This is a genomic window from Rhodococcus sp. T9N, from assembly GCF_024436645.1.
In the GTDB taxonomy this organism is placed as follows: domain Bacteria; phylum Actinomycetota; class Actinomycetes; order Mycobacteriales; family Mycobacteriaceae; genus Rhodococcus_F; species Rhodococcus_F qingshengii.
This window is the reverse complement of the sequence record NZ_JAMSKS010000002.1, coordinates 1-57,671: the sequence shown is the minus strand read 5'-3', so window position 1 is coordinate 57,671 and position 57,671 is coordinate 1. Positions and strand designations below refer to the sequence as shown.

The 57,671-nt window shown below is 63.5% G+C and carries 51 protein-coding genes and 1 pseudogene (1 of these 52 running past the window's edge); 22 read left to right on the top strand and 30 right to left on the bottom strand.

What is annotated here, in order from left to right:
• From M1L53_RS04095 to M1L53_RS04085, 3 genes are all read right to left on the bottom strand, one after another.
• Positions 1–35 carry the start of a phosphotransferase family protein gene (locus M1L53_RS04095; protein WP_007734522.1) on the bottom strand. The gene continues 1,153 nt to the left of window position 1, outside the view, so the window shows 35 of its 1,188 coding nt (coding positions 1–35); the start codon lies at positions 33–35; the stop codon falls past the left edge of the window.
• 139 nt (positions 36–174) lie between these two features.
• Entirely contained in the window at positions 175–1,062 is an 888-nt protein-coding gene (locus tag M1L53_RS04090) for an ROK family protein (RefSeq protein WP_007734524.1), read from the bottom strand.
• 4 nt (positions 1,063–1,066) lie between these two features.
• Entirely contained in the window at positions 1,067–1,837 is a 771-nt protein-coding gene (locus tag M1L53_RS04085) for a bifunctional 2-polyprenyl-6-hydroxyphenol methylase/3-demethylubiquinol 3-O-methyltransferase UbiG (RefSeq protein ID WP_003945692.1), read from the bottom strand.
• 173 nt (positions 1,838–2,010) lie between these two features.
• On the opposite strand from M1L53_RS04085, the gene M1L53_RS04080 reads away from it, so the two are divergent.
• Positions 2,011–3,225 carry a glycosyltransferase family 4 protein gene (locus M1L53_RS04080; RefSeq protein WP_042920253.1) on the top strand — a complete coding sequence of 405 codons (1,215 nt, stop codon included), beginning with the start codon at positions 2,011–2,013 and terminating at the stop codon, positions 3,223–3,225.
• On the opposite strand, the gene M1L53_RS04075 is transcribed toward M1L53_RS04080, so the two are convergent.
• Positions 3,172–4,911, bottom strand: a complete 1,740-nt coding sequence (locus tag M1L53_RS04075) for a hypothetical protein (RefSeq protein ID WP_054187993.1) — start codon at positions 4,909–4,911, stop codon at positions 3,172–3,174. The two genes, M1L53_RS04080 and M1L53_RS04075, sit on opposite strands and share 54 nt — an antisense overlap.
• Positions 4,912–4,944: 33 nt before the next feature.
• Between M1L53_RS04075 and M1L53_RS04070 the strand changes: the two genes are divergently transcribed.
• On the top strand, positions 4,945–6,171 hold the full coding sequence (locus M1L53_RS04070; RefSeq protein ID WP_054187992.1) for a lipopolysaccharide biosynthesis protein: 1,227 nt from the start codon (positions 4,945–4,947) through the stop codon (positions 6,169–6,171).
• Here M1L53_RS04070 and M1L53_RS04065 read toward each other — a convergent pair.
• Positions 6,152–7,108 (bottom strand): ABC transporter substrate-binding protein, encoded by a 957-nt coding sequence (locus M1L53_RS04065; RefSeq protein ID WP_054187991.1) that lies wholly within the window; start codon positions 7,106–7,108, stop codon positions 6,152–6,154. The two genes, M1L53_RS04070 and M1L53_RS04065, sit on opposite strands and share 20 nt — an antisense overlap.
• Positions 7,109–7,277: 169 nt before the next feature.
• On the bottom strand, positions 7,278–8,411 hold the full coding sequence (locus tag M1L53_RS04060) for a DUF3068 domain-containing protein (protein ID WP_007734539.1): 1,134 nt from the start codon (positions 8,409–8,411) through the stop codon (positions 7,278–7,280).
• A 216-nt stretch (positions 8,412–8,627) separates the two neighbouring features.
• Here M1L53_RS04060 and M1L53_RS04055 point away from each other — a divergent pair.
• A pseudogene (locus tag M1L53_RS04055) lies at positions 8,628–9,677 on the top strand (acyltransferase family protein); the annotation flags it as partial.
• A gap of 23 nt (positions 9,678–9,700) precedes the next feature.
• Here M1L53_RS04055 and M1L53_RS34800 read toward each other — a convergent pair.
• The 4 genes from M1L53_RS34800 to M1L53_RS04035 all read right to left on the bottom strand — a co-directional run bounded on the left by M1L53_RS34800 (position 9,701) and on the right by M1L53_RS04035 (position 15,983).
• The gene (locus M1L53_RS34800; RefSeq protein ID WP_054187990.1) at positions 9,701–14,035 is read right to left on the bottom strand and encodes an alpha-(1->3)-arabinofuranosyltransferase; all 4,335 of its coding nucleotides are present in this window, start codon (positions 14,033–14,035) and stop codon (positions 9,701–9,703) included.
• Positions 14,036–14,078: 43 nt separating this feature from the next.
• Positions 14,079–14,252 carry a DUF2613 domain-containing protein gene (locus tag M1L53_RS04045; RefSeq protein WP_003945488.1) on the bottom strand — a complete coding sequence of 58 codons (174 nt, stop codon included), beginning with the start codon at positions 14,250–14,252 and terminating at the stop codon, positions 14,079–14,081.
• Positions 14,253–14,381: 129 nt separating this feature from the next.
• Positions 14,382–15,470: an isochorismate synthase MenF gene (locus M1L53_RS04040; protein ID WP_054187989.1), complete on the bottom strand. Its 1,089-nt coding sequence runs from the start codon at positions 15,468–15,470 to the stop codon at positions 14,382–14,384.
• A gap of 45 nt (positions 15,471–15,515) precedes the next feature.
• Entirely contained in the window at positions 15,516–15,983 is a 468-nt protein-coding gene (locus M1L53_RS04035) for a universal stress protein (protein ID WP_003945900.1), read from the bottom strand.
• 101 nt (positions 15,984–16,084) lie between these two features.
• Between M1L53_RS04035 and M1L53_RS04030 the strand changes: the two genes are divergently transcribed.
• Positions 16,085–17,263 carry a glycoside hydrolase family 3 N-terminal domain-containing protein gene (locus tag M1L53_RS04030; RefSeq protein ID WP_047269558.1) on the top strand — a complete coding sequence of 393 codons (1,179 nt, stop codon included), beginning with the start codon at positions 16,085–16,087 and terminating at the stop codon, positions 17,261–17,263.
• 72 nt (positions 17,264–17,335) lie between these two features.
• A complete protein-coding gene (locus M1L53_RS04025) occupies positions 17,336–17,935 on the top strand; it encodes a TetR/AcrR family transcriptional regulator (protein ID WP_003945885.1) in 600 nt (199 codons plus the stop codon).
• Between the two features lie 100 nt (positions 17,936–18,035).
• On the opposite strand, the gene M1L53_RS04020 is transcribed toward M1L53_RS04025, so the two are convergent.
• A complete protein-coding gene (locus tag M1L53_RS04020; RefSeq protein ID WP_007734551.1) occupies positions 18,036–18,899 on the bottom strand; it encodes a MaoC/PaaZ C-terminal domain-containing protein in 864 nt (287 codons plus the stop codon).
• Positions 18,899–20,245, bottom strand: a complete 1,347-nt coding sequence (locus tag M1L53_RS04015) for a 3-oxoacyl-ACP reductase (protein WP_007734554.1) — start codon at positions 20,243–20,245, stop codon at positions 18,899–18,901. Before M1L53_RS04015 ends, M1L53_RS04020 begins: the two co-directional genes overlap by 1 nt.
• 130 nt (positions 20,246–20,375) lie before the next feature.
• Here M1L53_RS04015 and M1L53_RS04010 point away from each other — a divergent pair, with 130 nt between their 5' ends.
• Together M1L53_RS04010 and M1L53_RS04005 are read left to right on the top strand one after the other, a co-directional pair.
• Complete coding sequence (locus M1L53_RS04010; RefSeq protein ID WP_054187988.1) at positions 20,376–21,731, top strand: acetyl-CoA C-acetyltransferase; 1,356 nt, start codon at positions 20,376–20,378, stop codon at positions 21,729–21,731.
• A 294-nt stretch (positions 21,732–22,025) separates the two neighbouring features.
• The gene (locus M1L53_RS04005; RefSeq protein ID WP_054187987.1) at positions 22,026–24,248 is read left to right on the top strand and encodes a VanW family protein; all 2,223 of its coding nucleotides are present in this window, start codon (positions 22,026–22,028) and stop codon (positions 24,246–24,248) included.
• Positions 24,249–24,252: 4 nt separating this feature from the next.
• On the opposite strand, the gene M1L53_RS04000 is transcribed toward M1L53_RS04005, so the two are convergent.
• The 3 genes from M1L53_RS04000 to M1L53_RS03990 all read right to left on the bottom strand — a co-directional run bounded on the left by M1L53_RS04000 (position 24,253) and on the right by M1L53_RS03990 (position 26,052).
• Positions 24,253–25,236, bottom strand: a complete 984-nt coding sequence (locus M1L53_RS04000; protein ID WP_007734562.1) for an LLM class F420-dependent oxidoreductase — start codon at positions 25,234–25,236, stop codon at positions 24,253–24,255.
• Positions 25,237–25,321: 85 nt separating this feature from the next.
• Positions 25,322–25,810: a hypothetical protein gene (locus tag M1L53_RS03995; RefSeq protein WP_054187986.1), complete on the bottom strand. Its 489-nt coding sequence runs from the start codon at positions 25,808–25,810 to the stop codon at positions 25,322–25,324.
• A complete protein-coding gene (locus M1L53_RS03990; RefSeq protein ID WP_007734566.1) occupies positions 25,807–26,052 on the bottom strand; it encodes a helix-turn-helix transcriptional regulator in 246 nt (81 codons plus the stop codon). The genes M1L53_RS03995 and M1L53_RS03990 overlap by 4 nt, the downstream gene beginning before the upstream one ends.
• Before the next feature lie 65 nt (positions 26,053–26,117).
• Between M1L53_RS03990 and M1L53_RS03985 the strand changes: the two genes are divergently transcribed.
• Positions 26,118–26,696, top strand: a complete 579-nt coding sequence (locus tag M1L53_RS03985; RefSeq protein WP_054187985.1) for a nucleotidyltransferase family protein — start codon at positions 26,118–26,120, stop codon at positions 26,694–26,696.
• Here the strand turns inward: M1L53_RS03985 and M1L53_RS03980 are convergent.
• Positions 26,693–28,705, bottom strand: a complete 2,013-nt coding sequence (locus M1L53_RS03980; RefSeq protein ID WP_054187984.1) for a YhgE/Pip domain-containing protein — start codon at positions 28,703–28,705, stop codon at positions 26,693–26,695. The two genes, M1L53_RS03985 and M1L53_RS03980, sit on opposite strands and share 4 nt — an antisense overlap.
• A gap of 5 nt (positions 28,706–28,710) precedes the next feature.
• Positions 28,711–29,433 carry an ATP-binding cassette domain-containing protein gene (locus M1L53_RS03975; protein WP_007734574.1) on the bottom strand — a complete coding sequence of 241 codons (723 nt, stop codon included), beginning with the start codon at positions 29,431–29,433 and terminating at the stop codon, positions 28,711–28,713.
• A gap of 179 nt (positions 29,434–29,612) precedes the next feature.
• On the opposite strand from M1L53_RS03975, the gene M1L53_RS03970 reads away from it, so the two are divergent.
• A complete protein-coding gene (locus M1L53_RS03970) occupies positions 29,613–30,242 on the top strand; it encodes a hypothetical protein (RefSeq protein ID WP_232319055.1) in 630 nt (209 codons plus the stop codon).
• Between the two features lie 85 nt (positions 30,243–30,327).
• On the opposite strand, the gene M1L53_RS03965 is transcribed toward M1L53_RS03970, so the two are convergent.
• From M1L53_RS03965 to M1L53_RS03950, 4 genes are all read right to left on the bottom strand, one after another.
• Positions 30,328–32,163: an acyl-CoA dehydrogenase gene (locus M1L53_RS03965; RefSeq protein WP_003945933.1), complete on the bottom strand. Its 1,836-nt coding sequence runs from the start codon at positions 32,161–32,163 to the stop codon at positions 30,328–30,330.
• Positions 32,164–32,252: 89 nt separating this feature from the next.
• Entirely contained in the window at positions 32,253–32,885 is a 633-nt protein-coding gene (locus M1L53_RS03960) for a bifunctional 2-polyprenyl-6-hydroxyphenol methylase/3-demethylubiquinol 3-O-methyltransferase UbiG (protein WP_007734580.1), read from the bottom strand.
• A 21-nt stretch (positions 32,886–32,906) separates the two neighbouring features.
• Entirely contained in the window at positions 32,907–35,390 is a 2,484-nt protein-coding gene (locus M1L53_RS03955; RefSeq protein ID WP_054187982.1) for an FtsX-like permease family protein, read from the bottom strand.
• On the bottom strand, positions 35,390–36,172 hold the full coding sequence (locus M1L53_RS03950) for an ABC transporter ATP-binding protein (protein ID WP_042452563.1): 783 nt from the start codon (positions 36,170–36,172) through the stop codon (positions 35,390–35,392). Before M1L53_RS03950 ends, M1L53_RS03955 begins: the two co-directional genes overlap by 1 nt.
• Positions 36,173–36,281: 109 nt before the next feature.
• Between M1L53_RS03950 and M1L53_RS03945 the strand changes: the two genes are divergently transcribed.
• The 4 genes from M1L53_RS03945 to murJ all read left to right on the top strand — a co-directional run bounded on the left by M1L53_RS03945 (position 36,282) and on the right by murJ (position 41,065).
• Positions 36,282–37,520, top strand: coding sequence for a sensor histidine kinase (locus M1L53_RS03945; RefSeq protein ID WP_232319054.1), 1,239 nt, complete (start codon positions 36,282–36,284; stop codon positions 37,518–37,520).
• A complete protein-coding gene (locus M1L53_RS03940; protein WP_042452561.1) occupies positions 37,508–38,149 on the top strand; it encodes a response regulator transcription factor in 642 nt (213 codons plus the stop codon). The genes M1L53_RS03945 and M1L53_RS03940 overlap by 13 nt, the downstream gene beginning before the upstream one ends.
• 161 nt (positions 38,150–38,310) lie before the next feature.
• On the top strand, positions 38,311–39,339 hold the full coding sequence (locus tag M1L53_RS03935; protein WP_054187981.1) for a beta-ketoacyl-ACP synthase III: 1,029 nt from the start codon (positions 38,311–38,313) through the stop codon (positions 39,337–39,339).
• A gap of 97 nt (positions 39,340–39,436) precedes the next feature.
• Positions 39,437–41,065 (top strand): murein biosynthesis integral membrane protein MurJ, encoded by a 1,629-nt coding sequence (gene murJ, locus M1L53_RS03930; RefSeq protein WP_232319053.1) that lies wholly within the window; start codon positions 39,437–39,439, stop codon positions 41,063–41,065.
• Here murJ and M1L53_RS03925 read toward each other — a convergent pair.
• The 3 genes from M1L53_RS03925 to M1L53_RS03915 form a co-directional block, all read right to left on the bottom strand.
• A complete protein-coding gene (locus tag M1L53_RS03925; protein WP_007734589.1) occupies positions 41,051–42,205 on the bottom strand; it encodes an alkaline phosphatase family protein in 1,155 nt (384 codons plus the stop codon). The two genes, murJ and M1L53_RS03925, sit on opposite strands and share 15 nt — an antisense overlap.
• Before the next feature lie 135 nt (positions 42,206–42,340).
• Positions 42,341–43,114: a VOC family protein gene (locus M1L53_RS03920; RefSeq protein WP_042452552.1), complete on the bottom strand. Its 774-nt coding sequence runs from the start codon at positions 43,112–43,114 to the stop codon at positions 42,341–42,343.
• Positions 43,115–43,377: 263 nt separating this feature from the next.
• Complete coding sequence (locus tag M1L53_RS03915; RefSeq protein WP_054187979.1) at positions 43,378–44,322, bottom strand: alpha/beta fold hydrolase; 945 nt, start codon at positions 44,320–44,322, stop codon at positions 43,378–43,380.
• 219 nt (positions 44,323–44,541) lie between these two features.
• Between M1L53_RS03915 and M1L53_RS03910 the strand changes: the two genes are divergently transcribed.
• Positions 44,542–44,679 carry a hypothetical protein gene (locus M1L53_RS03910; protein WP_003945592.1) on the top strand — a complete coding sequence of 46 codons (138 nt, stop codon included), beginning with the start codon at positions 44,542–44,544 and terminating at the stop codon, positions 44,677–44,679.
• Here M1L53_RS03910 and M1L53_RS03905 read toward each other — a convergent pair.
• Positions 44,661–45,422 (bottom strand): SDR family NAD(P)-dependent oxidoreductase, encoded by a 762-nt coding sequence (locus tag M1L53_RS03905; RefSeq protein WP_054187978.1) that lies wholly within the window; start codon positions 45,420–45,422, stop codon positions 44,661–44,663. The two genes, M1L53_RS03910 and M1L53_RS03905, sit on opposite strands and share 19 nt — an antisense overlap.
• Before the next feature lie 205 nt (positions 45,423–45,627).
• Between M1L53_RS03905 and M1L53_RS03900 the strand changes: the two genes are divergently transcribed.
• Positions 45,628–45,786 (top strand): hypothetical protein, encoded by a 159-nt coding sequence (locus M1L53_RS03900; protein WP_156423205.1) that lies wholly within the window; start codon positions 45,628–45,630, stop codon positions 45,784–45,786.
• Positions 45,787–45,899: 113 nt separating this feature from the next.
• On the opposite strand, the gene M1L53_RS03895 is transcribed toward M1L53_RS03900, so the two are convergent.
• On the bottom strand, positions 45,900–46,745 hold the full coding sequence (locus M1L53_RS03895; protein WP_054187977.1) for a hypothetical protein: 846 nt from the start codon (positions 46,743–46,745) through the stop codon (positions 45,900–45,902).
• A gap of 108 nt (positions 46,746–46,853) precedes the next feature.
• Between M1L53_RS03895 and M1L53_RS03890 the strand changes: the two genes are divergently transcribed.
• From M1L53_RS03890 to M1L53_RS03880, 3 genes are all read left to right on the top strand, one after another.
• Positions 46,854–48,089 (top strand): cytochrome P450, encoded by a 1,236-nt coding sequence (locus tag M1L53_RS03890; RefSeq protein WP_261949202.1) that lies wholly within the window; start codon positions 46,854–46,856, stop codon positions 48,087–48,089.
• Complete coding sequence (locus M1L53_RS03885; protein WP_007734604.1) at positions 48,086–48,649, top strand: TetR/AcrR family transcriptional regulator; 564 nt, start codon at positions 48,086–48,088, stop codon at positions 48,647–48,649. The genes M1L53_RS03890 and M1L53_RS03885 overlap by 4 nt, the downstream gene beginning before the upstream one ends.
• 99 nt (positions 48,650–48,748) lie before the next feature.
• Entirely contained in the window at positions 48,749–50,662 is a 1,914-nt protein-coding gene (locus M1L53_RS03880) for an alkyl/aryl-sulfatase (protein ID WP_054187975.1), read from the top strand.
• 34 nt (positions 50,663–50,696) lie between these two features.
• On the opposite strand, the gene M1L53_RS03875 is transcribed toward M1L53_RS03880, so the two are convergent.
• The 3 genes from M1L53_RS03875 to M1L53_RS03865 are packed head-to-tail and all read right to left on the bottom strand — an operon-like array spanning position 50,697 to position 53,304.
• Entirely contained in the window at positions 50,697–51,317 is a 621-nt protein-coding gene (locus M1L53_RS03875) for an L-threonylcarbamoyladenylate synthase (protein ID WP_003945756.1), read from the bottom strand.
• A gap of 26 nt (positions 51,318–51,343) precedes the next feature.
• Complete coding sequence (locus M1L53_RS03870) at positions 51,344–51,769, bottom strand: MerR family transcriptional regulator (RefSeq protein WP_007734605.1); 426 nt, start codon at positions 51,767–51,769, stop codon at positions 51,344–51,346.
• A 35-nt stretch (positions 51,770–51,804) separates the two neighbouring features.
• Positions 51,805–53,304: a SulP family inorganic anion transporter gene (locus tag M1L53_RS03865; RefSeq protein ID WP_157092629.1), complete on the bottom strand. Its 1,500-nt coding sequence runs from the start codon at positions 53,302–53,304 to the stop codon at positions 51,805–51,807.
• A 297-nt stretch (positions 53,305–53,601) separates the two neighbouring features.
• On the opposite strand from M1L53_RS03865, the gene M1L53_RS03860 reads away from it, so the two are divergent.
• The 4 genes from M1L53_RS03860 to M1L53_RS03845 all read left to right on the top strand — a co-directional run bounded on the left by M1L53_RS03860 (position 53,602) and on the right by M1L53_RS03845 (position 57,170).
• Complete coding sequence (locus tag M1L53_RS03860; protein ID WP_054187973.1) at positions 53,602–54,816, top strand: Ig-like domain-containing protein; 1,215 nt, start codon at positions 53,602–53,604, stop codon at positions 54,814–54,816.
• A 55-nt stretch (positions 54,817–54,871) separates the two neighbouring features.
• Complete coding sequence (locus tag M1L53_RS03855; RefSeq protein WP_054187972.1) at positions 54,872–55,990, top strand: Ig-like domain-containing protein; 1,119 nt, start codon at positions 54,872–54,874, stop codon at positions 55,988–55,990.
• Between the two features lie 287 nt (positions 55,991–56,277).
• Positions 56,278–56,646, top strand: a complete 369-nt coding sequence (locus tag M1L53_RS03850) for a hypothetical protein (protein ID WP_232319052.1) — start codon at positions 56,278–56,280, stop codon at positions 56,644–56,646.
• A 353-nt stretch (positions 56,647–56,999) separates the two neighbouring features.
• The gene (locus M1L53_RS03845; protein ID WP_007734610.1) at positions 57,000–57,170 is read left to right on the top strand and encodes a hypothetical protein; all 171 of its coding nucleotides are present in this window, start codon (positions 57,000–57,002) and stop codon (positions 57,168–57,170) included.
• Between the two features lie 13 nt (positions 57,171–57,183).
• Here the strand turns inward: M1L53_RS03845 and M1L53_RS03840 are convergent.
• The coding region (locus M1L53_RS03840) for an HNH endonuclease family protein (protein WP_261949201.1) at positions 57,184–57,671 on the bottom strand (488 nt) is incomplete at its 5' end.

Sequence of the window (57,671 nt, the reverse complement as noted above, 5' to 3'; positions counted from 1 at the left end):
GAGGCAACGTCAGATGAGGAAGCGTCTGGGCTCACGGTCACCTCCTTCCCGTAGGCGTCACGTGCAATGCCCGTAACGGTGTGAGTCAGAACACTAAAACACGTTACAGAAATTGGGAACAGGTGGCACCCGTTTAGTGGGACTCCCTGCGGATTTATCGGGGAAGAACGCGTGTCAGATAACGGCGGTGAGCGCGAGCAAGCCCGCACCGGTCAGAGTTCCGGCGCCACCCAGCTCGGCGGGAACGATCCGGAGCCCGGCGACGAACGACAAACGGGCATGTCGGGCAGCCGCGTCGAGCATCGGTTCCCACAGCGGTGTACCCGACTGGGCGAAACCGCCGCCGATCACCGCGAGGTCCACGTCCAGGAGGGCAGCCGCCGAGGCGATGGCACCACCGAGCGCCGTGCCTGCACGGTGAAGCGCGTCCACGGCGATCGCGTCGCCGCTGCGTGCACCCTCGGCTAGTTCACGGCCGGTGTTCCCCGACCAGCCCTGGCTACGAGCCCATCGCACCGCGGACGGTCCACTTGCCACCGTCTCGAGGCAGCCGACGCCCCCGCAGCTGCACGGTTCGGCAGATCCTGGAACGACGATGTGGCCGATGTGACCGGCGTTCCCCGTGCGACCCCGAGCAATCTCACCGCCGAGAACGATTCCTCCGCCGATTCCCGTCGAGACGACCAGGCTCAGGAGGTTCGGGGTTCCGCGTCCGGCGCCGTGGTGGAACTCCGCCAATGCCGCTGCGGCTCCGTCCATTGCGAGGGCGGTTCCGGCATCGGGAAAGACGCTGCGGACGCCCGCTACGAGCTCGAATCCCTGTGCCCACTCGGTGATGTTGATGGGAGCGACGACGCCGGCGACGGTGTCCACCGGCCCGGCGCACGCGATGCCGACACCGTCGACCTCTCGGCCGTCTGCGACTCGTTCGAGCAGCGCCGCACAGGATCCCCACGGGTCGGTCTGCGGCGTCGGAACGCTGTCGAACACGGGAACGCGGCCGTCCTCGGACACGACCCCGGCAGCCATCTTGGTACCACCGATGTCGACTGCGAGGCGCATGTCGCTATCGCTTTTCGAGAACCACGACGAGGTTGCTCACCAGGAACTCCCGCAGACCGGGGACTCGGACCATCCACCACGCCCACGACGGGTGGTAGCGCGGGATCGCGGCGAGCAATGTGCCCTGGCTGGTTCCACGGGCCCAGCGTAAGCCGTCCGTGGCGCCGACTTTGAACAACGAGACCCCGAATCTGTTCTTCGGTTCGCGTCCGGTCTTGCGTAGGTACCGCTTGGCTGCGTACTCGCCCCCCAGCGCGTGCCACGGTCCGGTTTCGTGGCCGCCGAACGGACCCCACCACAGGGTGTACGAGAGAACCATCAAGCCGCCGGGCTTGGTCACGCGCAGCATTTCCTCGGCCATCAGCCAGGGCTCGCTGACGTGTTCGGCCACGTTGGAGGAGAAGCAGATGTCCACGGACGAGTCCAGGAACGGCAGTGCCAAACCGGATCCACGCACCGCGCCGCCCACGGTCAGACCCGCAGCATGCATCTCCGACGGATCGGGTTCGACGGGAATGTAGCGGGCACCTGCGGCTTGAAAGACCTCCGCGAAATAGCCCGGACCGCCGCCCACGTCGAGGACAGTGAGACCGTCGAGGGATCGTCCGGTGTGACCTTCGTGCAGGTCCGAGATCAATTCGACGGAGTCGCGCGCAAGCGCGCCGTAGAAGATGTCGGGCGCGGACTGCTCGTGGCGGAAGTCGCTGAGCAGGCCGAACGAGCGTTTCAGGGTTGCCCGTCGGCCGAAAATGCGGGTCACTGCGGGCTTGGTCACGGGTAGCAACTTTAGCCACTGGGTCGCCCGGTCCACGAACACCGTCAGGAGCGCGGCAATACGGACGCTCGAACAGTTAGGGTGTTCGGCAGGGTTACCGGCCGGTCAGGCGGGGCATCCCGCAGGATCGCCCGAACCGGGGTGGCCACCGACCAACTCAGGGAGTAACGCACGTGCGCGAGGTTCTGTTGCTCTGCTGGCGCGATACCGGGCATCCCCAGGGCGGTGGAAGCGAGCGTTACCTCGAGCAGGTCGGATCCCAGTTGGCCGAGCGCGGTATCAAGGTGACGCTGCGGACGGCGTCGTATCCCGGGGCGCCCGCGTCGGAGGTTCGAGACGGCATCACGATCAGCCGGGCCGGTGGACGTTTCAGCGTGTACCCCCGCGCTCTGGCCGCCATTGCCGCCGGACGTCTGGGTTTCGGATCGCTCAAGGGCATCCGCCCCGACGCGGTGATCGACACCCAGAACGGCATCCCCTTCTTCTCGAAGGCCGTGGCGGGTGCACCGGTCACGCTTCTGGTCCATCACTGCCATCGCGAACAGTGGCCGGTGGCAGGCAAGCTCGTCGGCCGGATCGGCTGGTGGGTCGAATCGCGATTGTCACCGCGCACCCATCGACGTAGTCAGTATCTGACGGTGTCGCTTCCCTCAGCGGAAGAATTGGTGGACCTCGGTGTCGAGCGCGAACGAATTGCCGTGGTGCGTAACGGTGCCGATCGGCTCCCCGTCGGCGTCGACGCGGGCGGATCGATCACCAGGGCCGAGCGTCCCACCATCTCGGTTCTCTCACGGCTGGTGCCGCACAAGCAGATCGAGGACGCACTCGAAGCGGTCGCAGCCCTGCGGCCTACGCTTCCGGACATCCATCTCGACGTCATCGGTGGTGGTTGGTGGGAGCAGAACCTGCGCGATCGTGCCGCCGAGTTGGGGATCGGTGACGCCGTCTCGTTCTACGGCCACGTCGACGAGGCTCGCAAACACGAACTGCTGGCGCAATCGTGGATCCACCTCATGCCTTCGCGGAAGGAAGGGTGGGGCCTGGCGGTCATCGAGGCTGCGCAGCACGGTGTTCCGACGATCGGTTACCGCAGTTCGAAGGGTCTGACCGACTCGATCGTCGACGGAGTGACGGGCCTTCTGGTCGGGGGCGAGAACGCCGGCGAGGGCGACATCGCCGATCTGACGCAGGCTGCCGGCACTCTGCTCCGCGACCACGAACTTCGCATGGTGCTCGGTGAGAAAGCTCGCGTGTGGTCCGGTGAGTTCTCCTGGGAACAGACCGGCACCGGAGTGCTCGAGGTGCTGACCGCGCACAAGGACGGTCGGTGGGTCTCAGGACTGGCCGCGCCGCGCGAGTCGAATTCGGTTCTGGTTCAGTCCGACTGAGATCAGCGCGATCGCACCCATCAGGACCCACGCGAGATGCGCAACTACGACGGCAGTTCGGGCACTGGTCGAGGCTTCCTGCGTGGCAATGTCTCCCGGTACTCGGAATAGCGCGAGATCGTTGTCGGCGAAGACCTGTTCCAAGCCGTCTAGCGTGGTTGCCGAGTTGCCGAGTTGACCTGGTGTCCCGCGCTCGATCAGTACCCATCCGACTCCGAGATCGGCCAACTGCGTAGGACTTCCGCCGGCCAGCAGTAGGTCCTCGACCCGAGTTGCCCGAGTCCCCTCGCCGCCGACAGCACCACCGGCAACCACCAGTTGGCCGGTCTGCAGAACGTCGAGGGGCAGGAAGCGTGGTGCAGGGTCGAGTACCGGCGCATCACCGCTGTAGGGGAACGCGCGGAACATTCCGGCGGGAAGCACTGCAACGTCACCGGTTTCGTCTCGCAGTTGCTCGGTCACCACGGTCCAGGACCCGGGGTAGTGCACGGGCTTCAACGCGCCGCCGACACCCCACACCAGATCCGGCAGTGCCACGATCGTCACCACGACGGCGGCGACCGAGAATGCCGGGCGGGGGAGGGAGAACCGATTGCCTGCCCACATCACCGCGGCGGCCGCAGCAAGTGCGTAGAACGGGACGGCCAGCGCGACCCACTTCTGCGCGTCACGCAGTAGACCGGCGCCGGTGAACACCTCGACCGACCATCGGCCGGCGTCGAGACCCCACGGGGTAGCGCCCATGGTCGGACCCAGCACCGCGAACAGGGCCAGCAGTCCGAGTCCACTGACAACAGGATTCCGGCGTCGGCGCCACAGAGCGGGCATACCGGCGAACACCACGACAAGCAGAAGAACTGTTCCCACCAATGCGAAGAGTGTTGTGCGCGTAAACGGTACCGCTGCCGAGTTCCAGATACCGCCGAGACCGGCGAGGCTGCCGAGCGTCGCGAGTCCCGGTTCTGCTCGGGCGGCAAAGGCGGCGACTCCCGCCGGATCGGAACCGTCGCCTGCTGCTCCGGATACGAAGGTGGCGACCAACCACGGCGAGGCGGCGACGAGGAACAGCCCGATAGCGCCGCAGACACGCCGCATGGCCGAGGTTCGGCCTCCGGGGGTGGCAACTACCACCAGTGCGGCCGTCAGAGCGAGTAGAGCGCCGGTAGGTGTCAGGCCCGCGAATGCCAGTGACGCGGCCAACGCCCACCAGGACCCGGGCGTGGCTCGGCGAACTCCGATTCCGGCACACACGATCCACGGCAGTGCGGCATAACCGGTCAGCAGGCTCCAATGTCCTTGCAACAGGCGCTCGGCCACGTAGGGGTTCCAGAGCATCACCGTCGACGCGACCAGTTGTGGACCGAGACCGGCCGTCGGCAGCAGGACGGCGACCATGCGCGCCGCACCCCAACCGGCGAGCCAGAGCGCCACGAGCAGGATGAACTTGACCACCAGTCCGCCGTCGATCACGGTGCTCAACGCTGCGATCAGCGCGTCCTGGGGAACGGCGCGGGCTGCGGCGTCGGTGAGTCCGAGGGCGGAGTCGGTCAAGTACGAGCGCGGCGTGCTGACGGCGTCGCGCAGCAGGAGGTAGCCGGGGCCGAGCAGCGGTCCGAGGATCAACAGTGCCAGCGCCAGGCTGTACGCCGCAGGCAGGTAACGGCGGTATCCGGCTTGCACTGTCATGACGCGCACGATACGTGGTGCATCATTACTGCCATGCCTCGCCAACCACTCGATCGCGCCGCCGCGGCCGGGGTCGGCATGGTTTTGGTGGGATCGATGACGGCCAATGTCGCGTCGTACCTGTTGGCATGGTTGGCCAGCCGATGGTTGGGTCCGGTCGGCTACGGAGAGTTCGCGAGTCTGCTTGCCGCCCAGTTGGTACTTGCGGTTCCGGCTTTGGCGTTGCAGACGGTGGTCGCCCGCGAGGCGGTGCGTGGCAAGAGCACAGATGCGTTGCGGTCGTTGGGGTATCGATGCACCGCGATCGTCGCCGTCCTCGCGGTGGCGCTCACTCCGGCGATGGCGTGGCTGCTCGACACCGGAATCGTGGCGTCGTTCTCGGCATTGGTGACTGCGCCCATGTTGGTTCTGCTGGCCACGGAGCAGGGGTTGTTGCAAGGACACGGTCGATTCGGCACTCTCAGCGCCGTACTGGCCGGGGCCGGGGTGATGAAAGTCCTTCCGGCAGTGATCGTTCTGGCTTTCGGCGGCGGAGCAGGCGCGGCATTGGTCGCGGGCGCGGCCGGAACTGCGTTGCTGGTGGCGATAGTTCGAGTGGTCGACCGAACCGTCTCGGTGAGCGAGGACCGTCCGGTGCGTATCGGCGTCGTCTCCGTGCTCGCGGCGTCTCAGGTTCAGCTCGCGCTGATCGCGTTGTCTTCGCTGGACCTGCTGATCGTCCGTGTCGTTCTCAGCGAATACGACGCCGGTGTCTACGCACTCGGCGCCGTCGCGACGAAGGTGGCGTTCTGGCTGCCACAGGCAGTGGGCGTCGTGCTGTACCCGAAGATGGCGAACCCGGCGCACTCGGCGCAGGCGGTTCGCTCGGCGTTGGCGGTGCTCGTCGGTATCGGCGCCGTCCTGGTTCTGGGGGCCGCGGTTGCCGGCCCGCTGGTGCCGATGCTCGTGGGCGACGCGTACGCCGCCGTGGCTCCGATGCTGTGGGCCTTCGCCCTGCACGGTGCAGCGCTGGCGGTACTCCAGGGTGCTTTGCTGTCCGCAATCGCGTCAGAACGCACACGAGTGGCCGTTCTGGCGTGGGCAGGACTGGCCGTGGAGGCGACGGTGATGCTGATGTGGGCGAAGACGCCGGGAGAGTTGATCGGCGTCGCCGTGGTGGTTGCGTCGACGACGGCGTTGGCGGTGTCCGTCGCCGCAGTGCGAAGTGCCGACCGCGCCCGGCCGGCACCTCACACCGGCGTCAGTTCTCCAGACGCGTGAACAAATCGTCGAAGTAGTCGAGCGTACGCATCGCGGTGTAGACGGATCCGTAGTTGATGTTCCCGCCCGTGTAGACGACGTTGTCGCCTTGTACTGCGCGGATACGGTTCCACATCGCGCGGTCGTCGGTGACGGGATCCACGCCGGGCGCGGTGGTGACGATCATTCCGTCGGCCGAGTCGAGGGAAGTCACCAGATTTTCGGTGGAGATCTCCTTCTGTCCCTCGACCGGCCACTGGAGCTGGACGCCGAGGTCTTCGGCCACCTGTGTGGAGATGCCCTTGCGGTTGACGCCGTTGACCTTCTGATTCACGTAGTTCAGCAGCACGATCTGCTTGCTCGCCAAGCTCGGGGCGTGGCGTTCCTTCAATCCGGCTGCCTTGTCCTCGTACGCTCCGATGACCTGACGGACGTCGGGGTTCTCGGTGCGATTCAGCCAACTCGCCAGCTGATCGATGTTCTCGCGCCACGGGCGCGTGAAGTCCATCGGAAGCACAGGCGCTGTCTGGCTCAACTGCTGTAGCGGCCACATGTCGGAGGCCTCACCGATGTCGGTGCAGATGATCAGGTCCGGTTCCAGCGCGAGAATTGCCTCGACGTTGACCGGTGCCTCGAACACCTGTGCCGTGGGATCGGCCGGAACCCACGGCTCGGCGGCGTCGAAGCTGTACGCGATGACCGGCAGGCCCATCGCAACGGCTGGTTCGAGGTCGAGTCGGGAGTCGATGGCGACGACGCGCTTCGGGGTGACCGGAATGTCGTAGGTTCCGAGCGAGGTCGTGACCGTGCGCATCCCGGCCGAATCGCCCTCGGTACCGGCGGACCTCGCGCAACCGGCGGCGAACAGCCCGGAGAATGCAGCCGTGCCGACAACAAATCTCCGTCGCGTCAGATCGCTGACACAGATGTGCGAACCCAGAACTGTTGATGCGGGCATGTGGCTCCTCGTGTTCGGGGTGGTCTGGACTTCCAGAAAACGCTAAGCCCGCAACCACGCGGAGGGAACGACCCGTTGCGCCAATCCGTACGCCGATCCGGCAACAAAGCCCCGAAACGCAGCAGAGCGCCCCTTCCGTGTGGAAGGGGCGCTCTGCTTACTGTCTGAATCAGTCCTTGCGCAGATCCGGACGCGGAATCACCTGAGTGTCGTCCGAGGTCCAGTCGTGCTCACCCGGAGCCGGCTCGGGCGAGCCCTGGCCGCTGGGATTCTGGTTCGTTCCGCCGTGTGCAGCGCGGGCCGGAGTTCCGCCCTTGCCGCCGCGAATGCCGAGGAAGATACCGGCGATCAGCGCGATGACGCCGAGCACACCTGCCACGATCGGGACTGTGCGGCCGAACAGCGAGAGCTTGTCCATGCCGTCACGTGCCTGCTGGACCTGGTACTCGATGGTTGCTTCGTCGAAGGGCAGCGTGACCTTGAGAACCTCGACGTCGACCGAGTCCTTGTTGCGTCCGTAGTACTGGTGCAACTGCTCCTGGCCCTTGACGACGACGCCGGTCTTGGGCTCGACCCACAGGTCACGGACGTTGGTGTACCAACGCGTCATCGTGATCGGAGTAGCGCCACCGGGAACGCCCCAGGTGTCGGCGGGCAGGCTCAGCTTGTTGGTGGGGGAGTTGACGACCTTCGACAGGTCGACGGGATCGATCGTCTGCTGGAAGTGGTACACCTTCAGACCGTTGATCTCGGTCTCTTCGACGAAGTCGATGTCCTTCGTGGCGCGAGCGTTCAGGTCGAAGTAGGGGTAGCTCTTCTGTTCCGTGTTGAACGGGAACTTGTACTGCAGACCGTCGCGGGAAACTTCTTCGGCGGGCTGGTCGCTGGACGTCTGGACGGTTCCGACCGGATCGTTGGTCGGCATCGAGCTGACGCGATCGAGCGTGACGCGGTCCAGGGTTGCGGTCAGCAGTCCGGTGTCACCCTGCTTGTCGGTACGACGGACGGTCTGGCCGGCTTCGACGGTGATGATGTCGGCGTCGGACGGGTCCTGCGTGGTGACGTAGCGCTGAGCGACGATCGGCACGTTGGTGTCGACCTGTGCCTTTCCGCCGAGGAGGGCCGCCGAGTTGAGGACGCTACCGGTGCCTGTGGCGACAGTGGTCACCTCGAGGTCGAGTGGCGTCTTCTCCAGCTTGCCTACCGTGTAGGTAGGAATGAGGATGGCGATGGCCAAAAGGAAGGCACCGAGGCCCACCAGAATGCAAGGAAGTATCCGGCTCGGCCCTGAGCGTTCCGCCATGCTGTGACTCCTAACCCGTTAAGTCTTTCGAGGTTCCCCAACCGGCACAATATGAGCTGCGCAGATCGCATGGGGCCCCCGATGGACACCATGTGTGGCAGAACACTAACAGTCCACCGGCCCGGTTTGTCGCATGAGGGCATGAATTGGCCAGGCATTTTGTTGTGAGTCCCTGGTGGTTTCCCTCAATCGGCCTGGGGTGCACACTTATCCGTGATGATCAGTTCCACGAATTCCCCTCAGACGGTCCCGCCACAGGCTCGGGGCTTCGTTCCGGCTTTGGACGGTATGCGTGGATTGGCGGCGCTCGGTGTCCTCGTCACCCATGTCGCGTTCCAAACCGGTGAAGCGCAGTCCGGCGCGATCGGGCGCGCGTTCGGTCGACTCGATCTCGCCGTAGCGGTGTTCTTTGCCTTGTCCGGATTTCTCCTGTGGCGCCCCCACGCGGCAAAGGCCCGCGGAATCGGGCAGCCGCAGTCGACCGTCCGGTACTGGATCTCCCGCGCGACGCGCATTCTGCCGGCGTACTGGGTGGCGGTGGTCCTGATCCTGCTGTTCCTGCCCGGTGCCGGCGGGGGCTACCAAGTGTGGTTGGCGAATCTCGGGTTGGCGCAGGTGTTCGTGCCGTTGACACTCACCGAGGGCCTCACGCAGATGTGGAGCCTGTCGGTCGAGGTTGCGTTCTATGTACTACTGCCGCTGTTCGCGTATCTGATGGTGCGACTACGCGGAAACTCGGCCCGGTTCCGGCTACCGCTTCTGCTCGGGGTGTCGGTGTTGGCGCTGACGTGGGCTTTCATTCCGATCCCGACTCCGGACGCCATTCACCACGACAACTGGCTGCCGGGCTACCTGCCGTGGTTCGGCGCCGGCATGGTGCTGGCCGAGTTGGCCGTGGGCCCGTCGACGTGGATACATCGCCTCGCGCACCGGCGGGTGCTCCTGACTTTTGTTGCGTTTGTGGCCTTCGTTCTCTCGTGCACCGATCTGGCCGGGCCCGAAGGTCTGGTGCGGCCGGAGCCGTGGCAGTACGCGATCAAGATTGCACTCGGCGCGATCATCAGTTTTTCGTTGATCGCGCCATTGGTGTTGCGCGATCAATCGCAGCATCGATTCCTGGCGAGCCCGCTGGCGCTGGCAATCGGACGCTGGTCCTACGGCCTGTTCATCTGGCACCTGGCCGTACTGAACGCTGTGTTCCCCGTGTTCGGCATAGTTCCGTTCTCGGGCAGCTTCTTCTACGTCCTGGCGTTGACGGTCGTCCTGAGCGTCGCTGTGGCCTCGGCCAGTTACGCCTTGGTGGAGGAACCGGCGCGCGTCGCGGTGACGCGCTGGGAGAAGCGCCGCCATATCGGTGAACCGGCAAAGGGCAACGCGGCCAACCCGGTCACGACCAAGGCCACCAACATCGAGAACTGAATCGCGAACGAGTCGCCCACATAGCCGCCCGGTGCTCGCCACGGTCCGGTCGAGAGCAGCGTGATGCCGATCATCGCGGCCACGCCGGCGGTGCCGACGAGAATGCGTGCGGTCCGAGTCGGGCCGAAGATTCGCAGCGCGGCAAGTCCGAGGATCGAGCACACAACTGCGATCGCCGCTCCCACTCCGCCTCCGATGACGGTGGCCGCCGCGAGCACGCCCACCCATCCTGCCGCGACGCTGCGCCACGGACGGGGTGGTGTGAGGGACTTGGGCTCTCGGCGCGTAGGGACAAGAGCCGCGAACAGCAGCGGGATCAGCAACACGAGCCCGCCGAAGATGCCGAGGCGGTACCAACGGTCGCTGGGGAAGTCGATGGTGACGGTTCCCGCGGTGCCTGCCGGCACGATCCAGCCCTGCTGCCAACCGTTCACGACCACCGGCGTCAGCTCGGAACCGTCCGGCGCGGTGGCGATCCAACCGATGCTGGTGCTCTCGGGATTGACGATCAGCTGATCGATGGACGAGTTCGTGACGGAGAGTTCGCGGTGATTCGCCGTCCACGCGGTCGATTCGAGCGGTGTATTCCGTTGCGCGGCTGAAGGACCGACCGTCGTCAGGTCGAGATTGTCGACCGAGAATGCGGGGCCTGGTTCGACGACCACTTCAGGCTGTCCCGCCGGCAACGTCGCCGACGCGTCCAGATCGCACACACGTGCCTCGACGGGTGCGCCGGTCCGGAGTTGCATCGCCGTCGCCGTGATCGAGGTGGGGAACTGCTGTCCGGCAACCGAAATGGTCGGTCCGTCGCCACAGGTGACGGTGACGGTGCGGTTGTCGAATGAGTCTGTGCCCTGTACTCCGGAACCGGCGATCGGGGTTCCGTCGGCACCGACGACGCCGACCTCGGCGAGGCCGGTGGGCTGCGCCTGGGCGAAGCCGAGCGCCGTCTGATCGAGGACCGGTTCCCAATCGGTGATGCTCAGGACGATCTTGTCGGTGACGAAGGGGGAGAGGGTAACTCGACTGGTTTGAGGCGTATCGTCCGAGGGCCCGGGCAGTTCTCGAACCTGCGGCCCGTTGCCGAGATTCACCGCGACGCTGGTCGGCAGCGACGGCAGGGTGCCGAGTCCCCGCGTGATGTCCAGGCCGGTGACCAGGGTCGGCTCGGGAAGATTGAGAGTCAGCGTCGGTTTCGGGCCGCCCGGTTCGGTGGTGCTCTGCGGCGCCGACCACGTGGTGCGTGCGTCGCCGTCGGTGGCAGCGAAGGCAGATCCGCGTGTGTCGCCGATGTCGCTCGAACCCGAAGCCGTGATTCGGCCGGGGACGGAAAGCAGATCTTCGAGGGCGTTGCCCTGACGCGCCCGGACGGTCAGTGTCGGTGCAACGACTGTATTTTCGGGCACCGTGAGTGTGCGGTGGAAACGGCTCGGCTCTTCGGGTATCGCCATGAATGCATTGCTGCACCGCACGCGGTCGGTCGAGTCCGCGCACGCGTTGCGACCGGGGAACTCCTGGCTCAGATTCCAGGCGTTCACGGATGCGCCCGTCGGCGTATTCGGCAGGACCGTGTCGAAACGGATCGGTACGGTCTTCGGTGCGCTGCGATCGGAGAAGTCTTCGACGGAGAGTTCGCTGATGCCGAACTGTGTTCCAGGCGATCCGTTTTCGGTGTGAGTCGCTGTGATGCGTACCCACGGAGTGGTGCCGCCCGGGATCGAGACGGTGATGGGCTCACCGGGACGCTCCACCTTCACCGCTGTGCTGCCGTTCGGTGTCGAGACCTCGAGCCATTTGACGGGAGCACCGATTGCCGCGGCACTGGTGGTCAGATGAAGCAACCCGCTGGAAATCGGTGTGTCGAAGTCGATCTGCAACCACTGGCCCAGGGCTCGCTCGATGCCGTTGCTGAACCAGCCGGTGGCGGGATCGCCGTCGACCGTCGACGCGGGACTGCTCGACGGTGAAGTGCCGCCCAGCTGGGTGGCATCCGAGGCGGCGCTGGAGACGGTGATCGAAGCTCCGCTCCAACGGCCTTCCACGAGAGGCGTGTTCGCAACCGGGTAGTCGGGCACCAGATTGTAGGTACGACGAGCGTCGTCGGGGGTGCGCAGGGCGGAACTGTGGTTGTCGACCTGACCGAAATCGGTTTCCCGATCGCGCGGTGTGTCGGTGACGGTGACAGAATCGACGGGCAGTCCCGCAGCTTCGGCGTCGGCGGCAAGAATCATCGGCCCGGTCCCCGGAACCAGCCCGCTTTCGTGAAGTCGCACAGACGATTCCGGCCCACCTTGTACACGCGGAACCTGGTTCAGGTCGACGGAGTACGGGCCGCTGACCGCCGGGGTGCCGTCGGGCGGGGTGACCTCGAAGATCTCGATGGCTGGGTAACCGGGCCGCAGATCGCTGTCCGCGACCAGCCCTTCGATCGGTTCGGGGCTGTCGTCTTCACCGAAGTGGGCGACTCGCTTGATCCCCGGCGAGCCTTCGACCGCCTGGTGCACGAGAATCGGCCTGGCCGAGCGCGACGTTTCGCCGTCGAGGTCGTTGCGCATCACCAGGTAGTGGATGCCCTGCCCCAGCAAGGTCTGTGCGAGGCCGTCCGACGGACGTCCGTCGGCGATGAGACGTTGCACCGAATCGAGCGCTCGGATGGCGCCGGGAGGGGTCAGCGGGACCGAGTCACGTACTGCCCACGGCGTACTCGCCAACGCCTGAAGCGGTTCGTCACGCGTCAGACCCCACACCTGGCTGCCGAAGGGCGCTCCCGGGACGACCAGGGCACGTTCGGCTTCCGATCCGGGGGAGGTGTTGTCCTCGAGCCACTGCGCCGCCTCGTTCCAGTACGAGGGGACGTCCGGATAGGCACCGCGGGGAGCGAGCTTTCCCGTCCAGGCCAAGGCGGTCGAGAGGGTGAGGGCAACGAGGATCAGGCTGGTCAGTGCGACCATCGGTTCGCGCTCGGGATGGGCGAACGAGCGGCGCCATCGGGGGAGTGGAACCGATCCCGGCAGTGGCACTTTGGCCAGCAGGTGTGCGAGTCCGAGCACCAGCGGCAGACGGACCAACGGCTCGAGCTTGTGGACGTTGCGCAGCGGCGCGCCTGCCGAGTCGAGGAACAGGCGCACCGACTCCGACACCGGCGAGCTGAGTTCACCCACGTAACCCGCGGCCAGGCCGGTGATACCGACGAACAGGATGAGCGTCAGCCGGCCGCGAGCAGGCATGGACCGCATGCAGAGCCCGGCGAGGCCGGCGGCGGCAACCAGGCCGGTGGCGACGACTGCTGCGGGTTGGGTGACCAGGACGGCGCCGGCAATGCGCTCGGGGGAGACGAACGGGGTCCAACTGTCCGTGCCGCGAAGTATCTCGGCGAGCGATGCCCACTGAGTGGTGACACCGGCGGACTCGATGTAGTCGAGAAACGGTGGGCTGATCTTGCCGAGCAGAAGTAGCGGCACGATCCACCAGAGGGTGCCGAGAGCGACGAACAGCGCCCACCACGCGGTGAACGTCAGCCATGTTCGGTTGGGTTTGTGCGAGAGCCACCAGATGATCGCGACCAGGCAGGCCGCGGCAGTGGCGACGGCATTGATCGAACCCATGAGCGCGACGGCAAGCGCGGATTGTGCGGCCAACCGCCTCAACCCCCGTGAGTGGTCAGGGAGTCCAGGGACTCCTTTTCCACGCACAGGGCCGAAGGCCAAAATCACCGGCAACAACACCCACGGCGCCAGCATCATCGGCAGGGTTTCCGAGGAAATCGAACCGAGCGTGGTCAGCACGCGGGGAGAAAGAACAAAGGCAACCGCTGCGATGACGCGCGAACTACGGCTGCCGATACCGAGAGCCTCGGCAACTCGGATGATGCCCCAGAATCCTGCGATCAGAAGCAGCGCCCACCAGATGCGCTGGGTGATCCACGGCGGAACGTTCGCCAACTCGCCGAGCGCGAAGAACGGCCCGTGCGGAAAGAAATATCCGTAGGCCTGGTTCTGAACCTGGCCGAGCGGGGCCTGACTACTCCACTGATGCGACGCGCGTTCGAGAAAACCGAACGGATTCTGCGTCAGGTCGTACTTGGTGTCAGCGGTGATCAGACCCGGCGATTGCAGAAAAGTGAGAAGAAACGCTACGACGGAGGCGCCGAACAGCCACCGCTTCGACAGGGGCTCTGCCGACGGGGCGGTGTCTACCGAAGACACCGCTGCGTCGGCGGAAGAACGGGAACTCGCGAGGCCTGCGCTCTCAGCGGCTGCCGTACTCAACCTGGTTCAGCACGGAAGAATCTGCGTTTCCGCTGCGGTCGATCTCGGGACGAGTGTTGTCCGACGCGGCGGCCGTGACACCGAAGATGACGCCGGCACCCAGAACGGCACCGATGACAGCGCTGGCCACACCGGGGACAAGGAACTTCGTCATCGCGGATCTCCCAATTGGTCGTTAGTCGGTCGTTCGCGGTCGGACGGACTTACCGGCCCGTACGAACTGCTCGGGTCAAGGTATCACCCGCACTCGAGAATCCGGACGATTACCCTCGTGACGTGCTGGTCAGTCGAGGGTTTCGGCGCCAAGCGCGGTCAACAGAGTGCGCAGTTTCGTAGATGTCTCGTCGAGTTCGTCCTGCGGATCCGATTCGGCGACAATTCCACCACCCGCGCTGGCCCAGGCGTTGCGGCCGTCTGCACTGATCTCGGCGCAGCGGATGGCAACCACCCAATCGCCGTCACCGGCCTCGTCGCACCATCCCACGGCGCCGCCGTAGAAACGCCGAGGTTCCTCGGTCTCGCGGATGACCTTCAGTGCCGCGTCAGTGGGTGTTCCGCACAGCGCGGGCGTCGGATGCAGCGCGATGGCGAGGTCGAGCGCAGTAGTGTCGTTTCGCAGCGTGCCGCGGATCGGGCTGGCCAAGTGCCAGACCTCGTGAGTATTGGTCAGTTCGGGAGTTGCCGGCACCGACAGATCACTGCACATCGGTTGCAGGACCTCGCGGATCCACGACGTCACGAAGGCGTGCTCGGCCAGATTCTTCGTCGAATGCAGAAGGCTTTCGCCTGCCTCGCGGTCTTGATCGGCGTCGGCGGATCGCTTGGTGGTCCCGGCCAACGGGCGACACGTCACGACGCGCCCGCGTCGACTGACCAATACTTCGGGCGTCGCGCCGACCAGGCTGTGGCCCGCGAATTCGGCTCCCGCAGCAGAGAGGTCGACGGCAAAGGTGTTGGCGACGGGATTGAGCGCCGCCATGCGTGCGGCGAGCGCGGTTGGGGAGATCGGGGTCTGCGTGCGAAGTTCCACAGTGCGAGCCGCGACAACCTTGTCGATCTCTCCACTGCGGAGGCGTCCGATCAACTTTTCCACTCGACGAATATGCTCCGACGACGACGGGATCTCCCGGTCAACTCGGGTCGTGGGCAGGGCCTGGGGATCGCGCGGTTGCCACGGCCGCGACGCGATCGTCGCCTCGGCGGGTTCGTACAACGCCGTTGCGGCAGCCGGGTCGAAGGGGAGCGCTCCGACGATCAGCTTTGTCGTACCTGCCGACAGAGCGTGGGTGGCCGCGTCGGAGCTGTCGAAGCTGCGTCGTACGCCGCGGGTGACCACGCTGTGATCGGGGCGCGAGAGAACAAAACCGTCCATGGTGCTTTCGACACTAGTCGGCCACGGATCAGGAATGCGCGAAGGTCACTTCCCCGGAGGGACGATCAACACCGGCCGATGACTGTGACGCAGAACATGATCCGCGACGCTGCTCTGCAGTAGCGACCGCAAACCCGTGGTGCCACGGGTGCCGGTCACGATGATGTCGACGTCCAATTCGTCTGCGGTTTCGCAGATTGCAGACCAGATCGCGGATCGGCACTCGGCGCTTCTACCTTCGACGGTCAGGCCTGCGGCCTCGGCCAGTGCGACGCCCTCGGCGAGGGTGACTTTGGCGTCGGTGTACGCGATGTCCTCGACGTCGTCGTCGGGAACCCACTCCGGTTGCATCACCCCGGACAAGCCGGACATGCGAGCGGCCTGGCGAACCATGGGCTCCCAGGCAGTGACGAGAACAGCACGATTGGCGGAGAGGAAACGCCCCGCATAGTCGACTGCACGCTTGGCGTTGTCGGAACCGTCGTACGCGATGAGCATCAGACCTTGTGGCATCACGACCTCCTCGTCAGCGGGGGAATCGGTTCTCTTCCAGGCTACCGTCCCGATGTGCCCGTGAGGGAGTGTATGGGTACCGGGTCCGTTACGGTCGAGGTATGCGGATCAAGTTTCTGAAGGCTGCAACGACCATTGCATTGTGCGGAGGGTTGGTTGCGGGATGCTCGGGCGAAAACGGGACCGCCGATCCGGTTTCGAGCGCCCCGACCAGCACCACCTCCGAGATCACGTCGACGCCTGCGGCATCGAGCTCCGCACCCGTCGCCGCGTCGTGCGGTAGTGACCTTCTAGCCTCGCTGTCCTTGCGTCAGAAACTTGCCCAGCTGCTCAACGTCGGCGTCACCGGGACCGACGACGCGTTGTCGATAGTGCAGAACGAGGAGATCGGCGGCATATTCGTCGGAAGTTGGACCGATCAGTCGATGCTCACCAATCGCGAAGTGCCGCAGGTTGCTTCGGCGTCGAAGTTGCCGTTGATGGTGACGATCGACGAAGAAGGTGGACGGGTTTCGCGCGTCGCGGACATCCTCGGGCCCGATCCGTCGGCCAGGGAAACGGCGCAGACCATGACAGTGGAACAGACGTACCAGATGGCACTCGAGCGTGGACGCGGTTTGAAGGATCTCGGGATCACCGTCAACTACGCACCCGACGTCGACGTCAGCAGCCAACCCGACGACTCCGTGATCGGGGACCGCTCGTACTCCGACGACCCCCAGACCGTGGTTGCCTACGCCGGTGCGTACGCGCAGGGCATGCGCGATGCCGGAATCTTCCCGGTGATCAAGCACTTTCCCGGGCATGGCAGCGCGTCGGGTGACTCGCACCGGGGTGAGGTGACAACGCCGCCGCTACAGGATCTGATCGCGTCGGACCTGATTCCCTTCCGTGAGCTGTCGGGAACCGGAGTCGGCGTCATGATGGGTCACCTCGAGGTTCCCGGTCTGACCGAGCCCGGTATCCCTGCCAGCATCAGCCCCGCAGCCGTTGCGTTGCTTCGCGACGGAGTGGGTTACGGCGCAGCGCCGTTCACCGGCCCGGTGTTCACCGACGACCTCAGCGGCATGCAGGCGATCACCGACCGATACGATATTGCTGACGCGGTTCAGGCTGCGCTGGTGGCTGGAGTCGATCAGGCATTGTGGCTGACCACCGACGACGTTCCGCGGGTTCTCGATCATCTCGAGCAGGCCGTCGCGTCGGGTGAGCTTCCGCAGACGCGGGTCGATCAGGCTGTGGTCACAGTTGCCGCTGCCAAAGGTGCCGTGACCTGCTGAGTCGAAGTCAGGATTCGACGCGCAATCTTACCGTAGAGTAAGATCGACATTTACCCTGTGGTTGGAGGAAGCATGGCCGGCGGTACCAAGCGACTGCCACGCGCAGTGCGTGAGCAGCAGATGCTCGACGCGGCTGTGGACGTGTTCTCCGACAGGGGATTTCACGAAACTTCGATGGACACCATCGCGGCCAAGGCCGAGATCTCGAAGCCGATGCTGTACCTGTACTACGGCTCGAAGGAAGAGCTGTTCGCGGCGTGCATTCATCGTGAAGGACTCCGCTTCCTTGAGGCCCTCGCCCCGGCCGGCGCGCCGAACCTGACTCCGCGTGAACAATTGCGCGCCGCTCTCGAGGGCTTCCTCGGGTTCGTGGGCGCAAACCGCAAGTCGTGGATGGTGCTCTACCGTCAGGCCGTCGGGCAGCAGGCTTTTGCGGGCACCGTGCAGTCCAGTCGCGATCGGTTGATCGAGTTGACCGCGCATCTGCTCGAGTCCAGCACCAAGGATCCTGATGCCGCGCACGATTACGGGATCATCGCCATCGCGCTCGTCGGCGCAGGTGAGGCGGTAGCGGACCGGGTTGCGGGTGGGGAAATCGAAGTGGATGCCGCAGCGGATCTACTCGAATCCCTCGCGTGGCGCGGTCTGTCGGGCAAGAAGAAGTCCGAATAGCTCTCAAACCAATCTGAGCGAACGTACCTTTCAGCGCATCCAAGGCGCCGAAAGGTACGTTCGCTCAATTGGGGCGGGTGGGAACCCGACAAAACTCAGGTCAGCGCAGCGTCGCAGTGACGTGCGGGTAACCCTTCTTCGGGTGGCGCAGTGACAGATCCCAGCCGTCGTCGGTGCGATCAGCGTAGGCATTCAGCGTCGCCGGTAGCAGAATCGGCTTCCCGAAACGCACGCTGTAGGTGACCTTGTCCGCGACGGACCCCTCGACGGTCCGCAGAACTGCCGCGGCACTCCACATTCCGTGAGCAATGGTCTTCGGGAAACCGAAAGCCTTCGCGCCCAGAGACGAGACGTGAATCGGATTGCGGTCGCCGGAGACAGCGGCGTACTTGCTGATCGTGGTCTGGTCGACGCGGATGGTGCTCATCGGCATCGGCGGGACCTCGTCGGCCTTGGGCTCCGGACCGGGCTGGCCGGACAGGGAGGTCTTCTGCTGGTTCAGGAAGCTCGAGGTCTGTCGCCAGACCAGTTCCCGTCCCACCCGAATTTCGGTGATCACGTCGATCAGCAGGCCCTTGCGGTGCTCACGCAGGTTCTCGGCATGCACCGAGAGGTCCAGCGGTTCGCTGACGGAGATGGGCCGCAGTGATTCGATGACGTTCTCGGCGTGAACGGAGCCGACGGCGGCGAAGGGGAAGTCCTTCGACACCATCAGCTTCATCACGGTCGGGAAGGCCAAGGTGAAGGGGTACGTGATCGGCAGAGTGTCGCCGAACCGCAGTCCGGTCACGCGGCAGTACGCCGCCAGATTGTCGGTGTCGACCTTCAGTCCGGTGAGGGTGAAGGTCTGCTGTGGCACCGAGCGCGAGTTGGACTTGTTCCACGGCAACAATCCCAGTACCGCGCGGGAGTAGATGTCGAGGGTCTTCGGCTGCTCGGTGAGCGCGACGGTCTTTGTTGCCATCATGCGCCCAGGAGGCTCTGGCCGCAGACGCGAACGACCTGTCCCGTAACGGCATTGGAGGCCGGGCTGGCGAAGTATGCGACGGTCTCGGCGACGTCGACGGTCTCGCCGCCCTGCAGGAGCGAGCTCATGCGGCGGCCGGCTTCGCGGGTGGCGAAGGGGATGGCTGCGGTCATGGCGGTCTCGATGAAGCCCGGTGCGACGGCGTTGATGGTGATGTTCTTCTTCGCCAGGACGGGAGCTTCGGCGTGTACGAGGCCGATGACGCCGGCCTTGGAGGTGCCGTAGTTGGTCTGCCCGCGGTTGCCCGCGATGCCGGCGATGGAGGAGACGTCGACGACGCGGCCGCCTTCCTTGAGAGCGCCCTTCTCGACGAGGTGCTCGGTGATCTTCTGCGGTGCAAGAAGATTGACGTTCATGACCATGTTCCAGCGGCCCTCGTCCATGTTGGCGAGGGTCTTGTCGCGGGTGATGCCGGCGTTGTGGACGATGATGTCCGCTCCACCGTGACGCTCGAGGAGGTGAGCTGCGAGGACCTCGGCTGCGTCGGCTGCCGTGACGTCGAGGGCGAGGGACGTGCCGCCGACCTTGTTCGCGGTCTCGGACAGCGCTTCGCCGGCGGCCGGGATGTCAGCGCAGACGACGTGCGCGCCGTCGCGGGCCAGGACCTCGGCGATGGTGGCGCCGATACCGCGGGCTGCGCCGGTGACGACGGCAACCTTGCCTTCGAGCGGCTTGTCCCAGCTTGTGGGCGCGACGGAATCTTCAGCGCCGACGACGATGACCTGGCCGTCGACGAAGGCGGACTTTGCCGAAAGGAGAAAGCGCAGAGTCGATTCCACGCCGGAGAGTCCGGTGGATGCCTTGGGGGAGACGTAGACCAGCTGAGCGGTGGAGCCGCGCTTGATCTCCTTGCCGACGCTGCGGGTGAAGCCTTCCAGAGCGCGCTGCGCGACATGCTCGTCGACGCTCGACGTTTCTTCCGGCGTCGTGCCGAGAACGACGACGCGAGCCGACGGTGCGAGGTTGCGGATCACGGGCTGGAAGAACTCGAACAGCTGCTCGAGCTCGCTGACCTGAGTGATTCCGGTGGCGTCGAACACGAGTCCACCGAAGCTGCTGTCGTGTGCCTGAGCCGCCGGGTAGTCGGAGAGCAGTACGCGAAGTGGTTCTGCGAGTCGACCCTTGCCGCCGATGAGGACAGGTCCGGCGAGTGCGGGTTCTCCTGCTTTGTATCGACGCAGGTTCTCGGGCCTGGGCAGGCCGGCCTTCGACGCGATGAATGCGCCGGGGGCGGACGAGAGGAACTGTGAATAGAGGTCGGGAGCTCCCTTGCTGGCTGCCACGGTCCTACCTTCTGTTGTGTTTCGGGTTGTCTCTCACCGGGCAATCGAAAGAATGCGGCGATAGACAAGTAACTTACTACTGAGTAAGAATAGTCTTCAACAGGTAATCGCACCATCCTTGGAGACGCAAGTGACAAGCAAAGCCCGTTCAAATGCAAAGCCCGCCGCACCGCGCACTGCACCGGCCGCAGCCGCTGCAAATTCTGCAGGTCAGCGCCGTCCGGTTGCGATCGTCGGCGGAAATCGCATTCCGTTCGCACGCTCGGACAAGGCGTACGCACAGGCGTCCAACCAGGACATGTTCACTGCGACGCTCGACGGTCTGGTGAGCCGATTCAATCTGCAGGGCGAGAAGCTCGGCATGGTCGTCGGCGGTGCGGTGCTCAAGCACAGCCGTGATTTCAATCTCATTCGCGAGTCCGTTCTCGGCAGCGCGCTGAGCCCGTACACGTCGGCGTACGACCTTCAGCAGGCGTGTGGCACGGGACTGCAGTCGATCATCGCCGTCGGCGACGCCATTTCGGCCGGCCGCATCGATTCGGGCATCGGCGGCGGCACGGACACCACGTCCGACGCCCCGATCGGCGTCAACGATCAGGCGCGCGAGTTCCTGCTCTCCCTCAATCGCGCGAAGTCCACGGGCGACCGCATCAAGCTGCTCGGCAACGTCCGTGCGGGCATGCTCGGCCTGGAAATTCCGCGCAACGGCGAGCCTCGCACCGGCAAGTCGATGGGTGACCACGCTGCGATCACCGCCAAGGAATTCGGCATCATGCGCGAGGACCAGGACGAACTTGCCGCTGCCAGCCACAAGAACATGGCAGCTGCCTACGACCGCGGCTTCTTCGACGACCTCGTCACCCCGTTCCTCGGCCTGACCCGCGACGACAACCTCCGTCCCGGTTCGACCGTCGAGAAGCTGTCGACGCTCAAGCCCGTCTTCGGTACCAAGCTCGGCGACGCGACGATGACGGCAGGCAACTCGACGCCGCTCACCGACGGCGCTTCTGCAGTGCTCCTCTCCACCGACGAGTGGGCAGCCGAGCGCAATCTTCCGGTTCTGGCGCACCTCGTCGATTCCGAAACCGCTGCCGTCGACTACGTCCACGGCAAAGACGGGTTGCTCATGGCTCCCACGTACGCGATCCCGCGTTTGCTGGCCCGCAACGGTCTGACCTTGCAGGACTTCGATTACTACGAGATCCACGAAGCCTTCGCTTCGGTGGTTCTGGCAACCCTGCAGGCCTTCGAGTCGGACGAGTACTGCAAGGAACGCCTCGGCCTCGACGGCGCATTGGGATCGATCGACCGAAGCAAGCTCAATGTCAACGGATCGTCCTTGGCTGCAGGTCACCCGTTCGCGGCAACCGGCGGACGTATTGTGGCTTCCCTCGCAAAGATGCTCGCGGAGAAGGGTTCGGGCCGCGGCCTGATCTCGATCTGTGCGGCCGGTGGCCAGGGTGTCACGGCGATCATCGAGCGGTAACCGCTCCACAATCTCCCCATGCGACTGAAAACTGCGCTCACCTGCAGTGATCGTCGCGAGGGGATGCGTAATCGGGGATCCGGCCACGAGGGGTGGCCGGATCCCCGAACTCTTTGCAAACTTTTTCGCGCAGGCGTGTAACGCTGCAGAATAGCTACCGATATTCATGACAGCCCCGTGTTGCTGCCTGACCCCCGACCTGGCAGCAGCGCGGGGCTCTCGTATGTCCGGATATCCTGTATTGAGTTGTCGGTGAGCGCCGCAGCGACGGTTGATGCAGCGAGGAGCCAACAGGTGAGTGACGAAGAGGGTCCGTCCGTCGAGAAGACGAACAGCGAGGACTCGTCCCTCCCGGAACAGGAACTCGAGTCGGTCGAGGAACCTCAGGCGGTCGAAGAGACCGAGTCGGTCGAGGAACCCCAGCCGGTCGAGGAACCCGAGGCCCCTGAGGACACTGAGGCCGTTGTCGAGGCTGAATCAGTAGAACCTGAACCAGCCGAAGCACCAAGGCCTGTCGACGAAGAAGCAAGCGATTCCACGGAAGCGACAGTCGACGAATCGGCAAACGAGGTCACCACCGTCATCCCTGTCGTCCCAGCGGAGGACGCACCGCCGACGGAAGTAGTCAACTCGGCTCCGGCGACAGAAGCCATCGACGAGCAGACAGAGCAGTTCGAGCCCCCGGCAGTGGTGGTTCCCCCGAAGCCGCCGCGTCCCGAGTTCGTGCAGCAGTACGACACCCAGCAACTCGAACCCATCCAGCAGCAGTACGAGCCTGTTGTCCGAGAACCAGAGGTAGTTGCACCCCCGGCGCCGCAACAACCGGTGGCGCCCGCTTCGCAGTCTTCCCGCAAGTGGGTCAAACCGGCGATAGCAGTCGGCGCCATCTTTGCCGTCGCAGCGATTGCCTACGGAGTGGACATCTTCACCTCGTCCGGGAAGACACCACGCGGCACTCAGGTCGCCGGGGTGGACATCGGTGATCTCACGCCCGCCGACGCGGAAGCCACGCTGCGCGCCCAACTCGGCCCGAGGCTCGTCGAACCGGTAGCGGTACATGCAGGCGGCGTCGACTCCGAGATCGTTCCCGCGTCTGCGGGTGTGGACGTCGACTGGTCGGCGACGCTGTCGGGCGTGAACGCTCAGCCCATCAACCCGATCACCCGCATCACGTCGTTCTTCGGCTCCCGCGAGGTGCCCGTGGTGTCGGCAATCGACCAGGGTGCGTTGGATGCGTCGATGGCGCAGCTCGCGGCGAACAGCGATCGTGCGCCCGTCGAAGGTGCAGTCGTGTTCGAGAACGGGAAGGCGACTGGTGTTTCGCCCGCTGCCGGTCAGGCGCTCGAAACGCAGCAGGCGGGTTCGACCTTCGCCGCTGAATGGTCCGATGGTGGCGTCGTCGATCTTCCGGTCGACGAGGTTCCGGTGACGGTCACTCAGGCCGGTGTCGATCGTGCGCTGCAGGAGATCGCTATTCCAGCTGTCTCGGGTGACGTAGTGGTCAACGGCCGTGACGGCAAGGTCGCGACACTCGGCGTCGATCAGATCGGCGAGGTTCTGACCTTCACACCCGACGGCTCGGGTGGGCTGACTCCGCAGTACAACACGGATGCTGCGATCAAGATTCTGACTCCGCAGTTGGCGTCGACGGAAGTACAACCCAAGGACGCGTCGTTCACCTTCGCCGGTGGCAAACCGTCGGTTGTGCCCGGTGTCGTCGGTGATCTGATCAACTGGCCGGACACGGTCAAGGAACTTCCGGTTCTGTTGGGCAGCACGGCTTCTCGGGCAACGCCCGCCGTTTACGGACCGGTCCCGCCGGCGTTGACCACCGAAGCCGCGGAGGCCCTCGGCATCAACGAGGTGATCGGCGAATTCACTACCGGTGGTTTCGAATACGCGTCTGGTGTGAACATCGGCCTGGCCGCGTCGGAGATCGACGGGGCCGTGATCAAGCCCGGTGACACGTTCTCGCTCAACGAGTACACGGGCCCGCGCGGTGCGGCGCAGGGATACATCGAGTCGGGGATCATCAACAACGGTCGCCCGGACAAGGCTGTCGGCGGCGGTATCAGCCAGCTCGCGACGACGCTCTACAACGCGACGTATTTCGCAGGTATGGAGGACGTCGCGCACACCGAGCACAGTTACTACATCTCGCGGTACCCCGAGGCTCGTGAGGCGACCATCTTCGATGGTGCGATCGACCTGCAGTTCCGTAATCCGGCGAAGACCGGCGTGATGATCGAGACGATTGCGACGTCGTCGAACATCACAGTTCGGATCTGGGGAACCAAAACCGTCGATGTCACGTCGACGACCGGCCCGCGTACGTCGCCGACGTCGCCGAACACCGTGACGTTGCCGGAGGGGCCTGGTTGTGTGGCTTCGAGCGGTGCACCCGGGTTCACGGTCAGCGACACTCGCGTGATCACCGACCACGCGAGTGGCGCCGAGATTTCCTCGAACACCCGAACCGTCAAGTACGACCCGGTGCCGATCGTGAAGTGCGAGTAGGGGATTACTTGCCGACGAGTGGGCCGAGGGTGCGGCCCGCAAGGTCGACGATGCCTGGCTCTTCGCCGTTGGTGATCAGGTTGATCACGACGCCGTCGATGCCGTGGTCGAGGATGCGCGTCTGAACCTGCTCGGCGACGTCGTCCGGGCTGCCGACGAAATGGCGTTCGGTGGCCTTGGCGACCACGTCTTCCGGCGCCGTGGTGATGTCGAGGCCACGCTCCGCGAGAAACGTTCGCTGATGGGCGCGAGCCTTGTCGCCGTCCTCGTCGATCATCATGAACGTGAGGAAGCTGGTCTCGAGGGTTGCGGGATCGCGACCGGCTTCGTCGCAGCGTGCCGCAAGTGCTTCCATCTTGCGCGGCAGTTCCGACGGGTCGCAGATGATGTTGAGGTGATCCGCGAAGCGAGCGGCGAGGCCGAACGTCTTTTTCTCACCGCCACCGCCCAGCAGGATCGGCAGGTCGTCGCGGACGCGAGGCTCGTTGATGGCGTCCTTGACGTGGTACCACTTGCCGTCGAAGGTGGGGCGATCACCGCGGAGCATCGGCGCGATGATCTGCAGTGCTTCGTCGAGTTTCTGGAAGCGCTCGGTGAACGTTCCGAACTCGTATCCGAACGAATTGTGTTCGAGTTCGAACCAACCGGCGCCGATGCCCAGGATGGCCCGACCGCCGCTCACCACGTCGAGGGTGGTGACGGTCTTGGCGAGCATGGGCGGATTGCGGTAGGTGTTTCCCGTGACCAGTGCAGACAACTGGATGGTCTCGGTGGCCGTCGCCAGCGCGGAGAGCGCCGAGTAGGCCTCGAGCATCGGGGCGTCCGGCGCTCCGATTCCGGGGAGTTGGTAGAAGTGATCCATCACGAATGCAGTGTCGAAGCCTGCGGCTTCGGCTTCGCGGGCCTGCGCTATGACGGTGGGGAAGAGGTCCTTGACCGGACCGCCGTAGCTGAAGTTGGGCATCTGGTATCCGAGGCGAGTGCTCACCGTTTCGACGTTACTCGCGATCGGTTGACCTGGCACGATTTTACCAACTCTATGGATTCCGTTGTGCTGGGCAGACTTCCGGAAGTCAGAGAAGTTCTTCGGCCGCGTCGCGTCGCTTGGCGCGCTGCTGGTGAAGCTTTACGCCTAGTGCGGCTGCCGTGGCGCCGAGGAGTGCGCCGACTCCAGCGCCGGCCCAAGTCGCGATTCCGTCGCCCGGATGAGCTACGAGTTGGGCGACGACGCCGATCAATGCGATCAGATAGACGGACCCAGCCACGAGAGATCGGGGTTGGAGACCCTTCATGCTTGCGTAGACGTCGACGTCATGGGCCTGCGCGTAGCGGAGCACCACCATCGAACAGACAAACCATCCGATGACCAGACCCAATGAAATCCATGCGCCGGTGCGTCCGGCAACCCACGGCAGAATTGCCGCTGCGATCAACGTGATCCAGTAGGCGAATTGGAACCCCACGGCCGAGGCTTCGTTCCAGACGTCGCGCTGACGCTCGTCCTTGTAGAAGTCGTCGTCCAGATCTCCGACGAACCGCATTGCCTTCATCATGGTGCTCATGCCGTCTCCTCTGGAATTTCTGTGGTGAGTTCCGATTCGGGTAAGGGGAAGAGCGCTTCGACGGTGGTCCCCAGCGCCAGGGCCAGACGAAGTGCCAGGTACACACTCGGTGCATAGTCACCGCGTTCGACGGAGACGATGCTCTGTCTGCTCACCTGACCTGCCGTGGCCAGTTGCGCCTGGGTGAGGCCGGCGAGGCGTCGGTGCTCCCGCACGTTGTTGTCGCCGGCCTTTCCAGTCATGCAAAAAGTAAAGAATACTTGTCACTAGATGTCAAGTTTGCTTGTCATATGAGAGGCTGAAGAGCATGCGTGAACGATTTCTCGAGATCGCCCTGGCCAATCCGGTGGTCGCAACGATCGTGGATCGTGCGCCGAAGCTGGGATTGCCGGAGTGGTACCTGACGGCGGGTGGGCTCTTCCAAACCGTCTGGAATCACATCGACGGCCGTGATCTCGGCGCCGGAATCAAGGACTACGACCTGTTCTACTTCGACGCCGGCGATCTGAGCTACGACGCGGAGGACCGTGTGATTCGTTCGGCGGCAGAACTGTTCGCCGATGTGGATGCCGATGTCGAAGTACGCAACGAAGCCCGCGTGCACCTGTGGTACGAGCAGCATTTCGGGATTCCCGGCGTTCCGTTCACCAGTTGCCGCGACGCTGTCGACCACTTCGCTTCCACAACTTGCTGTTTCGGGATCACCAAGGGATCGGATGGGACCTTGGACGTGTATGCCCCGCATGGATACGACGATCTTTTCGACATGATCGTCCGCCCCAACCCGGTGCTGGCGCCGAGAGAGGTTTACGAGGCCAAGGCAGCACGGTGGCGCAGGGAATGGCCTGCGCTGACCGTGGAGCCTTGGCCGGAGACCCTGACCTAGACTTCGATCGGCGGATGCAGCCTGTCCATGGTCCATTGCCGATTTCGGCGTGCAGCAAGTGAACTGGCGCCGAGTGAGGCGACGAGAAGGCCGCTGAGGACGGCGATCGAGACCCACAGTCTCGAGTCGATACCGCCGACGGTGAGTTGTCGTAGCCCGTTCACCGCGTAGGTCATCGGGTCGAAGGGGTGGATGATCTGGAACGGTTTCGCGGTGGTTTCGACGGGATAGATGCCGCCGGCCGAAACCAGTTGCAGCATCAGGAACGCCAGGGTGATGACGCGTCCGACGGAGACTCCGAAGATGGCGTTGAATGCCTGGATCAACGCCATGTACGTGGCAGTGATGAGCATCAGGAATCCGACGGTGCCGAGGGCGTGTGTGGGGTGCAGGCCGACGGCGAAGTGCACGACCAGGTACATCACGATCACCTGGCAGATGCCGATGAGCAATGCCGGCCAGTACGAGGCGAGGACCACTCGCAGCGCGCCGAGTCCGTTTGCGATGGGCCGGTTCTGGAGCGGCTTGAGCAGCATCCAGGTGATGATGCCGCCCACGAACAGCGCGAGAGGCAGGAAGAACGGAGCAAAACCGGTTCCGAACGTGCTTGCCCGGTTCTCGTACGTCTCCTGTAGTTCGACCGGGCTGGAGAGGGTTTGAGCGGTTGCGGTTCGCTGCTGATCGCTCCAACTGGGGACCTGACCGGCGCCCTCGGTGAGTTTGGTCGCGAGTTCGGCAGACCCGGCACGGAGTTGCTCGGTGCCGTCTGCGAGTTTGGCTGCACCATCGGAGAGTTGAACGCTTCCGTCGGTGAGTTGAACCAGTCCACTACTGAGGGTTTGAGCGCCGTCGTTGACTTGCTGACCGCCGTCACGCAGCTGTACCAGGCCGTTGCGGAGTTCACCACCGCCGTTGGCCGCGGCGCTGAGCCCGGCTCGGAAGGTGCTCGACGGATCGTCGAGTTGGTAGGCGAGTTGTTGTGCACCGCTCTTGAGTTCGCCCAGTTGGCCCATGGTCGCTTCACCGAAACCCTGAGTGCGCAGCATGTCCTGGGCAGGCGCGAGGGCATTGGCGATCTGTTGGCTGACGGGATCCGGGTTCAGTCGAAGGCTGGCCACTGCCTGCCCGACCAGCTGTGCGACGTCTGCTTGTGTGTTCCCGAGGACACTCAGTTGGTCGACGACCTGGGTGACGCCACCACTGAGTTGGCTTGCACCGTCGCCAAGTTGGACGGCTCCGAGATCGAGCTGCCCCAGACCGTCGGTCAGTGCGAGGACGCCGTCCGTGGCGGTGTTGATACCGGTCGAGAGTTGGGCTGTACCGCCGGCAAGAGTGGCTGCACCGTCACGTGCGGTAACCATGTTGTCGGCCAGAGTTTTCGAGCCCGACGCCAATTCGCCGGCTCCGGCGTTGGCAGTGTTCACTCCGGCCGAGAGCTGGAGCGCTCCGTCGGCGGCCTGCTTCAAACCAGCACCCGCATCGGTCAATCCGACCAGAACTGTTTCGACGGACTGCGCGCCGATCTTGTCGCTGACCTGACTGAGGACCTGCTGGGCGGCGTTTTGGCCGATGATGGTGCCGAGGTAGTTGTTGACGTCGTTGAAGGTGAACTGCAACTGAGCTTTGTGGGGGTCCTTGGTCGTCGGGGAGGCGACGGCCTCGCTGAAATTCTCAGGCAATGTGAGAGAGAAGTAGTACGTGCCGTCCGAGACTCCCTGAGCGGCTTCCTGCTGCGAGACCAGGTGGAGATCGAGCTCACCGGAATCGAGCAGCGCTTGGCTTACCTCGTCGCCCGCGTTGAGCTCCTGACCCTGCACCATCGCGCCGCGGTCGGTGTTGACCAGCGCGACGGGGACCTTGTTGACCTCACCGAACGGATTCCAGAACGCCCACAGGTACATCGCGCCGTACAGCAGTGGCATCAAGATGATGGTGACGAGTGCGATCCTGGGCATCGCGCCGCGGGAGAACCGCTTGAGTTCGGTTCCGAGAGACATTCCAGCGAGCATCGCGGTTACCTCGCCCCTTCTTGGTCGGGATTGGTGACTTCTTGGAGCAGGGTGACGGCATCGATGGGTGATCCGTCTGGCAGCGGGTTGACGGTCGACGCGATGATGGTCTGGTAGCTCCCCATCTCGACGAGTCGCTCGACGAGGTACGCACGTTCGGAGTCGCGCCGCACTTGTTCGAGATCGTCGACGACAAGCAGGGCCGGCTTTTTCGTGTTCGCGACGGCGATACGCAGCAGGATCGCCTCGAGTTCCCCGAGATCGCTGACGTACCGGCCGAGCGCAGGTAACGGATGATCGCCGAAGACGGGAGCGCACACCGCTTCGAGTTCGCGGTCTCCGGCGCGTCCGATGAGCTTGTACCAGGGCGCATCCCAGCGAATTTGTTCGGTGATCAGATCGCGGACGGTGACGGATTCGGCAAGCTCGTCGATGTCCTCGAACCCGGCGACCCCGGCGATCTCGAAGATCTCGCGGGGACGCGTTCGACCGAAGACGGACAGTGAGCCGGAACTGGCTTTCATTCGTCCGCTGAGTGTCAGAAGTAAGGACGTACGTCCTGAACCGGCCGAGCCTTCGAGGATGGTCACACCGCCCGCACGAATCTCGAGATTGACGGGTCCGAACACCGGCCCCCATGGGCCGTCGAGCGCCAAGTCCGTGGCGGTCAATGCCAGGTCAGGGGCGTAATCGGGTTGTGCGTGCTCTGGTGCGACCACGATGATCACCTGTCTGTTGATCTACTCGGCCTGCGAAAGAACCGAGTGCTGGTTCAGTGGACGTTCGTGCTCACCCAATCACATCGGTAGCGGGCGAGCGGTCCCATGAATGGGATGTGTCGGACACGTTCGACAACTTGAAGACCGAACGGTATGTATTCTGTTGGAAACGGAACGGGGGAGTCGAGGTGCCGGTTCGTAGGCGCGGTATGTGCGCGGTGCTGGTCATGGCCACCCTGTCGGTTGTCTCCTGTGCCGGTGAGCGCGAGTCGCCCCCGTTCGTGTCGAGCGAGAGGCTTTTCGAGTTCACCGGTCGCAATGTCGGACCCGTGACCGTTCCGCCCTTGCCTTCCGATCGGCACGAGTCCGAAGCAGCGCCGTACGGAGCCATCACCCTGTCCGGTGGGTGGAGCGGCGCAGCCAATGTCTCGCTGCCCGGATCCGTCACGTGTTTCGAGCACAACTGGGCGGATTCGCTGCCCGCCGGTCACCGCCAGTGGGCCTACGAGGTGCACACCAGTTCCTTTTACGAGTACGACGGCGGCGGCGAATATCCGGGGCGTGATTTCCAGTTGCAGGTCTACGTGAACGAAAAACCGGAACCAGGTCAGTCCGGGGCGACGATGATGTTCTCGGATCAGAGCGGACAGTTCGTGTCCTTCGGTGGCGGCGTCGACAATTCCATCGAAATCGTCAGTTCTCCGGACCGCAGGCGCGTGGCGCTTTCCCTGGTGGGAACGGCGGCACGGCCCGGCGAACAACCGACGACGTCCGTACTGTCCGCACAGATCAGTTGCCCGACCGTCGAGCGCAGATGACCTCGGATTCCATGGACTGCTGAGCATGAAAATGCCGGCCCCGAAACGTTCTCGGGACCGGCACTTTTCATGAATCAGGAACGAATCAGAATGCTGCTTCGTCGATCTCCATGATGTCGTTCTCGGTGTTCGCGACGATCTCGCGTGAAGCGGTGAGCTCGGGCAGGACGTTCTTGGCGAAGAAGGAAGCGATGGCGACCTTGCCCTCGTAGAAGCCCTTGTCCTTGTCGGAAGCGCCGTTGTCGAGTGCTGCGAGAGCGATCTCGGACTGGCGGAGCAGCTGCCAGCCGATGAGCAGGTCGCCGACGGACATCAGGAAGCGGACGGAGCCGAGGCCGACCTTGTACAGCTCGGTGGGCTGCTCCTGAGCTCCCATGAGGAAGCCGGTGAGCGTGGCGGCCATGGCCTGGACGTCTTCGAGTGCGGTGGCGAGCAGTGCGCGCTCCGCCTTCAGACGACCGTTGCCGGCTTCGCTGTCGATGAAGGTCTTGATCTGTCCGGCAACGTGAGCGAGCGCGACGCCGCGGTCACGAGCGATCTTGCGGAAGAAGAAGTCCTGAGCCTGGATGGCCGTCGTGCCTTCGTACAGCGAGTCGATCTTGGAGTCGCGGATGTACTGCTCGATCGGGTAGTCCTGCAGGAAGCCGGAGCCACCGAGGGTCTGCAGGCTGTCCGTCAGGTACTGGTACGCACGCTCGGAGCCGACGCCCTTGACGATCGGGAGCAGCAGGTCGTTGACGCGGAACGCGGTGTCCTTGTCTGCGCCCGAGACGAGCTGGGCGACAACCTCGTCCTGGTGAGCTGCGGTGTAGAGGTACACCGCGCGCAGGCCTTCGGCGTATGCCTTCTGCATTGCCAGGCTACGACGCACGTCGGGGTGGTGCGTGATGGTCACGCGCGGTGCTGCCTTGTTGGTCATCTGGGTCAGGTCTGCGCCCTGCACGCGCTGCTTGGCGTAATCGAGAGCGTTGAGGTAACCGGTGGAGAGGGTGGCGATTGCCTTGGTGCCGACCATCATTCGAGCGTGCTCGATGACGTCGAACATCTGGGCGATGCCGTTGTGGACCTCGCCGACCAGCCAGCCCTGTGCGGGGATGCCGTGGCCGCCGAAGGTGACCTCACACGTGGCGGAGACCTTCAGGCCCATCTTGTGCTCGACGTTGGTGACGAAGACACCGTTACGCTCGCCGAACTCTTCGGTCTCGAAGTTGAAGTGCGTCTTCGGGACGAAGAACAGGCTCAGGCCCTTGGTGCCCGGTCCGGCGCCTTCGGGGCGAGCGAGAACGAGGTGGAAGATGTTCTCGAACAGGTCGTCCGAGTCGGCCGAGGTGATGAAGCGCTTGACGCCCTCGATGTGCCAGGAGCCGTCGTCCTGCTTGATCGCCTTGGTGCGTCCGGCACCGACGTCGGAGCCGGCGTCGGGCTCGGTGAGGACCATCGTGGCGCCCCATCCGCGTTCGACGATGGTGGCTGCCCACTTCTTCTGCTCTTCGGTGCCGTTGTTGAACAGCACGTCCGCGAAGGCGGGTCCGGCCTGGTACATGTGCGCTGCAGGCTGTGCGCCCAGGATCAGCTCACCGATGGCCCACACGACGGATCGGGGAACCGGCACGCCGCCGACCTCTTCGCTCAATCCCATGCGGTACCACTCGGCATCCCACAGAGCCTTGAACGACTTCTTGAAGGATTCCGGAAGTGCAACGGTGTGCGTCTCGGGATCGAAGACAGGGGGGTTGCGGTCCGCATCGGCGAAAGATTCGCCAAGCGGTCCCTCGGCCAGGCGTGCGACCTCTGCCAGCATGTTGCGGACAGTGTCGGCATCCAGGTCGCCCCAAGCGCCTTCGCTCAGTGGCTTCTCCAGTCCGAGAACCTCGAAGAGGTTGAACTCCAGGTCCCGAACGTTGCTCTTGTAATGGCCCATGTCTTCTGCTTCTCCCAGTGAGGTGGTGCGGTCCAGCACTCCTAGTACCGCCCGAAGTTTATTACTCGTCGGTAACTTAATACATGTTACTAGCCGTTCTTTGCATTGCCAACACCGGATTTGCGTCCGATGACAAGCGCGTCGACCGCGATTCCCGTTTCGGTGTGCCTGTGGGGATTTCCGGCGATCTCGAACTCGAGCTTTCCGCGGAACTCCTGCATCAATTCTTCTGGTGTGTAAAGGATTTCGGGATCTTGCGGCCCGCCGACGCCGTAGTCGATGTTGCTTCGGTCGTGACCCAAAATCATGAGGATTCCGTCAGGTTTCAGAGAATTTATGGCACGGTTCACAACCAGGGTGCGTTGTGGTGCGGGCAGATGAAGGTAAAGAAGCAGGGCCAAGTCGTATCCCTGCCCGTTCCTCGAGGCGTAATCGGCGACGGTGACGTCGCCGCATCGGTAGTCGAGCCGGTCGAGAACCGATCGGGGTGAGCGGGCCGCGATCGTGCGGGCTTTCTCGATCGCGACGGCCGAGTAGTCGATGCCGGTGACCTCCCAACCGCGAGTCGCGAGCCACAACGCGTTACGGCCCTCGCCGCACGCCAGGTCCAGTGCCTGGCCGTGGGGGAGGGCCGTCGCGTATTCCACCAGCAATTCGTTGGGAGGAGCGCCCCAGACGAGCTCGGTTTCTTCGTACTTCTTGTCCCAGGCCGCCGCATCCATAGATGACGACGGTAGTGCCACTCAGTGGTTACGCACTCCGTCCATCGGGTTCTTGCGTAGAGCGGCGCGCGTCGGGATCGCGATGGAGACAAATCCCAGAACAGCGGTCACCGCGACGATGGAACCGTAAATCGCCGGTGAAATCGCCGGGATCGGCTGCCCGGACACCGCTACGGCAATGCCCATCAGAGGCGGCAGGGCGATCAGTGATCCGACCACGACGGCGATTCCCACCACCATCAACGACTCGATGCGCATCATTGCTCGGACCTGCCTCGTCCGCGAGCCCACCAGTTGAAGGAGCGCGAACTCGCGGGAACGCTCGGCAGTGGCGGCGACCAGGGTGTTCACGACGGCGACTGCGAGATAGCCGAGCAGGACGAGGACGGCGAGGATGCTGACCCACGACTGCATACGGCGCTGATCTTCGCCCGCGGCCCCGAACTGGTCCTGGTTCATCGCGGCGATCGAGGGGAACGAGCGCAACGACTGCTGGACTTCGGCCGACCGTCCGGGTTCGGCAGCAACCAGAACGGTGTCGATCAGAGCGTCGGTGGAGTGCTGACGCAAAGTCTCGATCGGCATGGTCACGTCCCCGAATCCGAGGCCGCGACCATATTTTGCGACGACCATGGGATGTACCAGTGTTCCGTCACCCAGATAGAGGTCGACGCGCTGGCCTACCTTGGCTCCGAGGGTGAAGGCGCCGTCTTCGCTCACGGCAACGGTATCGCCGGTCAGAGCGCTGAGGTCGCCCTCGGTCACCGCGAGATCGAGGGTCGCGTCGGCGCTGGCGGCGTCGATGCCCTGGGCCGCGATCGCGCTGTCGGCTGAGCCGCCTTCCTCTCCGCTGGGTACCGGGAGGACTTGACTGCGGACCACCGGGTTTGCCGCACTCACTCCGGGCACCGATGCGATCGACTCGAGGAGCGAGGGAGCGATACCGGCTGGTGCGCCGACGATCAGGTCGGCGGTGACGCCCTTGATCGACTGGTTGGTCGCCTCGGCGGCGACGGTGCTCTGGCTGAAGAACTGCACCGAGCCCAGTGCGATTGCGAGAGCCAACGGAACAACCGCCGACGAGAGCCGTCTCGAATTGGATTCGGCGTTGGCGGCAGCGAGAACTTTGGACGCCGACCCACTGCGGCGCAGCGGACCGCCGATCACCTTGATGATGCCGCGCACCAACAAGGGGCCGAGCAGCGCGACCGAGAAGATCAACAACAGTGCGCTCGAACCGGCTCCAGCGGCCGCCACGCTGCCGGGCAGGAAAGCAGGGAGGACGCAGGCGCTGAGGCCGGCGGCGCCGAAGATCAGCCCGGTGACGATGCGTCCGCGGCTCAGTTTCGCCGGGCCGCTTTCGGATTCGCGAAGCGCTTCGACGGGGTCGAGCTTCGCCGGTCGTCGTGCCGCGATCGCCGCTGCCGCGCGGGCAGTGAGTACGCAGATCAGGAAAGCTGCGATCGCCGGAAGCGGGCTGTAGGCCAGCGCGAAATCGGTGGGCATGACCCCGGCGTCGGCGAACTGTGCGCCCAGCACTCGGGCGAGCAGGTATCCGGGCACCGCGCCGAGAGCTGCCGCCGCAGCAGCAACGAGCAGCACTTCACGTCCGATCATGACGTGCACTTGCCGCGTGGTGGCTCCGATTGCCCGCAACAGAGCGAACTCTCGGCGCCTGGCGTTGATCGAGAGCGACAGCGTGCTGGAAACGACGAACATACTGACCATCAACGCGAGACCGGCAAACGACGCGCAGAGCACGATCAACTGCGTCCGCGCAGCACCGGCGTCGAGGAATTCGATGCCTCCGCGTGCAGTGCCGGTCGAGACCTCCGCACCGGTTCCGGCGAGTGCATCGCGGGCGAGAGCGGCAGCATCCACGCCTTCGGGAGCGATCAATCCGACTGCGGTGACAGCGTTCTGGTGCGGCCACAACCGTTCGGCCTCTGCGTCGTCGAGGAAGACGAGTGCCGGACGGTCGGGTGACGGCACCGAAGCCGAATCAGCTGTGCCGACGACGGTGTACTCGTCCGTTACCGCGCCGTGAGCCAGCGTGATTCGCTCGCCGAGCGCGGCGCCCGTGGTCGAGACCACCTCGTCGCGGCTCTGCGGAGCGCGCCCCTCGGTGAGCGAGTACGGCGCCAATTGTGCTGTGTTCCAAGGATGTGCATCGAGTACGACGCCCTCGGCCGTGCTGACCGGGACGGAGGTGTCGGGAACCACCGTGACATCGAGTGTGTCGAGCTTGCGGACCGTATCGCCGTCGAGGAGAACTCGCTCGGCAAAGGGCTGATCGGCGTCTTCCTTGACCTCGAGCGCCTGTGGTGCACTCACGACGGCGTCGGCACCGGCGTAGAGATGTGGTGAGACACCGCCTCGCACTCCCGATTCCAGCAGCACACCCAGACCGCAGGTGAGGAGCGCTGCGCAGAATACGGAGACGAACACGGCGACGAAACCGGAGCGATGCGCTTTCAGGTGCGCAAAGGTGTGCGCTTTCATCATCACCAGTCCCCGAGGTGTGTCATGCGCTCGGCGATCTGCTGCGGGGTCGGGCGGTCGATGTGCCCGACAAGTTTCCCGTCGGCGAGGAACAGCACACGATCGGCGTACGACGCGGCCACCGGGTCGTGCGTGACCATGACGATGGTCTGGTCGAACTCGGCGGCTGTCCGGCGCAACAACTCCAGAACCTGCTTGGCGCTACGGGAGTCGAGGGCGCCGGTCGGTTCGTCGGCAAAGAGTGCGTCGGGGTGGGTGACGAGGGCGCGTGCGATGGCGACGCGTTGCTGCTGACCGCCGGACAACTCGGAGGGTTTGCGCTTTCGGTGTGATCCGAGTCCGACGGATTCGAGGACGAAGGTCAGGTACTGCTTGTCGGCTCGTCGCCCGGCGAGGAGTAGGGGGAGCGTGACGTTCTGCTCGACGTCGAGAGCGCCGAGCAGGTTGTAGGCCTGGAAGACGAAACCGATGTGATCGCGACGGAAGATACTGCGGGCCTTCGGCTTCAGCTGTGAAATTTCGGTATCGCCCAGCCACACCGATCCGCTGCTCGGTCGGTCGAGCCCGGCGGCGCAGTGCAGGAAAGTGCTCTTGCCCGAGCCGGATGGGCCCATCACTGCGGTGAAGGTGCTGCGCGGCAGAGTGAGGCTGACGTTGTCGAGGGCGGTCACGGCGCCGCGGCCGTTGCCGTAGACCTTGCTGACCCCTTCTAGTCGCACGGCAGATGTTCGAGCTCCCGTGGCACCAGGGGCCGGCGAGGCGAGGACCGAGTGTCGATTCTTCATGGGAAGAACGCTATGGAGATTCGGCATTCGTCGACATCCAGCAGAGTCCCGAATCAATGGTGTAGCCAGCTGTAGTGGATCGTGCGGTGTGGTGCGGCATGCTGGGGCAGTGAAGAAGAGAATCAGGGCTGCGGTGTACGTGCTCGTCGAGGGTGCGGCAGCTGTTGTTTCCCTGTTCTTGCTGATGGTCGGTCTCATTCTGTTGTCGCTCTCGATTCTGATCGTCGGCTGGTTGCTGTTGCCGTCGTACGTGCGAGTGCTCCGGTGGTGGGCCGGCCTGGCTCGCAAACGCACCGCTGCGTACACCGGACGCCCTGTTCTGCAGCGATACCCACCGATGCCCAGCAATCCGACATTCGGGGACTGGAGCCGGTTCCTCACCGATCAGTCGACGAGGCGCGACGCGGCCTGGTTGTCGATTCATGGTCTGGGTGCTTTCGTCGCGGCGATGCTGACCATTGCTCTGCCACTCGGTGCGCTCAATGCGATTGCCGTCCCGCTGTACTGGCAGCAGATGCCCGCGGGCGAACCCGTCAACAACCCGTACCCCGTGACGTCGTGGCTGGGCGCTGCCGGAATGCCGTTGATCGGCATCCTGTACTTCCTGATCGCGTGGTGGTTGATCCCCGCGATGGCGAAATGGATCAGCTGGTCGACCACGACTTTGCTTGCGCCGGATACGCGTTCGGACCTCTCGAAGCGCGTCACCGCCCTGACGGCCAGCCGCGCTGCGGCGCTCGACGCGCATTCGGCCGAACTCAAGCGCATCGAGCGGGATCTGCACGACGGAGCGCAGAACCGTCTGGTCGCGGTGGTGATGATGTTGGGGATGGCCGAGCGGTCGTTGCAGAACAATCCGGACCAGGCTCTGCCACAACTGCATCGGGCCCAAGATGCGGCCACCGAGGCGTTGAGCGAACTCCGGACGTTGGTGCACGACATCTACCCGCCGATCCTCGACGAGTTGGGTCTGGAGGGCGCGATCTCGGCGCTCGCCGGGCGCTCCGCCGTGCCCTGCGTACTCGAGATCGACGAGCTCCGCCGTGCCCCGGCTGCCGTCGAGGCTGCTGCGTACTTCGTCGTCGCCGAGGCCTTGACCAACGTCGCAAAACACAGCGGAGCCCGCAGGGTCACCGTCACGGCACGGACGGAGACGTCGGACGACTCGTCGGGTGAGACGATGCTCATCGACGTGATCGACGACGGTCACGGCGGCGCGAACGAACGCCCGGGCGGCGGCGTGGCGGGTATTCGACGCCGGGTCGAGGCTTTCGAAGGAACCGCAGTATTGGAGAGCCCGGAGGGTGGACCGACAACGATGAGGGTGGAACTACCGTGCGGATTCTGATTGCCGAGGACGACGCTCTTCTGCGAGAGGGGCTGGCCCTGCTGCTCCGTGGAGAGGGCTTCGAGGTGTCTGCCGTCTCCGACGCCGCACAGTTCCTCACGGTGTTCGAGGAGACAACCCCCGACGCCGCGGTGCTCGACGTCCGGATGCCTCCTACTTTCACCAACGAGGGACTTCGAGCGGCGATCGAGGTGCGCAAGCTTCGCCCGGGCTTTCCCGTCCTGGTCCTTTCCGCTTACGTCGAGGATCGCTACGCCGGTGAATTGTTGGCAGGAGGCGCCGGCGGGGTCGGGTACCTGCTCAAGGAACGAGTCGGGAAGGTAGCCGAGTTCGTCGACGCATTGAACCGGGTCGTCGACGGTGGAACGGTGATGGATCCCGAGGTCGTATCCCAACTGATGAGCCGTCGACGCGCCGACGATCCGATCAGATCGCTGACTCCACGCGAGTCCGAGGTTCTCGGACTGATGGCGGAGGGGTTGGGAAATCAGGAAATCGCCAGGAAACTGGTCGTCAGCGACACCGCTGTGAGCAAGCACATAGGAAATATCTTCGCAAAACTCGGCCTGTCGGCTTCCGAAAGCGGGCATCGTCGTGTTTTGGCAGTTCTAGCTCATTTGCGCGCCTGATCGTGGATCTGGACTACATACCTGACCGAAGCGTAATCTGAGCCAGCCTCATGTTGTTGCCGTGATCGAACGGTGACCTGAGAGGCAGGGGCTTATGTCCTGTACGTAACGTGTGATGTCGAATGCGCGTCATCACCAGAAACCAACGAGGAGATCGATCAATGGGTAAGCCGATTGCCAGTGTGGCCGGAGGTCGGCAGTCCGTCCTTCTCGGGCTCGGCGTTCACCGCCCGGAGCGAGTCGTGACCAACGACGAGATCTGCGAGCTGATCGATTCCACCGACGAGTGGATCCAGACGCGATCGGGTATCAAGTCGCGCCGGTTCTCCGGCGAGGGTGAAGGCATCCTCGCGATGTCGATCAGCGCGGCACGTAAAGCACTGGACGTCAGCGGCATTGCACCCGAGCAGATCGGTGCAGTGATCATCGCGACGTCGACGTGGGACCTGCAGACTCCCCAGGCTGCGTCCATCGTCGCCCACGAGCTCGGCATCAAGGGTCCGGCTGCATTCGACGTCGCGGCAGGCTGCGCCGGTTTCTGTACCGCTCTTGCAGTGGCCAGCGACCTCGTTCGCGGTGGCACGGTTGATCACGTACTCGTCGTCGGCGTCGAGTTGATGAGCGAGGCCACCGAGCCCACCGATCGCAGCGTTCGCTTCATCTTCGGTGACGGCGCAGGCGCAGTTGTCGTCGGCCCGAGCGACACCGTCGGAATCGGCCCGGTCGAGTGGGGTTCGGACGGCAGCCAGTCCGACGCCATCGTTCAGGAGCCCAGCTGGCTCGACTACACCAAGAACCCGACCGGACCTCGGCCGTGGATCAAGATGGCCGGCACCGCGGTGTTCCGCTGGGCTGCCTTCGAGATGGGCAAGGTCGCCACTCGCACCCTGGAGAAGTCGGGGCTGGGTATCGAGGACATCGACGCTTTTGTACCGCACCAGGCAAACCAGCGCATCAACGAGGTCATCGCTCGCAGCATGAAGCTGCCCGAGGGCTTCCCCGTCTCCAACGACATCGCCGAGACGGGCAACACGTCCGCGGCCTCGATCCCGCTCGCCATGGAGCAGATGCTGCGCGACGGCCAGTGTAAGCCGGGCGACAAGGCATTGCTTCTCGCCTTCGGTGCGGGCCTGTCCTTCGCCGGTCAGGTTGTCGTCATGCCGCCGTTGGCTGGAGTAGAATCCGCCTGATTGTTCCTTACGGAAGGGCGCCTCGAACCCACGGTTCGGGGCGCCCTTCCGTTTCCGTCCGGATCGTCGAACGTCTGCGATGTGGCACTCTGGCGAGATGGTCGAGAGCGTGGGGGAGTCCGAACGCAAGTCCGAACATTCAGCTGAGACGGGCGGCAGCTTGGCAAAGATGGGTGGGCAAGTGGCGCTCGCCAGCACGGTCAGTCGGATCACCGGCTTCGTCCGCACCCTTGCCCTTGCCGCGGTCCTGGGCATTGCCCTCGTCAGTGATGCGTACAACGCGGCCAACAGCTTCCCGAACATGGTCTATCAGCTCCTCCTCGGCGGGATTCTCGCCAGCGTCCTGCTTCCGTATCTGACGCGGCAACGGAGCCGTGGGCGGACGCTCGAACGAGAGCAGACGCAGCGCGTTCTCACCGTCGGAGCGCTGGCTCTTGCGCTCGTGACGGTAGTGGCCGTGGTGTGCGCGCCGCCTCTGGTCTCGGCCGTGATCGATGATCCGGCTCAACGAGAGCTGACGACGCTCTTCGCGTACTTGCTTCTTCCGGAGATCTTCTTCTACGGCGTCACGGCGATGATGACGGCTGTGCTCAGCGTTCGATCGGTGTTCGGCGCGCCGGCCTGGGCGCCGGTGATCAACAACGTCGTCCTTCTGGTGACGGTCGCGGTCTTCCTGTGTATCCCGGGGCCGGTGGCTCTGACTCCCGAGTCGATGACCACCGCGCAGGTTCTGGTGATCGGTGTCGGCACTTTGCTCGGGATCGTGGCGCAAACCGCCGTCGTTGCTCGAGCGCTGCACCGCAACGGGTTTCGGTGGCGCCTTCGCGTGCGCGTCGTACCGCACACCTGGCGACCGGTGCGCGTCGGGGCGCCGTTGCTCGGCTGGGTGCTTGTGTACGTCGTTGCCGGCCAGATCGGTGTGTGGGTGACGATGAAGGTCACTCTCTCCCGTCACGTCTACTCGATGTACACGCACGCGGATCTGCTGTTTCAAGTGGCGTACGGCATTCTCGGTGTGTCGTTGTTGACGGTGCTGATGCCGCGGATCGCCAGGTCGGTTGCTGCGGGTGACGACGTCGGCGTCGTATCCGATCTCGGCCGGGGAGCCCGGTATTCTGTGGTGGCGCTGATCCCGGTGACTGTGGCGCTCATGGTGTTCGGTCCCTCGTTGACCACCTTGATCTTCTTCGGCCGGGTCGACGGCAGCAGTGCCCGGTTGATCGGGACGGCCGTTGCGGTCAGTGCATTCGGGCTGGTGCCCTTTGCGATGGTCATGCTTCAGCTGCGAGTGTTCTACGCCGACAACAACACCCGAACTCCCGCGGTGATCGCCCTGGTGATGGTGGTCGCCAAGACTGTGCTCGTCCTTCTTGCGTCACTGTTGGCGAGTGACGAAAGGCTGGTCCTGGCCGTCTGTGCCGCCGGCTCGTTCTCCTACGTGTGTGGAGCGGTGCTCGGCCACATCCTTCTTCGAAAGCGATACGGGCTGTTGGGATTCCGTCGCGTGCAGGCCACCGTCGGAAGGATTTCGGCGGCGGCAATTCTGGCAGGTGGTTGTGCGCTCGCTTTGGTGGTGGCGGTTCAGAACCGAGTTCCCGAGCCCAGGCTTGCTGCTGTTATTTCATTGTCGGCGGGTGCGGCCGTCGGTGCCGTAGTCCTGTTGGGCGCATGCAAGGTCGTCGGTGTTCCCGAGATTCGCCGGGCGCGAGCCCTACTGCTGTCCTGAGGACAAGAGCGGTACCAGCAGTTCGTCCGGAGTGAGGGCGCCGTGCTGTCCACGGAGTCCGGACAGTCCCGATTCGACAGATCGACGTACGACGGCCACGTCCCCGGACGCAATGGCGATGACATCACCGATCCGGCCGTGATACTCGGAATGCACTGCAGGCCCGAACAATCCTGCGACTATGCCCTCGGACCTCGTCCCGATCCACATGCGGTCACCCAGTTCGGCGCGCCAGCGGTCCGCAACATCTTGTGCAGCGCCTTCTCGGGTGTGGATGTGACGACATCTAGGTTCACCGGCAAGAGCGAGTACATCTTTGGACAGAATCGGAGTGTTGTCGAAGTCGATCTTGTTCTCGTCCGACACGTCGACCATTCCGTGGTCTGCCGTCACCAGCAATCTCACGTCCGGACCGAGAGCCGCGGCGAGTTGCTCGACCAGTCGATCGACCAGCATCAGTTGGAAAATCCACGGCTCGGACTCGGGTCCGTAGACGTGGCCGAGTGCATCGATCTCGCTGATGTAGCAGTACGTGAACGTGCGGTCGGCAGATTTCGACGCCGCCACGGTGCGAGCGAGGAGGTCTCCGTATGCCTGGATTCCGGCGAACTGGGCACCGCGCATCCCGGCACGGGTGAGGCCGCTGCCGTCGAACTTCGACGGTACGACGGTTGTAACGGTGATGCCGGCTGCGGCGGCGCGATCGAACGTCGTGGCCTGCGGCTGCAGGGTTTCCGGGACGATTGAGTCGGTCTGAGATTCCTTCTTGCCCGCGCTGTGCCAACCCAGCCAGTTGAACACCGAATCGGCTTCTTCGACGTAGGACTGGTAGCCGGTGATGCCGTGCGCTCCCGAAGGCAGACCGGTCCCCAGTGAGACGATGCTGGTGGCCGTCGTCGTGGGGAAGCCTGCCCGGATGGGCGTTCCGACGAGTGAATTCAGGAATGGTGCGTGTTCGGCGTTGCGGGCGAGCAAGTTCGCGCCCATCCCGTCTACCAGCAGAATTACGGTCTTCTTGCTGGGCTGTAGATCGAGACGGTTCGCTTCGCCGCTCACTCCGAGAGAAGCGAGTACCGACGGCGCAAGCGTCGACAGAGTCGGCTGCGAGTACACATCGAGGAGAGGGGCGGGGGCGGGCATCCCATGAGATTAGGCGTTGGACGCAGAAAACTGCATACCTTCTGGGCGAGTGTTCAAATCTGTGCGGTCAAATCCGGACTTTCCAGATGATCAGCGCGCAGAGACCGCGGACCGGTGCGGCCTCCGCGCGGAGATTCATTCCATGATCGTGGAGATCTGGAACTTGGCACCTAGTGGATCGGCCACCGACGCGAGACGGCCGAAGGGCGTGTCCTCGGGATCGCGCAAGACGCTGCCGCCGAATTCGACGACCTTGGCGACGGCCGCATCGGTGTCGTCCGCCCCGAAGTACACCTGCCAGAACGACGGCGCCTCTGCCGGGAGGAACGAGCTGGCATCCATCAAACCGGCGACGACGGTGTCGCCCTGCTTGGCCTGTGAGTACCGGAACTCGTCGCTGTCACCGATCGACTCGTAAGTCCAGCCGAACACGTCGGTGTAGAACGGCAGGACCGCGGCGTAGTTCTTGGACAAGGTCTCGTGCCAGACCGGCGCTCCGGCCTCGCCGACCAAACCGAAGCCGTGGTGCTGATCTGCCTGCCAGATGCCGACGACGGCACCGGCCGGATCGCCCACGATCGCCATGCTGCCCTGAGGACCGACCTGCATCGACGGCATCATGATCGTTCCGCCCGCGGCTTGGGCCTTGGACGCCGACGCTGCCGCATCAGTCGAGGAGATGTAGGTGGTCCACACGTTGCCGTAGGGGTTTCCCTCCTGCTGGGGTCCGAGCCCGGCGATGGGCTGCCCGTCTTTGCTGAAGATCGCGTAGCCGCCGTACTGCGGGTCGTCGTTTGTGTCAGCCTGCCAGCCGAACACGTTGGTGTAGAAGGATTTGGCAACCTCGGTGTCGGAGCTGGTGAGGTCGATCCAACAGGGTGTTCCGTCGAGCGCTGTGCGTGCGGGCATCTGAAAACTCTCCTTAACCGAAACGGATACACAAGCAGGGGACGCGGAAATGTTTGGCCGAGGAAGGCCTGAATCTCACGCTACGCGCGTACCCCGACACATTCCCAGGGTTCGAGAGCTTTGGGGTATGTGACCGTTTCGCGTTCCCCGGTGGGCCGGACCTGCCAACGCAGACGACCGCCGAATCGTTCTTGATACTCCGAAGTTGATGGGGCACTTGCTCGATCGGCGAGGCCGTTCCGCGGGTGTAGTGCCGGTACGTGTCAGCTCCTGATCAGCCCCGTGCGATCGAGCCACGCGAGCGCATGACGGGTGAACTCGTCCGGAATCTCCAATTGTGGGGTGTGGCCGGTGTCACCGAGAATGATGGTGGTCCAGTGTGGATGTGCAGCAGCGGCTGCCCGTGCGGCCTCGACCGGGACAAGCCGATCGCGATCGCCGTGCATCAGGAGCGTCGGAGTCGTGATCTCTCGCAATATCTTTCGATAGGAGGCAGGACGGGCGAGGGTCATCAGCAGTGACCGTGCTGCCTGAAGGAATTCGGCATCCTGGGTAGGTTCGTTGCGGCGAATCGCCGTCAAGGCAGCGCCCGCGTCGAGGACCGCGGGGTCGGCTCGCGTCGGATCGGCAAAACACAATCTGGTCATCTGAGCGGCCAACTGCCGGTCTGACATCTTTCGGCGTCCGAAGCCGAGAACCTGCTCACCGACGTACGGCATCGAGTAGAGCGCGAATTGGGCGGCGACGGTCAGATCGGGAAGTTGGACGGGCAGGGGGAGAGCCGGATCCACCAGCACCAGGCCGGCGACTGATTCGGGACTGGCATGGGTCGACATTGCCGAGACCATTCCGCCCATGGAATTGCCGAACAGGACGGCGGGTTCACCGACCACTGCGTCGAGAAAGCGATTCAGAAGTACTGCGTTGGCGTCGACGCCGGTGTGTCGCCCACGGGCAGAGGTGAGTCCGAATCCGGCGAGGTCAAGTGCGTACACGCGCGTGCGCGCCGCCAGCGCCGGTGCCACCCGCACCCAGTTCAGGTGCGAGCCGCCCAGACCGTGAACGAGCACGATGGGCGGCGCTCCGCTGGGACCGCCGAAGTCGATCCAGTGAACGTCACCGCCGAGATCGGTGATGTTGCTCGTCCCGCCCCACGGGTGTGTGAGGGTGCTTCCGTCGGTGAGTTGGGCCGAAACAGCGGATTCCATACCTGCCAGGATGCACCGAGGTGTCGTCGTAGTCACGCACTCGTTCCGGTTCGGGATCCGAATATGTGTCATCGATCACGGATTCTCAGGAAGCTCAGGAAACGGGCAAAACGGAATTTGACTGGTGTTCAGCACTTTTCGAGGCTGTCGCCGCTTTCCGGCGGCCGTGGCGCGCGTCCGGCGGAGGTCGGTTCGGGCATACTGAAAACCATGTGGTGGATGGTCGGGCTCATAGTGCTGGCCGCGTTGGTTTTGGCATCCGTTCTGGTCGGTTTCGTTTTCCGCCGCCCGATCGCCGAAGCCAAGTCGGCGGTGCTTGCCTTCGACGACGCCAGCTCTCAGCCCCAGCGCGACTGACCACCGTCGAGCGGAATTGTTGCTCCAGTCAGATACGCGGCATCCGGGCCGACCAGGAAAGCCACCGCGGTTCCGATGTCCGTTTCGCAGTCGCCGATCCTCCGTAGCGGAATCCCGGCAACAAAGGCGGCAGCCTCTTCCGGGCGTGCATCTGCCCACCGCTGCAGCCCCGGCGACGACGCGTGGGGAGCAACCGCGTTGACCCGGATCCCGTCGACGCCCCATTCGCATGCTGCCGCGCGACTGAGGGCTCGGACGGATTCCTTCACGGCCGCGTAGCCGCCGTAGCCGGCAGCGTCCCAGCGGACGGCCACGGAGCTGACCATGTTGATGATTGCCCCGCCGCCGCGCTCCTTCATGAACGGGTAACAGGCTTGCATGGTTCGCAGAGTCGCGACGGGGCCGGACGTCAATCCGTCGGCAAGGCGCTCCGGAGTGAGGTCGAGGACGTTGCCGAGCGGGTTGAGGCTGGCGTTGTTGATCAGAACGTCGACGCCGCCGAACAGTTCCACCGTTCGCGCCACGGCTCCGGTGATGGAATCCGCGTCGGCGATATCCATGAGCACCGGTTCGGCACGGCCGCCGCGTTCGGCGATCTCGTTACATGTGACGACGAGTTTCGACTCAGTGCGCCCCGCGACCGCGACGGAAGCGCCCTCCTTGGCGAGCGCAAACGCAACTCCCTGGCCGACGCCCTGCCCTGCGCCAGTGATCAGGGCCACTTTTCCATCCAACTTGCCCACTGCTGTTCTCCTGCTCGTCATTCAACGGTTCCCGAAGCGTTGTCCGAATCGCGCATTGTTACTCGTGGGTTCCCGCTGGATGAGATGTGAGTTACGTCCCACTCAGCGGCACCGCTTCAAATTTCGGTCGTCTTACGTATATTGTGAGCGCCGTTACATACCGGGCGCGCGGACCGCGTACACATTCCATGATGAGGAGCTAGACATGGCATTCACCACTGGCAGCAGCAAGACGGACCTCGCAACTCTCGGCGACTTCCAGAAGATCATTGCAGGCCTGGGCGGCGTTCTCGTCGGCATCGGCGCAGTTGCAGGTCTTCTCGGCGCAATTGGTGGCGCAGGAAGCTCGCAGCCGAAGGCTTGATTGCTTCGCTGAACCGGATTTACGGCCCCCGGCCCGCATTCTGAAGGTATTGCCTTCGTGGATGCGGGCCGGAGGTTTGCCTGCAGATGAATACCTGTGCCTTGCAGGCACATTCATTTTTGTGATACGTCGATCTTTGCCGGCACATCCACACCTTCTTCGTAGACCTGGGGCCCGAAGTTCGGCAGCGGAGTGAAGTCGAGTGCCGCCTCCGAACCGCGGTAATGGCGGAAGTAGAAGAGGGATCGGTCGGGCCGCACCAGGCTGTCCGGTTCGCTTGTCTTCCATCCCCAGTGGACGTCTGCTCGCAAAATCTCCGACAGCCTCAGTATGTTCTTGCAACCATGGCTCTGTAGCCCAAGGCATTTCAATTCCTCGACGTCTCGCAATTGCCCGTCGCGCGTCCACCTGGATTCGTAGACCAGAGCATCGAGAACGACGCGGTGCGAACCCGCTTGAGTAACGCCGGCAAGTAGAACCTCCCAGTCCAATCCTGGTGCGTGTTGGAGGTATTCGTCGGCGTCGATGAATGCTGCCCATGCGACGGTGTCGCGGTACCGGCTCACGAAATCGACGTACGCCTCTACCTGTCCGTGCACGATCCGACCGTCGGCGTCGCGCGGTTGCCAGTCGACGATCGTCACCGGAAGGTCGTGCAGTTCTTTGCGGAATGCGACCTGAACTTCACTGTCCGACATCGATCGGGTGAAGGCGCCGTAAGAGTTGCCTCTCTTGTCCTCGCTGCGGCCGTGCCAACGGTTGAGACTGAATGCGCTTGTCTTGCGGGTGGACCCGACGGAACCGGTGTTGTCGTAGAGAACAACCTCCCAGCCTTGCTCGATGTGGTGCAGGCACCAGTCCCTGATGAAGGGGAGATGTTCGCGGGGGAGCAGGACCGCAACCACGGCGCGGCGCCCGGAGTCAGAGCTGTTCGGATGATTCTTCGGATCCGTGATCACCCGACACACGATAGTGCTCTGCGTGGATGCGAGTTACTCAATGCTGCTCGTAGGAACGGTTGGTCGTAGAACGTTGACACATTCGGCTATTTGTCTCATAGTCGAGTCATGACAACTTCTGTGTCACATTCGCCACGGTTTGTACCTTCCACCGGGGAGTCCTGGCGTTCGCCCTGGGCCATGTACGACGCATTGCGCGAGAACGACCCGGTGCACAACGTTGTGCCGGAAGCTGCGCCGCAGGACGACTACTGGGTGCTCACCCGTCACGAAGACGTCTACAACGCCGCTCGCGACTACGAGACGTATTCGTCGGCAAAGGGATTGACCACTGTCTACGGTGAACTCGAACAGATCGGGATGCAGGACAATCCGCCGTTCGTGATGCAGGATCCGCCAGTGCAGTCGGAGTTCCGGCGCATGGTGTCGAAGGGTTTCACTCCGCGTCAGGTATCGGCGGTCGAGCCGATGGTTCGCGAATTTGTCGTCGAACGTATCGAGGCGCTGAAAGCGCGTGGCAGCGGCGATATCGTCGTCGAGCTCTTCAAACCGTTGCCCTCTATGGTTGTCGCACACTATCTGGGTGTGCCGGAATCGGACCGTGACCAGTTCGACGGCTGGACCGAAGCCATTGTCGCTGCCAATTCGGCAGGTGGTGTGGCCGCGGCAGCGACGACGGCGCAGGCCGCCACCGGTGAGTTGATGATGTACTTCGCGTCGTTGATCGAACGCCGCAAGGTCGAACCGGGTGACGACACGATTTCGCACCTACTCGCCGCTGGAGTCGGTGAAGACGGCGACATGTCCGGCCTGCTGTCGATTCTGGGCTTCGCCTTCACCATGGTGGCCGGTGGAAACGACACCACGACAGGAATGCTGGGTGGTTCGGTGGCGATGCTGACCGAACGCCTCGATCAGCGTCAGATCCTGCTGGACGATCCCGCATTGATCACCGACGCGGTCGACGAGTTGCTTCGACTCACCTCACCGGTCCAAGGGCTGGCACGCACCACGACGCGAGATGTGGCCTTGGGTGGCAAAGTGATTCCGACAGGACGTAAGGTTCTGCTGATGTACGGTGCGGCCAATCGTGATCCCGAAAAGTACGGACCGGACGCGGCGGAGTTGGACGTCGTGCGTCGACCGCAGAAGATTCTCACCTTCAGTCATGGCGCCCACCACTGTCTGGGGGCGTCGGCAGCTCGGATGCAGGCTCGAGTTGCTTTGGAAGAGTTGCTCTCCCGGATTCCAGACTTCCATATCGACGTCGACGCGATGCAATACGCGCCGGGCAACTACGTGCGCCGTCCACTCACAGCGCCCATGTCGGTGACCCGGCCGTGAGCAACGACTGGCTCGGTGAGGGGCGCGCCTTGGCGGCAGCCGAGAAGATCCTCGACAGTGCGGCGCAACTGTTCGTCGAGAAAGGCGTCAACGCGGTCGGTATGGCGGAGATAGCCTCTGCTGCAGGATGTTCCCGGGCCACCTTGTATCGGTACTTCGAGAATCGGCAGGCTCTTCACATTGCGTTCGTTCACCGCGAAGCTCGCAGGCTGGGAACTGCGATCGCGGAATCGGTAGCGACCATCGACGATCCGAGTGAGCGTCTGGAGACGGCCATACTCACTGCAGTGTCCGCGGTGCGTAGCACTCCGACGTTGGCTGCATGGTTCACCCCGGGTGATGCGAGTCTTGCCGGTGAACTTGCCAATTCATCCGACGTCATCAACGGACTTGGTGTCGCGATGCTCGGTGAACTCGGAGCAGGCACAGCGTCGCGGGCGCGCTGGATCGTGCGAGTGATTCTCTCGCTGCTCATGGTGCCGGGGGCGGACGAGAACGACGAGCGGACGTTGGTGCGTGAGTTCGTCGTTGCGCTGTTGATTGCTGGACGGGCCACCTGATCATCCCTTCCGGGTGATGCGCGAGGGCTGCGTGGGGATCGAGGATGAACCGATATCCCGACACAGGTCACCGCGAGTTCCCGAGGAGCGTAAGAGAAGATGACTACACCGTCCGAACTCGACCCCAAGCCCGCCACCGAAGCGACTCGCCTGGCAAATGCCCAGGTTCTCCGTGACCTTCCTTTCGACGACACCTTCGACTTCGAACTGATTTCTCGAGGTCTCGTGGCACCGCTCATCGATGGCGGACTGGTCAAAGGTGACAAAGGGCAGTTCATCTTCTCGTACGACGCCTACGGGTTCGCCGACGGCGATGCACCGGATACCGTCAACCCGAGTCTGTGGCGCCAAGCCACTTTGATGGGAAAGGGCGGTGGACTGTTCAAGCTGGCTGATCGTCTGTACCAGGTGATCGGCCAGGACTTGTCGAACACGACGATCATCGAGGGCGACACCGGGTTGATCATCGGTGACACTCTGATGTCCGCGGAAACAGCCGCTCTCGCGCTGGAGTTGTACTACCAGCACCGCCCGAAGGTTCCGGTCAAGGCAATCATCTTCACGCACTCCCACGGCGATCACTTCGGCGGTGTCAAAGGATTTGTCACCGACGAAGAGATCGAGTCCGGTGCCGTAAAGGTCTACGCACCAGACAGTTTCACGGAGGAAGCGATTTCCGAGAACGTACTTGCCGGCACGGCGATGACACGTCGCGGAATGTACATGTACGGATCGTTCCTGCGTCCGGGGCCACAAGGGCAGGTATCCGGTGGTCTCGGCCTGTCCACTTCGCACGGCACTTCGACGTTCGCCGTGCCTACCGACGTCATCACCGAACCGGTGCACGAAGAGGTCATCGACGGTGTGCGCGTGACGTTCATGCTCGCGCCGGGAACCGAGGCGCCATCCGAAATGCTCTTCTATTTACCAGATTTCAAGGCGCTCGGGTCAGCTGAGGACGTCACGCACACGATGCACAATCTATACACGTTGCGCGGCGCCAAGACTCGCGACGCCAAAGCGTGGTCGCACTACGTGCGTCTGGCAACGGAACTGTTCCCCGACGTCGAAATCATCTTTGCGCAGCATCATTGGCCCACGTGGGGCAACGACAAGATCTTGAAGCTGATGTCGGATCAGGCAGATCTGTACAAGTATCTGCACGATCAGACGTTGCGCCTTGCCAACAAGGGACTGACACCGGTAGAGATTGCCGACCAGATCGAGGTACCCGACGCGATCGGAAAGCAGTGGTACAACCGTGGGTACTACGGCTCGCTCAGTCACAACGTCAAAGCGATCTACACCTTCTATCTCGGTTGGTTCGACGGCGTTCCCGCTCACCTCAATCCCCATCCGCCGGTGGAGAACGGCAAGCGCTACGTCGAAGCCGTCGGCGGGCCGGACGCACTTCTGACCAAGGGCAAGCAGGCGTTCGACGACGGAGACTACCGCTGGGCCGCGGAGTTGGTGAACCATCTGGTGTTCGCCGATCCGAGTAATCAGAAAGCGCGAGAGTTGTTGGCGGACACGTACGAACAACTCGGCTACCAAGCCGAGAACGGTACGTGGCGCAACTTCTACCTGGTCGGAGCGATGGAATTGCGGCATCCGCTGGCGCCGATGCCGTCCAACAACCCCACTGGCCCGGCCGCGGTCGCAGTGATGCCGCTCGAACAGATGCTGGATTTCTGGGCAGTTCGCCTCGACGGCCCGAAGGCCGCCGACGTCGACCTGTCGTTGCGATTCGTGTTGTCGGACACCGCGGACAACGTCCTGGTCACAGTGCGCAACGGCGTGCTGAACTACGACATGGACAAGGCAGATGCTTCGGCAGCCCTGACTCTGACCTTGACCCGTGCCGTGTTCAACGAGGTGTATCTGGGAAGGACCTCGCTCACCGAATCCATCAAGGCCGGAACGGCAAAAGCTGTGGGAGATCAGTCCGAACTGGAGACGTTCATCTCGCTGCTGGAGGACTTCGATCTGTGGTTCGATATCGTCACGCCGTGACTGGTCGACTCCATGATGTGGCCCGGGTGGGGGATCATTCGAAACGAGAAGGATCTCCCGCGCCGACGCGCACGATTTCGGGAACACCGGACGAATAGTCGACGACTGTGGTGGGTTCGGTTCCGCAGTCACCCGAGTCGATGACGGCGTCGAGTTGGTGGTCGAGTTCTTCCTTGATCTGCCAGCCGTCCGTCATCGGTTCCTCGGCGCCGGGCAGGAGAAGGGTGCTGGAGAGGATGGGTTCACCCAACTCTTGCAAGAGTGCCCGCACTACCGGGTGGCTGGGGATACGCACTCCGACGGTCTTCTTCTTGGCGTGTGCCAGCCGACGCGGAACTTCCTTCGTGGCGGGAAGGATGAACGTGTACTGCCCAGGCGTAGCCGCTTTCACTGCGCGGAACGCCGAGTTGGTGACGTGGACGAAGTGCCCGAGCTGCGCGAAATCGGCACAGACCAGCGTGAAGTGATGGTCCGAACGCAGATGACGGATCTCGCGGATCCGATCGGTGCCCGAGTGATTGTCCATTCGGGCGCCCAGGGCGTAGCAGGAGTCGGTGGGGTAGGCGATGACCGCGTCGTTGCGCAGCATTTCGACGATCTGGCTGATCGCGCGCGGCTGCGGGTTTTCCGGGTGAACGTCGAAGTATCGGGCCATCAACTCAGCTTAGTTCAGCTTGCAGATCACGAATGCCGTTCACCGTTGAGACTGTGGTCGGCGAGCAAACCCGTCAGCTCTTCGGCGTAGGCGAGTTGCTTACGTAAGTGTGTGCAGCTTTCTTCCGCCCGGGTGTGGCAGTCGGTGACGAATTCGGTTGCAGCGGTGCGCGTTGACGCGTCCGAAGCTTCGTCGCCGAGCACTGCCAGAGAATCGAGAAGTTGTTTCATTTCTTCGAGACTGAATCCGAGCGGCTTCATTCGTCGGATTACCAGTAGCCGTTGGACATCGGCCTCGGTATAGAGGCGGAATCCTCCGGCGCTCCGCTCGGACGGAGTAACCAGACCGACCTCGTCGTAATGACGGATCGTCTTGATCGACAGTTCGGTGCGTTCGGCAACCTGTCCGATCTGCATGTTCGGCCCTTGGCCCGCATGTTCCGGCTCAGACATCACTCCCACTTTCCTCGCGCTGGGCTTCCATACTCTCAGTGACCGTCACCCAGGCGACCGGACAGGCGCAGGTGGCGCTCGGCCGATGCGTCGTCGAGCCCCACGATCTCGACATTCTTGCCTCTGGCCGCGTACTTGGTGGTGATGGCGTCCAGTGTCGCGACGGTCGACGCGTCCCAGACATGAGACTCGGACAGATCGATGACAATGTTCTTCGGGTCGCCGGCGTAGTCGAACTGGTAGATCAGATCGTTGCTGGATGCGAAGAACAGTTCGCCTCGAACCGCATAGACACGGGTGTCCTCGTCCGGATGCGCGACGTCGATCACTTCGGTGAGATGCGCGACGCGGCGGGCGAAGATGACCATCGCGGTGATCACTCCGACGATCACGCCGTAGGCAAGATTGTGGGTCGCGACGGTGACTGCCACGGTGACCAACATGACCACTGTCTCGCCGATCGGCATGCGGCGCAGGGTCTTCGGATTGATGCTGTGCCAATCGAAAGTGCCGACCGAGACCATGATCATGACGGCCACCAATGCGGCCATGGGAATCAACGCCACGACATCGCCGAGGCCGACCACGAGTATCAGCAAGAACACGCCCGCCAGGAACGTCGAGATTCGAGTGCGAGCGCCGGAGACCTTGACGTTGATCATGGTCTGGCCGATCATCGCGCACCCTCCCATGCCCCCGAAGAAGCCGGTGACGATGTTCGCGACGCCTTGGCCCCACCCTTCTCGGGTCTTGTTCGAGTGAGTATCCGTGACGTCGTCGACGAGTTTGGCCGTCATCAACGATTCGAGGAGTCCGACGAGCGCCATGGCCAATGCGTACGGCGCAATGATCGACAGTGTGTGTATGTCCAGGGGGACGTCGGGGAACAGTAGCGTCGGTAGGCTCGACGGAAGCTCGCCCTCGTCGCCGACGTTGGGGACATCGAACGCGAAAACGACTGTGGCGGTTGTCAGTAGAACGATTGCCACCAGTGGAGCCGGGACGGCGTTCGTCAGTTTCGGCAGGAATACGAGTATCAGAAGTGCGACTGCAAGGAGTGGGTAGACGAGCCACGGAACATCGATCAGGTGGGGGAGTTGGGCGATGAAGATCAAGATGGCGAGTGCGTTGACGAATCCCACCATGACGCTGCGCGGAATGAAGCGCATCAACCTTGCGACGCCCAGGAGGCTCAGCACGATCTGGAGAAGGCCGGCCAGAAGGACTGTCGCAATCAGGTAGTCGATTCCGTACTCGCGCGTCAGTGGAGCGACGACCAGTGCGACGGCGCCGGTAGCTGCGGAGATCATTGCGGGTCGTCCGCCGACGACGGCGATGGTCACTGCCATCGTGAACGACGCGAACAGTCCTACGCGCGGATCGACGCCGGCGATGATCGAGAACGAGATCGCCTCGGGAATCAGTGCCAACGCCACGACCAGTCCGGCCAAAACCTCCGTTTTGAGACGGTGAGGTGACCGGAGCGCGGCCCGAACCGAATTGTCGTTGGTGGATGAAGCGATGGTTACTGCCATGAGATTCCGTCCTGACGAGGTTCTCATACTCTACCCTCCTGTAAGGGTAGAGTATGAACGGAGTTCTCACTACGGCGCGGATTTCTGTCGAATTGCGTTTCCCTGCAGTGAATCTCGAATCGCGAGATTGATCGAGAGAGGCAACGCTCGCGGTGGCGGTCAGATGTGACGACCAGTAACCCTTACCAAGTATTTACCTACTGTGTGGTTTTTGTTTATTGAAAAAGGGTCAACTCGGGCGCTGGCTCCGTTACAGTTCGGCGGCAAACGTCAATCAGGTTGTTCCGAGAGGACATCATGTCAAAACGCCTACTGAATGCTGCGCTCCTTACCGGCCTCCTTGCCGGTGGAGCCGCTGTGGCCGTGATTCCGGCGACCGCGGCGCCCGTTGCAGAAACCACGTCGACAACTTTTCAGGTCACGTGCCGCGCAGTTCCGAGTGCGTTCTCCGGTCCTTCGTCAGACGGAAAGCCTGCTACGGTGCGGGTTTCGGCTCCTGCGGTAGTCGCGCCAGGTCAGGTCTTCGACATCGACGTGGATCCGGGTAGCGTCCAGATCCCGAACGATGTGAGCGGCGCAAGCGTCAAGAAGATCTCGCGTCTGAAGATCGATCTGCCGATTCCGACCAACGCGGAGTTCGTTTCGGCGACGGTCACCGATCCGGGCAATGTTATTGCCGGGAAACCTGCTTCGGTGATTCGTGTCAACGAAGACGGTGCTCCCGCAGCGGACGGTCCGATACTCCGGTTGTCCGGCGCAAACGAAGCGATCGGCAACAGTCCGTCATCGTCGTCGGGTGCGCACGGTGGGCTTGCGATCAATGCTCAGTCCGGTGCCGAGACGAACATCGTCTTTCCGAAGATCAGAATCACCGTGAAAGCCGGGCCGTCCGGCGCAGTCGACACCAATGTCCGGACTTCGGGTGCTGCAGGTACTTTCGGTGCGCCGGAGTCATTTTTGACCTTCCTCCCTCAGGTCGGTCACTGGCTCGCGGGAACCATCTGGGCGCCCACATCCTGCTCGCCGCGCGACGGTGAGACCGGCCCCCTCAATGCCGGTGCCGGCGCCCTGGCATCCACGAAGATCGACGGGGACCTGGGGCCCGTTGATCCTGAGCCAGGCGCGGACATCGTGACTAAGCTCGAAGGACCGGCTACCGCCGCGACCGGTACCAAGGTGTCTTTTGCTTCTCACGTCGATCCGGAAAACACAACGGGAACAGTACAGTTCATGGTCGACGGCAAACCCGTCGGTGACCCGCGGCCGGTGGTTCGCGGTATTGCGCGCCTGGATCTCACCTTCGGTAAGGCGGGTACCAAGTCCGTGACTGCAGTATTCACCGCTACCGGAGACGAGGCGAAGTACACGTCGGCGGCACACGTACTCACGGTGACCGGTGACACCACAGGTCCGGTCGATCCCGACCCGACCGATCCGGGCACTCCGGGCGGTCTCGGCAGCCTTGAGTCCGTTCTGCCGCAGCTGCCGACGGGTTCGCTCGGTGGCAAGTGATCACGGTCCTACCTCACTGAACTTTCAATGGCCGAGTTCTTCTGAAAGGCAACACATGAACCCCCGCACTCTGGCAGTTTGCGCTGTCGTACCAGCACTCGCGGCCGGACTCCTCGCTGTGTCCGCGCCGGTGGCAGCGGCTTCCGATACCGTGACGCGGACAGTTTCCTTCGAACACAAGTGCCGGGTCGACGGCGCCACCGATTGGGATTCGTCGTTCTCCGACAACATGGAGGTAACGGCGCCCACGTCCGTGCGTCCCGGCGAACAGTTCACAGTGAAATTGCATCCAGGCACCATGCGTAGTTCGGATTCGGACACCGGTCGTATCAAGTACGACATCGCACTACCGCAAGGGGCAACCCTGGTTTCGTACTCCCTCGTCGGTGATTCGTCGTCCAACTTGACCGGCGAGACTGCGGTGCTGCTCCGGGTGGGCGCAGACGGAAACGCGAACCCGGCGGGTGAGTACCTGCGAATTACCGGTACCGGCAACAAGACAGTCAACGACGGTCCGAGCGCGAACGACAACAAGCCCAAGGAAGGACTGCAAGTCAAGGCCAACACGGACTTTCGTTTACCGGCAGTCGAATTGAAACTCGAAGCTCGGTCCGACGAGGGAAACGCGACGACGCACCTGCGCGCCGGGGCGACGAGCCCGAGCATCAAGATCAAAGACACGAGCATGAGTTTCGGTGAGTCCCGGTGGGTCAATGCCGCTGGGTATTGTGTTGCTGCGGGCGAGGGACGCAGCGCCCTCTCGACTACCGAGGTCTTCACGACCAACCAGACCGAGACGATGGTCGCTGTCGCACTGGAGGCACTGACGGGCGAAGACGTCAAGATTGCGGCGAGTATCGACCCGAACCCGGGTGAGGGAACGGTCGAGTTCTTCGACGGCGATACGAAGATCGGCAGCGCCACAGTCGATTCCAATGGCCATGCAGAACTGGTCTGGCCGTTCCGCGACCAGGGCGAGCATCGCATCACCGCAAAGTTCTTGGGTACCAAGAAGTTCAGTTCTTCGGAATCTGCGGACAAGACCGTGACCGTCACCGTGCCTGGTGTCATCGTCGTCGAGCCGGTGGATCCGACGGAACCGGAAACTCCTGGTGGAACCGGAAGCCTCGGGGACATCTTCTCGAAGCTGCCGACGGGCTCACTCGGAGGCTGAGTCACCCAAACGGCAGGGGAGCGTCGACGTTTCGGCTCGAATGCGGGTGTGATCGAATACTGGAATGACAGGTTCGAATCATGCCGAGAGCCGCAACGCCGGCGTTCTCTGATCTTCTCAATGGGAGTCTCCGTCACGGAAATCGGGCCAGAACCACAAAAAGGTAGCTCACCAAAACTCGTGCCCTTTTACTACCGTTAGTTGAAGAACTGCGCGAACCGCGGGTTCTTACATCAACAAGCCTTCGAACTCGCCGCTGCGGTTCAGGTATGAACAAGGTAGGGAAAATGCGCAAGGTTAGTTTGCTCGCGTCCGCTGCAGCAGTAGCTGTCGGTGTGGCAATGATCGGGACGTCTGCGGCCTCAGCAGCGCCGGGAACGATTCCCGGTCACGGGCTGTTCGACGTGCCGTGGGAGGTGTTGCCGGGAACCTACACGACGTCTGGGCCCGTATCAGCTGACATGCCGTGCATATACGGCCGAGCAAAAGTCGACGGCGATGGTGAATTGAATGTACTCGAGTTCGAAAGCACCCGCGAACCGGCGACAGTCACGATTCTCTTGACGGATTCTCGCTTCACCACCGCATATTGCTCTGATTGGAAGCGAGTGTCGTCAGTCGGATCGTTGGATCTCGGATCACTTTTCGGGTCATAGACGTCGCCGCTCTGATTCCAGATGGGCCTCTGGCCGTGGCCACGGACCTCTGCTATCTCGGCTAACGCTCGCCTCGCGGATGTGCTCGTTCGTCTCGAGTTTCCGACCACTCGTCGCATGAGTCCATGACCAGGGACTTTAGCCCTCGGTAATTACCTACCAATCGGTATATTCTGCGAAGGTACGGACTTCGTGAACCGATGTGAGTTGGCTCCGGGGGACGTGCCGGCCTCGCAGGACCGCCCGCAAAGTCAGCCCGGTGAGGCCACCGGAGTTCGCGCATTTCGACAGATTGCCGCTGGGTCCGTCCGCTACGAGGGGAGCGGACGGACCTGACAGCACGAGAGAGTGCCATGCCTGAACGTGGTCAAAGCAGAGTGGACGCGGGGATCATTGCCGTCGTCGCAGTCATCACCGGTGTGTTCGTCGCACTGACCGGTCACGGTCTGGTTGCAGCGCTCGCCACCGTAGTGGGCCTCGCGCTCGGAATGGCGATTGTGCGGTATCTGATCAAGGGCCGCTGATCACCGCAAGAGTTCAGCAGGTCGCGAGAATGTCTGCGATGGTGTCGTGTTCGGCTTGGGTGACCCACAAACCGTATGCCGCTTTGACTTCCACTTGAGCAGTCACGTACTGGCAGCGGTAGGCCTTGTTCGGTGGCAGCCAGGTCGCCGCGTCGGAATCCGACTTCTTCTGGTTCGTGGGCCCGTCGACAGCGCGCAGGTTTCGAGGGTCGTTGGCCAGATTGGTTCGCGTCTGTGTATCGAGCTGTTGTGCGCCCTTCTGCCAGGCGTCCGAGAGTGCGACTACATGATCGATCTGGACTGCAGAAGACGTGTCCTGGCCGCGGGTGAACGCGATGGTCTTGTTCGTGTACGGGTCACGGAGCGTACCGGTTTGGACCGAGCAGCTTTTGGAGCCGTCCTTGAATGTCAGGTCGGTGAGGTCACGCCGCAGGATGTCGTTGCGAGTTATCTCTAGCGCCGCATCAGGATGAAGGCACGGTAGGCACGGCGTGTCGGTCG

Bases quoted from the DNA above. Each gene is read 5' to 3' on its own strand.
- M1L53_RS04090 (WP_007734524.1), bottom strand. From the start codon at position 1,062: ATGCGCCTCGCAGTCGACATCGGTGGTACCAAGATGGCTGCCGGGGTC.
- M1L53_RS04075 (WP_054187993.1), bottom strand. From the start codon at position 4,911: ATGACAGTGCAAGCCGGATACCGCCGTTACCTGCCTGCGGCGTACAGC.
- M1L53_RS04070 (WP_054187992.1), top strand. From the start codon at position 4,945: ATGCCTCGCCAACCACTCGATCGCGCCGCCGCGGCCGGGGTCGGCATG.
- M1L53_RS04065 (WP_054187991.1), bottom strand. From the start codon at position 7,108: ATGCCCGCATCAACAGTTCTGGGTTCGCACATCTGTGTCAGCGATCTG.
- M1L53_RS04060 (WP_007734539.1), bottom strand. From the start codon at position 8,411: ATGGCGGAACGCTCAGGGCCGAGCCGGATACTTCCTTGCATTCTGGTG.
- M1L53_RS04045 (WP_003945488.1), bottom strand. From the start codon at position 14,252: ATGACGAAGTTCCTTGTCCCCGGTGTGGCCAGCGCTGTCATCGGTGCC.
- M1L53_RS04040 (WP_054187989.1), bottom strand. From the start codon at position 15,470: ATGGACGGTTTTGTTCTCTCGCGCCCCGATCACAGCGTGGTCACCCGC.
- M1L53_RS04035 (WP_003945900.1), bottom strand. From the start codon at position 15,983: ATGCCACAAGGTCTGATGCTCATCGCGTACGACGGTTCCGACAACGCC.
- M1L53_RS04030 (WP_047269558.1), top strand. From the start codon at position 16,085: ATGCGGATCAAGTTTCTGAAGGCTGCAACGACCATTGCATTGTGCGGA.
- M1L53_RS04025 (WP_003945885.1), top strand. From the start codon at position 17,336: ATGGCCGGCGGTACCAAGCGACTGCCACGCGCAGTGCGTGAGCAGCAG.
- M1L53_RS04020 (WP_007734551.1), bottom strand. From the start codon at position 18,899: ATGGCAACAAAGACCGTCGCGCTCACCGAGCAGCCGAAGACCCTCGAC.
- M1L53_RS03995 (WP_054187986.1), bottom strand. From the start codon at position 25,810: ATGAGCACCATGATGAAGGCAATGCGGTTCGTCGGAGATCTGGACGAC.
- M1L53_RS03990 (WP_007734566.1), bottom strand. From the start codon at position 26,052: ATGACTGGAAAGGCCGGCGACAACAACGTGCGGGAGCACCGACGCCTC.
- M1L53_RS03985 (WP_054187985.1), top strand. From the start codon at position 26,118: ATGCGTGAACGATTTCTCGAGATCGCCCTGGCCAATCCGGTGGTCGCA.
- M1L53_RS03980 (WP_054187984.1), bottom strand. From the start codon at position 28,705: ATGCTCGCTGGAATGTCTCTCGGAACCGAACTCAAGCGGTTCTCCCGC.
- M1L53_RS03965 (WP_003945933.1), bottom strand. From the start codon at position 32,163: ATGGGCCATTACAAGAGCAACGTTCGGGACCTGGAGTTCAACCTCTTC.
- M1L53_RS03960 (WP_007734580.1), bottom strand. From the start codon at position 32,885: ATGGATGCGGCGGCCTGGGACAAGAAGTACGAAGAAACCGAGCTCGTC.
- M1L53_RS03955 (WP_054187982.1), bottom strand. From the start codon at position 35,390: ATGATGAAAGCGCACACCTTTGCGCACCTGAAAGCGCATCGCTCCGGT.
- M1L53_RS03950 (WP_042452563.1), bottom strand. From the start codon at position 36,172: ATGAAGAATCGACACTCGGTCCTCGCCTCGCCGGCCCCTGGTGCCACG.
- M1L53_RS03935 (WP_054187981.1), top strand. From the start codon at position 38,311: ATGGGTAAGCCGATTGCCAGTGTGGCCGGAGGTCGGCAGTCCGTCCTT.
- murJ (WP_232319053.1), top strand. From the start codon at position 39,437: ATGGTCGAGAGCGTGGGGGAGTCCGAACGCAAGTCCGAACATTCAGCT.
- M1L53_RS03925 (WP_007734589.1), bottom strand. From the start codon at position 42,205: ATGCCCGCCCCCGCCCCTCTCCTCGATGTGTACTCGCAGCCGACTCTG.
- M1L53_RS03920 (WP_042452552.1), bottom strand. From the start codon at position 43,114: ATGCCCGCACGCACAGCGCTCGACGGAACACCCTGTTGGATCGACCTC.
- M1L53_RS03915 (WP_054187979.1), bottom strand. From the start codon at position 44,322: ATGGAATCCGCTGTTTCGGCCCAACTCACCGACGGAAGCACCCTCACA.
- M1L53_RS03910 (WP_003945592.1), top strand. From the start codon at position 44,542: ATGGTCGGGCTCATAGTGCTGGCCGCGTTGGTTTTGGCATCCGTTCTG.
- M1L53_RS03900 (WP_156423205.1), top strand. From the start codon at position 45,628: ATGGCATTCACCACTGGCAGCAGCAAGACGGACCTCGCAACTCTCGGC.
- M1L53_RS03890 (WP_261949202.1), top strand. From the start codon at position 46,854: ATGACAACTTCTGTGTCACATTCGCCACGGTTTGTACCTTCCACCGGG.
- M1L53_RS03880 (WP_054187975.1), top strand. From the start codon at position 48,749: ATGACTACACCGTCCGAACTCGACCCCAAGCCCGCCACCGAAGCGACT.
- M1L53_RS03875 (WP_003945756.1), bottom strand. From the start codon at position 51,317: ATGGCCCGATACTTCGACGTTCACCCGGAAAACCCGCAGCCGCGCGCG.
- M1L53_RS03870 (WP_007734605.1), bottom strand. From the start codon at position 51,769: ATGTCTGAGCCGGAACATGCGGGCCAAGGGCCGAACATGCAGATCGGA.
- M1L53_RS03865 (WP_157092629.1), bottom strand. From the start codon at position 53,304: ATGGCAGTAACCATCGCTTCATCCACCAACGACAATTCGGTTCGGGCC.
- M1L53_RS03860 (WP_054187973.1), top strand. From the start codon at position 53,602: ATGTCAAAACGCCTACTGAATGCTGCGCTCCTTACCGGCCTCCTTGCC.
- M1L53_RS03855 (WP_054187972.1), top strand. From the start codon at position 54,872: ATGAACCCCCGCACTCTGGCAGTTTGCGCTGTCGTACCAGCACTCGCG.
- M1L53_RS03850 (WP_232319052.1), top strand. From the start codon at position 56,278: ATGCGCAAGGTTAGTTTGCTCGCGTCCGCTGCAGCAGTAGCTGTCGGT.
- M1L53_RS03845 (WP_007734610.1), top strand. From the start codon at position 57,000: ATGCCTGAACGTGGTCAAAGCAGAGTGGACGCGGGGATCATTGCCGTC.